The sequence below is a fragment of the Luteimonas sp. FCS-9 genome (genome assembly GCF_001014645.1).
In the GTDB taxonomy this organism is placed as follows: domain Bacteria; phylum Pseudomonadota; class Gammaproteobacteria; order Xanthomonadales; family Xanthomonadaceae; genus Luteimonas.
In genome coordinates this window covers 1-57,671 of the sequence record NZ_LASZ01000012.1, presented here as the reverse complement: position 1 = coordinate 57,671, position 57,671 = coordinate 1, and the positions used below count along the sequence as shown (strand labels likewise).

Below are 57,671 nucleotides of genomic sequence, written 5' to 3'. Positions count from 1 at the left end.
TACGCCGCCGCGCTCGCCGGCTTCGTGCGCGCCGCGCACGCGGCCGGGCGCGAGGTCGTACTGGTCTCGTCGGGGGCGGTGGCCGCCGGTCGCGCGATCCTGCAGGCCGGCGGCGAGCCGGGCGCGCCGATGGCCGAGCGCCAGGCGCTGGCCGCGCTCGGCCAGGCCCGGCTGACCGGGTTCTGGCAGGGCTTCTTCGAGCGGCCCGTCGCGCAGGTGCTGCTGACCCACGACGATCTGCGCAACCGCCGCCGGTATCTCAACGCGCGCGCCACGTTGCAGGCGCTGCTGCGCCACCGCACCTTGCCGGTCGTCAACGAGAACGACACCGTGTCGGTGGACGAACTCAAGCTCGGCGACAACGACAACCTCGCCGCGATCGTCGCCGCGCTGGTCGATGCCGAGGTGCTGTTCATCGCCACCGACATCGACGGCCTTTACGACGCCGATCCGCGGGTGGAACCGTTCGCACGGCCGATGCCGGTGGTCGCGCAGATGAGCGGCTCGCTGCTCGCAGTCGCAGGCGGCGCGGGCAGCAGTGTCGGCACCGGCGGCATGCGCACCAAGCTCGAAGCCGCCCAGCGCGCGGCATCGGCCGGCATCGCAACCGTGCTGTTCAACGGCCGCCGCGCCGAGGTGCTCGACGCGTTGGCCCGCGACCGCCTGACCGGCACCCGCATCCACGCGCTGCGCACCCGGCTGGCGGCGCGCAAGCACTGGCTGCGCAACGCACCGGCCGAGCCGGGCGCGCTGGTCGTCGATGCCGGCGCTGCCCATGCGCCGGTGGAGAAGGGGGCGTCGCTGCTGCCCGGTGGCGTGGTCGCGGTCGAGGGCGCATTCCGCCGCGGCGACCTGGTCGAGATCGTGCTGCGCGACGGCGATGGCCAGGACGCGGTCGCACGCGGCGTCAGCCAGTACGCGGCCGACGACATCCGGCGCCTGCTGCGCCGGCATACACGCGACATCGAGTCTGTGCTCGGCTACAGCTACGGCGGCAACATCGTCCACCGCGACGATCTGGTGCTGACATGACCTTCGCGCAGCTACGCAAGTCCGTGCTGGCGGTGGGCATGGGGCTTGGGATGGTCGCCGGTATCCCGCTGCTGATCGCCTGGATGCTCTCGCGCCATGCCGACAGCCGGATCCAGTCCGGCCCGCTGCTGCTCGACGATGCCGATGCGTCGCAGATGGCGTTTGTGCTCGAGGACACCCGCGCGCACGCGGTCGAGAACGGCATCGTGCGCAGCCGCTCGCGCCAGTACGCGCAGGTCGTCGACATGCGCCACGGCCGGCTGCTGTGGAGCCGACGCCTGAACGCCGAGGATGCGCAGGGCCGAGACTGGGGCCGCGGCGCGCTGCTCGGCGCATCGCAGCGCTACCTGTTCGCATGGCGCAATGCGGTCTATGCCTTCGACCGGGCCGATGGCCATCGCCAGAAGCCCGACGGCCCACTGGCCACGCCGGTGCAACGCGCGCGCTACGACACGCAGGCCGGGCGGCTGGCGATCGTCGACGCGCAGGGCCGCGCCTGGCGCATCGACGGCGACACGCTGGCGCCGACGGCGGCGGACGACATCGACCCGGCGACGCTGTTCGACGCTGCCGACCCGGCGATGGCCGCGCCCACGTTGGCATCGGCTTCGGCCGCGGTCGACGCCGAGGGCATCTGGACGCTGCTGGCGGCGCCGGCGGAGGCGCAGGCGCTGGCCGCCGGGCGCGAGCGCAGCGGCGACGACGTGCTCGACGCACGCCGCCAGCTGCTGCGTGGGCGGCTCCACTGGCGCTCACCCGATGCCAACGGCTTCGCGCCGGTGGGCGAGGCGGTGTTCATCCGCGGCGTGTTCCTGCGCGACCCGGCGCAGCCGCCGTTGGACGTCGAGACGGCGCTCTCGCAGGTCGGGCCCGAGGACGACGTGCCGGAGCCGGAATCGCCGCGCATGCCGCATTTCGGGCGCGAGCCGTCCGATTTCCCCAGCGAGGCCGCCTATCGGCAGGCACGGGCACGTTACCGTGCGCAGCTGCCGGCGGCGCTGCGGCGGTTCCACGCCGAGCAGGCGGACTACATGCGCGCGATGGCGGCCTACCGCGAGCAACGGCAGCAGGCCGATGCGCGTGCGGGGCAGGCGCGCGGTGCGCGCAATGCGTACATCAACGCGATGCGTCCCTTGCTGCAGCGCGCCTGGCTGACGGCCGATGATGCGCTGTGGACGGTCGGTGATGCGCGCGATCGCCTGGTGCTGCACGCCGCCGATGCGGCGCGCGATGCGCCGCAGCTGCTCAGTGCGGTCGGCGAGGACGGCGACGTGCGCTGGACGCTGGCATTGGGCGTGGACCGGCTCGACGCGATCTGGCGCGCACGCGACGGCGCCCTGCTGGCCGCCGGGCGCAGCGACGGCGCGCGCTCGGATGTGCTGCTGCGGGTGGACCCGGGCCGCGGCACCGGCTGGCGCTACCTGGCGCGGACACGCGAGACGCAGCCGCTGGCGCCGGAGGCGACCCGATGATCGAGCTGATCCTGGTGCTCGTGGCGATGGCACTGGCGACGCTGGCAGCGGCGTGGGCCGCGGTCTGGCCGCTGCGGCAGTGGTGGCGCGTACGCCGGATCGCCACCGCCGGCGTCCGTCGCGAGGCCGAAGTGCTTGCGGCGACCGCAGGGCCGGGCCCGGCGACCACGGTGACCTTGGCGTTCGACAACCTGGGCGGGCATCGGATCCAGGATGTAGTGACCCTGGTCGACACCCGGCCGCAGTTGCGCCGGTTCGTGCCCGGCGGGCGCCTGGCGGTGCGGCTGGCGCCGGATCCGCGTCGCGCGCCGCCCCTGGTGATCGAGGGCGCGCGTTCGCGCCCGGCCCTCTGGGCCTGGGCCTTGCCGCTGCTGCCGCTGGGCATCGCTGCGCTGTGTGCCTGGCGCCTGCGGCTGCGCCATTACCAGGCCGGTGGCGAATGGTCGGAGATGTTCGGTCATGGTCAGGCCGAGTTCGGGCTGGCGATCGCGGTGCTGCTGCTGGTGGCGGTGCTGGCGTTCGTCGCACGGACGCTGCGGCGCCATGCGCTGGCCGTGCCGGCCGAGCTGCGCTACGGCGGCGTGCCGGTGGTGGCCGAGGTGCTGTCGGCCGAGCACACCGGCACGGTGATCAACGACGCACCGGTGATCGCCCTGCGCCTGCGCTTCGTCGATCGCGCCGGCGTCACCCACACGGTGGTCGCCGAACGTGCGATCGCGCCGCTGCGGTTGGCGCGCGTGGAGACCGCGCGGACGCTCGAGCTGCTGTATCTGCCCGCGCAACCGACGCGGATCGCCTTGCCGACGCTGGAGTAGGCGAAGGCGCAGGTCCCATGCGCGCCGCCGCGGTGCTAGGGTTGACGCCCTGTTTCCTCGGCACAGGAGCCGGCATGCAGACGATCCGGGACCAGGCGCTGGCGTGCCGCGAGGCCGCACGCACGCTCGCTGGGCTGGGCACGGACGAGCGCGACGCGCTGCTGCGCGCGATGGCCGACGCGCTCGATGCGCACGCCGACGCGATCCTCGCGGCCAACGCCCGGGACGTCGCCGCCGCCCAGGTGCGCGGCACCGGCGGCGCGCTGCTCGATCGCCTGCGGCTCGACGCGGCGCGGCTCGACGGCATTTCGGCGGCGGTGCGCGAGGTCGCCGCGCTGCCCGATCCGGTCGGGCAGGTGACCCGGGACGACGTGCGCCCCAACGGCCTGCGCGTGCGCAAGGTACGCGTGCCGCTGGGCGTGATCGCAATGATCTACGAGGCGCGGCCGAACGTGACCGCCGACGCCGCGGCACTGTGCATCAAGGCCGGCAACGGCGTGATCCTGCGCGGCGGCAGCGAGGCGATCCACAGCAATACCGCGATCGCGGCCGCGCTGCGCGAGGCGATCGCCGCGCAGGGCATCGGTCCCGACGTGCTGACGCTGGTCGCCGACCTGCGCCGCGAGACGATGCTCGACCTGCTGCAGCTGTCGGACCTGGTGGACCTGGCGATCCCGCGCGGCGGCGAGGGGCTGATCCGCTTCGTGGCCGAGCATGCGCGCGTCCCGGTGATCAAGCACTACAAGGGCGTGTGCCACCTGTTCGTCGACGCCAGCGCCGACCCCGATGCCGCGCTGCGGTTGCTGATCGACGGCAAGACCAGCCGGCCCAGTGCCTGCAATGCGCTGGAGACGCTGCTGGTGCACGCCGACATCGCCGCGGCGTTCGTGCCGCACGCGGTGCAGGTGCTGCGCGCGGCGGGCGTCGAGGTGCGCGGCGATGCGCGCATCCGCGCGCTGGTCGGCGACGTCGCCGCGGCCGGCGAGGACGACTATGCGGCCGAGTTCCTCGACCTGGTCATCGCCGCGCGCGTGGTCGATTCGCTCGACGCGGCGATCGCGCACATCCAGCGCTTCGGCTCCGACCACACCGAGGTCATCGCCACGCGCGACGATGCCAGTGCGGCCCGCTTCGTCGCCGCATTGCGCGCGGCGGTGGTGATGGTCAACGCCTCGTCGCGCTTCAGCGACGGCGGCGGGCTGGGGCTGGGCGCGGAGATCGGGATCTCGACCACGCGCCTGCACGCCTACGGGCCGATGGGCCTGGAGGCGCTGACGGTCGAGCGCTTCGTCGTGCAGGGCGCGGGACAGGTGCGGCACCCGTAGCGCCGCCACGTCGCCGGCCCACCGGCGCCGGCTCAGCTGCCGCGCCGGATGGCCACGGGACGGGCGTCGTCGTCGAGCGCGACCTGGACGATCCGCCCGCTCTGCAGTTTCGCGGCCAGTGCATCGCTCGCGCCCAGCGCGATCCGGACCTGGTCGTGGCCGATGTCCACGCGCCGGTGGCGGCGGTCGGCGTCGGCGAAACGCGCGCGGTTGTATTCGGCCCAGCCGATCAGCGACACGCTGCACACCAGCGCGATGACCGGCAGCGACAGCAGCAGGAACGGGTCGAGTGCGTTCTCGGCCACGTACAGGCGCAGGTAGGCGCTGCGCAGCCCGACGAACCAGGCGACCGCGGTGACTAGCGGGGCCCACAGCCAGGCGTAGACCATCCACGCGGCGGCGGTCAGGGCGCCGGATGCGGCCCGGCGTGTCGGCGGCCGGTGCCGGCTGTGGTCGATGATCGGTGGCCTCATGCGGTCGCTCCACGGTCGGGACTGGTCCACTGGGCGCGCCGGGCGCCGCGTCGCAGCAGGGTGCGCGGGAAGGCCACGACCGCCGTCAGCATGCCGAGCATCCAGAACGCGATCGGGTACCAGATCACCCAGTAGAAATGGCGCGCCATCCGCGCCTCGTAGCGGCGCTCGATCATCAGGCTGGTGGCGAACTGGAGCATGCACACGAACGCCAGCACCATGCCGTGCCAGCGCGGCAGGATGGTCTCCACGTGCAGCGCGGGCGGCAGCGGCACGAAGTGACCGAGCGCCCACAGCACGATGATCGCCAGCATGACGTAGGCCCAGACCAGGCTCAGCAGGTACTCGGCCAGCACGCCCCACATGCGCCGCTTCTTCCAGCCCAGCACGCTGCGGCCGTGGCTGAGCAGGACCTCGACGCCGCCGCAGGCCCAGCGCAGCCGCTGCGACCACAGGCCGCGCAGCGTCTCGGGCATCAGGATCCAGCACAGCGCGTTGGGCTCGTAGCGGATGTCCCAGCCGGCGAGCTGCAGCCGCCAGGAGATGTCGATGTCCTCGGTGACCATGCGGTCGGACCAGTAGCCGACGTCGTGCAGCGCGGTGCGGCGGAACGCGCAGATCACGCCCGACACGGTGAACAACCGGCCATAGGTCCGCTGCGCGCGCTTGATCAGGCCGATGATCGCCGAGAACTCGCCGATCTGCATGCGGCCCATCAGCGTCGTGCGGTTGCGTATCCGCGGGTTGCCGGTCACCGCGCCCACGCGCGGGCCGTCGATCAGGTGCCCGACCATCCAGCGCACCGCGTGCGGATCGAGCGTCGCATCGGCATCGATGCAGACCAGCAGGTCCGACCGTGCGGCCAGCGTACCGATGCGCAGCGCATTGGCCTTGCCCTGGTTCTGCGCCAGATGCACCACGCGCAGCCGCGGGTGGTCGGCCACCAGCGCGTCGAGCAGCTCGCAGGTCCGGTCGCCGCTGCCGTCGTCGATGGCGACGATCTCGTAGTCGGGATACGCCTGGGCCGACAGCGCGGTGATCGTGGCGACGATGTGCGCTTCCTCGTTGTGGCACGGCACCAGGATCGAGACGAACGGTGCGCGGCGCAGCGGCGGCGGCGCGTCGGGCCTGGGACCCTTGCGTTCGCGGCGCAGGTAGTAGTACAGCCCGCCGGTCATCCACAGCACGGACATGACGATCGGGTAGAAGAACGCGAAATTGAACAGCCAGCGCGTCCACGGCAATGCGGCCAGATCCATGCTCAACGCTCCATGTACGGAAATTGCCGCGCCGACATCGCCTCGCGCGCGTCCTCGAGCGGCGGCCGGTCGCCGACGAAATCGTCGGGGTAGTAACCCAGGTGCCGGATGCCCGCGGCCGAGAGCAGGCGCGCCTGCGCGCGCAGCGTGGTGCCGGGCAGCGGCGCGGGTGCGCGCCAGTCGACGGTCTGCAGCTCGAACAGGGTGCCCTCGACGCCGCCCGGCGTCGTGCGGACCGCGTCGGCAAGCCCGCGCAGCCAGGCGTCGGCGCGGCCGGCCTCGACACCCTCGAGTTGCGGCATCGCCATCAGCGCCGTGTAGTCGTAGGCCGCCAGGAACGGTTCGAGGCGCTGCGCGAACCAGGCCTCGGCCGCCGGCTCGAGCACCGGCCGCGCGAACAGGTTGCGCGCGGTCGTGAGCTTGGGGCGCCAGCGCTCGGCCGCGGCCTTGAGCGCGAGGGTGAAATCGACCAGTGCCTGCGTGCGCGCCGCCGGCACACCGCCGCCGTAGCCCGGGATCTCGTCGTCGCGCAGATAGGCATCGTCGTGGAACAGCAGGCCGTCGAAATGCGCGGCGATCGCGAGCTCGGCGTAGAGGTCGGACACGATCGCGCGCGTGCGCGGATCGCCCGGGTCCAGCCGCGGGATCTCGGCCGGGTCGCTCGCGGCGATCCGCAGCTGCGCCTGCAGCGCGGCATCGGGGAGTTCGAAGCCCAGTACCGGCATCCATGCGAACACCCGCACGCCGGCGCGCGTGCGCAACTGCCAGGCGACGCGGTTGAACAGGTCGGCGCGCATCGGCAGGTGGCGGCTGGGGAAGTACACCGCCTCGGCGGCGCCGTCGCCGTCGGGGTCGGCGAACGCCTGCAGGAACACATGGCTGGGGCCGATGTCGTGGATCCGTTGCACCAGTGCGTCCACGTTGCGCGCCATCTGCGCGGCGTCGTCGTCGTAGACGTAGTCCAGGTCGACCTGGACCGCGCGCACGCCGTCGAGCGACAGGTCGCGGCGCAGCTCCCCGGCGAGGTCGCGCACGTCGGGATTGCGGTGCATCAGCAGTCGCGCCAGGCTCGCCAGCGACGCGCCCTCGACGCGGGTCTCGCCCTGCTGGCCGAGGTCGGCCTGGCGCGCCCGGCCTTCCAGGTCGAACGACAGCGTCATGCCGAGGCGGCCCGCGATGTCGTTGGCGACGCCGTTGTACGCGGCGTACGGCCACACGATCACGCGCGGCGCGTGCCCGGTGTGGCGTACGATCAGGTCGCGGCTGGTGCGCAGATCGCGCTCGATTCGCGCCCGCCACGCGTTCTCGGACTCGTAGCCGCCGGCCTGCGACCAGATCCGCGTCACCGCGGCAGGGGTCTGGTTGCCGAACGGATTGCCCGGCACGCCCCGGTGCAGGTCGTGGCTGTGCGAGCCGATCTCGACCAGCCCGCTGTCGCGCATCTCGCGCAGCTGCGCCCAGGTCAGGAAGTCGTCGCGGCCGAAATCGCGCGGGCCGTAAGGCACCACGGCGCCCTCGGGCAGGTCCAGCCAGCCGGTGACCGGGGCGACCAGGGCCGGCCAGCCGTAGGCGCGCAGCAGCGGGAAGGCGTGCGTGTAGACGCTGCGCAGGCCGTCGTCGAACGTCAGCAGCACGGCCTTGTCCGGCAGCGGCGGCCCGCCGGCGCGCGCGTCCAGCACCGCCTGCACGCTGACTGCGCGATAGCCGTTGGCGCGCAGCCAGTCCAGGTGCTGGGCGAAGTTGGCGGTCGACACCGCGTACGCGTCGGGATCGCCCTTGGCGGCGACGTCGTCGCGGATGTCGTGGTAGCTGAGCACCAGCAGTGAAGCCCGTGCGGGCAGGGCGAACGTCGCGAGCAGCAGCAGCGCGGCCAGCAGCATGCGTGTCATCGTGCGCCTCCCCAGTGCAGGCCCAGGTCGAAGGCGACGCGCTGCTCGCGCTGGCCGTCATAGACCGGGCGCGACCACGCCAGCCCGTACTCGATCGCGCGGCCGTCGCGCTGCCACAGGTGGCGATAGCCCAGCGTCGGCACCCAGGCGGTGCCGGCCTCGCGCTGCCAGTACGGACCGGCGGCCAGTTCCAGGCGTTGTCGGAATGCGGTCTCGTAGCGGCGCCAGGCGATGTGGTCCAGGCGCAGGCCCAGGCTTGCGGAGGCGTCGCGTGCCGGGTTGAAGTAGCCGACCTCCGCGCCGCGCGAGCCGCGGCTGGCGTCGGCCGACAGCAGGCCGTCGATGCGCAGATGCGGACGGCCGAGCAGCTGCCGGCTCGCATCGAAGCCGATGCGGTCGCGCCGGTTGCCGTCGTCGTAGCGCAGCCGGGTGGCGTGCAGATCGAGCGAGACGCGCTCGTCGGGTGCGTACGCGGCCTCCAGCGTCACGCTGTCTGCGGCGATGCCCAACCGGCGTGCCTGCAGCGAGGCGTCGATCGTGTTGCGCGCGATGCCGATCCCGGCACGCCAGGCGTCGTTGAAGCGCCAGTCGACAGCCGCGTCCCAGGCCACGCGGTCCTGCCGCGGACCGCCGTCGACATCGAGCCGGCCGACCCACAGCGACGCGCCGAGCCGGTCGTGGCGATACCACGCGCCGACCCCGTGCTGGCGCAGGCGCGTGCGCCCGGTATCGAAATCCGCATGGCGTTCCTGCGCGACGACGCCCAGCCGCCAGCGGTCGTCGATCAGCGGCGAGCGCAGGTCGAGCGCCCAGCCGCCGTCGCGACTGCCGAGCGGCGAGGCCGACGTGCCGGCATCGCGCGTCCGGCTGCGCCCGCGGGACGCCGTCAGCGTCGCCTGTATGCCGCGGTGGAGCGCCACGGCGCGGGCATCGCGCTCGAGACGCGGATCCTCCGGATGCGCGGTGCGCAGGGTGGTCAGCGCCTCGCTGGCGGCATCGGCGCGGTCGAGCGCCAGCAGCGCGCCCACGCGTCCTGCCAGCGCATCGCGCGCCTGCGGTTCGAGCGTGCGCGCCATCTCGTAGCGCTCCAGTGCCGCCGATGGCCGCAGGCGGCGCGACTGCACCGCGCCGTAGGCGGCCTGCAGCCTTGCATTGTGCGGACCGATGGCGACCAGCGAGCGCAGCATCGCCTCGGCGCGCGCCTGGTCGCCGGCATGGGAGTACGCGAGCGCGAGATTGACGTCCGCCTCGAACCGATCCCAGTTCTCGTAGCCGAACGGCGCGCCGGCCCGTCGCGGCCAGGCGTCCTGCGACGCCGCGACCGCCTCGAACACCGGCAGCGCGCGATCGAAGCGCTCGCTCTCCAGGTACGCGTAGCCCAGCAGGATGCGGGCATTGACGTCGTCGGGCGCGTGTCCGACCGCCGTCTCGAGCACGGTCGCTGCCTCGCCGGGGCGGCGCAGCGCGAGCAGCGCGTCGCCGACCGTGGGCAGGATGTAGGCCGGGACCTCGATGTCCGCGTCGCGCAGCGCCCGGTAGCCGTCGACGACCGCCTGGTGCTGCTGCAGGTGGCTCAGCGCCGACAGCGTGTCCACGCGCAGCCGCGTCGCTTCCCAGTTCGTACGGCGCGGTGCGCTGCGCTGCAATGCCTCGATCGTCGCTAGCGTGTCGCGCATCGCGTCCAGCCGCGCATCGGGGCGTTCGGGCTCGACCCGGCTCCAGCCGATTCGCCGGGCGAGGGCATCGCCCTCGATGCGCTCGCGCTCGTGATCGGGCAGCAGGCCGTCATGGCGGGCGAGCACGTCGGCGGCCAGCGCGCTGGCGCCGAGGTCGGCGAGCGTGAGCACCTGCAGGCGCAGCGCCTCGCGGTCTCCGGGCGCGGCATCGAGCCGGCCCTGGATCAGCGCCAGGGCCTGGGCGAACTGCGACTGGTCGCGCAGGGCGATGGCATCGTCGAGCGACCCATCGGCGGCGGCCGGAAAGGTGACGGCGGTCACAAAAGTGGCCGCGAGACGCACGAACGGGCGGCGCGCGCGGCGCCGGGTCAAGGGGCGATTGGACACGGTGTTTCGGCACTCCTAGCCAAAGAAATGTCGAAATGCACCACCCCTGCGCATGTCTCGACGTGCGAAAGGCTGCCCGCGGCGATGTTAAGCCGGTGTCGGTGCGGCCGCCGGCGCCACGACACCCGGTTCAGGCGGGCTTGCGACTGCCGGCGACTTCCGTCCGCGCGCGGTCACCTGCCGCCGCCATCTCACGCATCAGATACTTCTGCACCTTCCCGGTGATCGTCATCGGGAAACCGTCGACGAATTCGACGTAGCGCGGGATCTTGTAATGGGCGATGCGGCCGCGGCAGAACGCGCGGATGTCGTCGGCGATGCACGTGGCGCCATCGGCCAGGCGGATCCAGGCGCAGACCTCCTCGCCGAACCGGTCGTCGGGCACGCCGAACACCTGCACGTCGGCGACCGCGGGGTGGGTGTGCAGGAACTCCTCGATCTCGCGCGGGTAGATGTTCTCGCCGCCGCGGATGAGCATGTCCTTGAGCCGGCCGACGATCCGGCAGTAGCCGTCGGCGTCGAGCGTGGCCAGGTCGCCGGTGTGCATCCAGCCCTCGGCGTCGAGCACGTCGTCGGTGCGCGCCGGCTCGCCCCAGTAGCCGCGCATCACCGAGTAGCCGCGGGTCTGCAGTTCGCCGGTCTCGCCGCGCGGCACGATGACGCCGTCCTTGTCGACGATGCGCACCTCGACGTGCGGGTGCACCCGGCCGACGGAGTCGACACGCCGGTCGAGCGGGTCGTCGGGCGTGGTCTGGAAGCTCACCGGGCTGGTCTCGGTCATGCCGTAGGCGATCGTGACCTCGTGCATGTGCATGCGCTCGACGACCTTCTTCATGACCTCGACCGGGCACGGCGAACCGGCCATGATCCCGGTGCGCAGCGTCGACAGGTCGAACTCGCCGAAGCGCGGATGGTCGAGTTCGGCGATGAACATCGTCGGCACGCCATGCAGGCCGGTGCAGCGTTCGCGCTCGACGGTGCGCAGCGTGACCAGCGGATCGAAGCCTTCGCCCGGCACGACCATGCAGGCGCCGTGGGTCACGCAGGCGAGGTTGCCCAGCACCATGCCGAAGCAGTGGTAGAAGGGCACCGGGATGCACAGCCGGTCGGCCTCGGTCAGGCGCATCGCCTCGCCGACGAACCAGCCGTTGTTGACGATGTTGCGGTGGCTCAGCGTCGCGCCCTTCGGCGCGCCGGTGGTGCCGGACGTGAACTGAATGTTGATCGCGTCGTCCGGTGCGAGCCGGTGCTGCAGCGCGGCCAGCCGCGCGTGTGCGCTCGCATCGTCGCAACGCGCGACCGCATCGAAGCGCAGCGTGCCGGGGACATCGTCGCCGTCGCCCAGCAGCAGGATCTGGCGCAGCTCGGGCAGCCGGGCCGCATGCAGCGCGCCGGGCGTCGCGCCGTCGAGCTCGGGCGCCAGTTCGCGCAACAGCCCGACGTAGTCGGAGGACTTGAATGCACGGGCGAGCACCAGCGCGCGGCAGCCGACGCGGGTCAATGCGTATTCGAGTTCGTGCGTGCGGTACGCCGGGTTGATGTTGACCAGCACCAGGCCCGCGCGCGCCGTGGCGAACTGCATCAGCACCCATTCGGCGCGGTTGAGCGACCAGATGCCGATGCGATCGCCCGGCTCGAGCCCCAGCGTGAGCAGGCCCGCGGCGAGCCGCGTGACCGCGGCATCGAGTTCGCGGTAGGTCAGCCGCACCGCCTGCGGCGGCACGACCAGCGCTTCGCGGTCGGGATGCCGGGCGGCGATGCGCGCCAGCATGGCGCCGACGGTCTCGTCGAGCAGTGGCGCATCGGTGGGGCCGGCGACATGGCTCGGCAGCGGGGCACCGGACATCCGGTCCTCCTCGAACGACAGGGAGACCGAGGATATCGCCGGGACCCGGGCGCCGACCACGGCCGGCGCAGGACGCTGCTTACCAGCTGTCCTCGAGCGCGCGCGGCTTGCAGGCCAGCCAGCCGCCGACCAGCAGCACGGCGACGAAGCCGTAGAGCATCGCGAACGGCCACCGCCAGCCACCGGTCGCGCCGTGCAATACGCCGAACAGCAGCGGGCCGATGCAGCTGAGCGTATAGCCCACGCCCTGCATGAAGCCCGACAGCGCGGCCGAGCCGGCGGGGGTGCGCGTGCGCAGGTTGATCAGCGTCAGCGCCAGCGGGAACGTCGACGGGCCCAGGCCCAGCAGCACGACCCACAGCACCGGCGCGGCCATCGGCGCGAGCAGCAGGCCGGAGAACGCAGCGACGTGGCAGCAGGCGCACAGCAGCACGATCGCGAACGGGTTGCGCACGCGCACCGCGAGCGCGGGCATGCCCAGCGCGCCGACCAGGCCGAGTGCGGAGAACAGCGCGACCATCGTGCCGCCGAACGCGGGGGATGCGCCGGCCTCGCTGAGCAGCGTCGGCAGCCAGGTGAACATCGCGTAGGTGATCAGCGATGTGGTGCCGAACATCATCGCCATGCCCCAGGCGACCGGCGATCGCCAGGCGCGGCCGCGCACGCCGCCCGGCGGTGCGTCGGCGATCGCGGTGGATGGGCCATCGACGCGGACGCCGCTGCCGCGCCGGCGTGCCATCGCCAGCAGTCCGATCCACGGCAGCGCCGCGGCCAGCGCGGTCAGCGTCCACGCGCCGAGCGCGACCCGCCAGCCCGCGGCCTCGGCCAGCGGCACGGCGAGCAGCGCAGGCAGCATCGTGCCCAGCTGCAGCACGGTGATGTAGAGCGTGGAGACCGCGCCGACCCGGTCGGGGAAGTAGCGCTTGACCAGCGGCGGCAGCACGACGTTGCCGATACCCATGCCGGCCAGCGCGACGATCGAGCCGGCCATCAGCAGGCCCACGCCGCCGGCGCACGAGCGCAGGGCCAGGCCGGCGGTGGCGAGCAGCATCGCCAGCAGGGCAGTGCGCTCGATGCCGATGCGGCGCGCGAGCATCGGCGTGGTCACGCCGAACAATGCGAACGCGGCCGTCGGCACCATGCCGAGCACGCCGGCGGTGGTCGATCCGAAGCCGAACTGCACGCCCAACAGGTCGAGCAGCGGGGTGAGCGAGGTCACCGCGGTACGCAGGTTGAAGGCCGACAGCGCGATGCCCAGCAGCACCACCAGGCGCACCGTGCGCAGGGCGATCGGTGGACGGGCGGCGTGGGGAGTGGACGTCATGGCGGGGCGGCATCGCATGCCGCGAACCGGGCACGGCCGTAATAGACGAAAACCGGCGCGAGGGCCGGTTTCGGATCACCAGATTGGTCGGGGAGACAGGATTCGAACCTGCGACCTCTACGTCCCGAACGTAGCGCTCTACCAGACTGAGCTACACCCCGACAGGTGAGCCGCGCATTCTACCGATGCACCCGCCAGGAGGGCAAGGGGGGCGTATCGGACGGCGGGCGATCGGCATCGGGTGGATGGCGGTCGCGTCGTCGGCGCGGCGGGCTGCGATAATAGCGGGCACGACGCGATGCCGACAATGGTGCGTCGTCATCCGCCGCTGGATTTCTCCGATTCCATGACCTCGCCGCCGCAAGGGAAGGACCGTTCCGGTCCCCGTCGACTTCGCCTGCAATGGCTCGATGCGCAGTTGCTGCCGAGCCGCGCGCGCCACCGTGTCGCCCAGGCCTGCCAGGTGCTCGCCGGCTGGCTGCTGGTGCCGCAGGCCGCGGCGATCGCCTGGGGGCTGGACGCGGCGCTGATCGACGGGCGCGGGCTCGATGCGCTGCGTGCGCCGCTCGCGCTGCTGGCGGTCACGTTGTTGGCGCGCACGCTGCTGGGCTGGGTCGGGCAACGTGCTTCCGCCGATGCGGTCGAGGACACGCTGGCGCGCATGCGCGTGGGGCTGGCACGCGCGGCGATCGCGCGCGGCCCGGTGTGGATGCGCCGGCGGCGCAGCGGCGAGCTGGTCGCGCTGTCGACTGGGCACGTCGACGCGGCGGCGCCGTACTTCGGCGGCTACCTGGTCGCGCGTGCCGAGGTGATGCTGGTGCCGCCGGTGCTGCTGGCGGCGGTGTTCGCCGCGGACTGGATCGTCGGCCTGCTGCTGCTGGCCGCCGCGCCGCTGGCGCCGTTCTTCATGGCGCTGATCGGCATGCGCGCCGAGGCCGCCGGGCGCGACCAGCTGTCGGCGCTCGCGCGGGCCGGCGCGCACTTCACCGACCGGCTGCGCGGGCTCGACCTGATCCGCGTCTACGGCCGCGGCGAGGCCGAGCTGGCGCAGGTCGGCGAGGCGACCGAGACGATCCGCGTGCGCAGCATGCGCGTGCTGCGCATCGCGTTCCTGTCCTCGACGGTGCTCGAGTTCTTCGCCTCGGTCAGCGTCGCGCTGGTGGCGCTGTACTTCGGTTTCAGCTACCTGGGACTGATCGCGCTGCGCGACCCGGCACCGACGCTGGCGACCGGCCTGTTCTGCCTGCTGCTGGCGCCCGAGTTCCACGGCCCGATGCGCCGGCTGGCCGGGCACTACCACGACCGCGCGAACGCGCTGGCGGCGGTCGCCGAGGTCGAGACCGCGTTCGACGACGCGCGCCCGGCGCTCGACGAAGCGGCGGTCCCGGAGATGGCGCCGATGGCGACCGGTGCGCCGGCGGTGCGCATCGAATCGGTCGCGCTGCGCCATCCCGACGCCGCGGCGCCGGCGCTGGCCGGGGCCTCGCGCGACATTCCCGCCGGGCAGCGGCTGGCGATCGTCGCGCCCAGCGGCGGCGGCAAGAGCACGCTGCTCGACGCGCTCGCCGGCTGGCTGCCGCCCGAGCACGGACGCATCGTCGTGCCCGCCGGCACGCGCATCGCACTGGCCGGGCAGCGGCCGTGGCTGTTCCAGGGCAGCCTGCTCGACAACCTGCGCATCGGGGCGCCGCGGGCCGACGACGCGGCGGTGCGCGCGGCGGCGGACATCGCCCAGGTCTCGCGCTTCGCCGCGCACCTGCCCGAGGGCCTGCACACGCAGATCGGCGAGCGTGGCTTCGGGTTGTCGGGCGGGCAGGCGCGTCGCGTCGCGCTGGCGCGCGCGCTGCTGCTGCGGCCGCAGTTGCTGCTGCTCGACGAGCCCACGGCTTTTCTCGATCCGGCGACCGAGACTGACCTGCTGGCCGCGCTCGACGCGTCGCTGCGCGGCTGCACCGTGGTCGTCGCCACGCACAGCCCGGCGGTCATGGCCTGGGCCGACGCGGTCTGGCAACTGCCGGGGCCGGTCGATGCCTCCGCGGAGGCCGCGCGATGAGACGGGCACCGGATCGCGACATCGCCGGCACCCGGGACCTGCTGCGCCTGCACCGCGGGCGCGTTGCCGCGGCGATCGGCCTGCTGGCGCTGACGCTGGTGTCCGGCGTCGCGCTGCTGGGGCTGTCGGGCGGCTTCATCGCCGCGACCGCGCTGACCTTCGGCACGCTGGGCAGCTTCAACTTCTTCACGCCGTCGGCCGGCATCCGCGCACTGACCTTCGCGCGCATCGCCTCGCGCTATCTCGAGAAGCTCGCCGGCCATGACGCGATGCTGCGCATCGCCCGCGACCTGCGCAGCTGGTTCTTCGCGCGTGCGCTGCGGCTCACGCCCGGCCAGCTGGGTCGTCTGCGCACCGGCGACCTGCTGGCGCGGCTGCTGGGCGACATCGACGCGGTCGACGGCCTGCTGTTGCGCGCGACCGGCCCGCTGTTCGCGCTGCTTGCGGTCGGCGTGCTCGGCTTGGGCGCGGCCGCCTGGCTGCACCCGCCGACCGCGGCGTGGCTGGCGCTGGTCGCGCTGGCGACCGGTGTCGGCGTGCCGTGGCTGGTCGCACGCGGCCGGGCGGCGGCCGAGACCGAGCGCGCGCGGCTGCGCGCCGAACTGCGCGCCCGCCTGCACGAACTCTACGAAGGCCACGCCGACCTGGCGGCGCTGGGCGCGCAGGCGGCCTGGCTGGCCCGCGTCGACGGCGACGCGCGGGCGCTGGGCGATGCCGAGCGCGTGCGCTGGCGCCAGCTCGCCGACGGCGGTCTGTGGCATGGGCTGGCGACCGGCGCGGGCCTGGTCGGCACGCTGTGGCTCGTCGCCGCCTCGGCGCTGGACGGCGCGCTGCCCGCCGCGCACGCGGCGGCACTGTTCTTCCTCGCGATCGGCCTGTTCGAGGCCTGGGCCGGGGCCGGGCTGGCGTGGCAGGCGCTGCTGGCCGCGCGCGCGTCGATCGCGCGACTCGACGCGGTGGCCGGCACCGAGCCGACGGTCGTCGATCCCGCGGTGCCGGTCGCGCTGCCGATGACCGGCGCGTTGCGCTTCGACGACGTCACGTTCGCCTGGCCGGGGCAGGCGCGGCCGGTGCTGCGCGGCCTGGCGCTGGCGATCGCACCGGGCGAGCGCGTCGCGATCGGCGGCGACAGCGGCGGCGGCAAGTCCACGCTGGCCGCGCTGCTGCTGCGCAGCGCCGAGCCCGATGCGGGCACGGTGTCGTTCGGCGACGTCGACCTGCGCACGGTGCGCCAGCGCGACTGGTTCGCGCGGGTTGCCTGGCTGCCGCAGAACGCGCCGGTGTTCGCCGGCAGCGTGCGCGACAACCTGGTCTTCGGCGCGCCGCAGGCCGACGACGCGCAACTGTGGGCGATGCTCGGGCGGGTGCGGCTGGCCGACTGGGCACGGGCGCTGGGCGGGCTCGACGCCTGGGTGGGCGAGGCCGGCGTCACGATGTCCGGCGGTCAGGCGCGGCGGCTGGCGCTGGCCCGGGCGCTGCTGCGCGACGCCGCCCTGGTAGTGCTCGACGAGCCGACCGAGGGCCTGGACCACGACACCGCCGACGCGCTGCTGCGCGAACTGCCCGACCTGCTCGACGGCCGCAGCCTGCTGCTGATCACCCACGGCGCGGTGCCGCCGGGCCTGGCGGACCGGCATCTGTGGCTGCGCGACGGACGGCTGCAGGCAGCGGATCCTTCGTAGGCGCGCGCTTGCGCGCGATGGCGCGTTCCCTGTGAACCCTTCTCGCGCGCGAGCGCGCGCCTACGTTCATGCTGGCCCGGCATCGCTGCGGGGCGGGCCGATGCGCGGCACGGGGACGGATTAGAATGCCGCTTCCATCCGCACCACCGAAGAGCCCGCCCGCATGATCAAGCCCCGGACCCCGCCCGGCGTCATGGAACTGTTGCCGCGCGACCAGATCGCGTTCCAGCGCATGCTGGACACGATCCGCCGCACGTTCGAGGGCTTCGGGTTCCTGCCGATCGAGACGCCGGTGTTCGAGCTGTCGGAGACGCTGCTGACCAAGTCCGGCGGCGAGACCGAGCGGCAGGTGTACTTCGCGCAGTCGACCGGCGCCCTCGAGAAGCAGTCCGACGGCCTGCCCGAGCTGGCGCTGCGCTTCGACCTGACCGTGCCGCTGGCGCGCTACGTCGCCGAGCACGAGCACGACCTCGCGTTCCCGTTCCGCCGCTACCAGATGCAGCGCGTGTACCGCGGCGAGCGCGCGCAGCGCGGGCGCTTCCGCGAGTTCTACCAGTGCGACATCGACGTGATCGGCAAGGACACGCTGTCGCCGCGCTACGACGCCGAGGTGCCGGCGGTGATCAGCGCGGTGTTCTCCGCGCTCGACATCGGCGAGTTCACGATCCAGCTCAACCACCGCAAGCTGCTGCGCGGCTACTTCGAGGGGCAGGGCATCGCCGACGACCGCCAGGTGCCGGTGCTGCGCGAGATCGACAAGCTCGACAAGCGCGGCGAGGACGCGGTGCGCGCGACGCTGACCGGCGAGGCGTTCGGGCTGTCGGACGCCGTCGCCGAGCGCCTGCTGGCGTTCTCGCGCGTGCGCTCGACCGGCCACGACGATGCGCTGGCCCAGCTGGACGCGCTGGGTGCGGGCACGCCGCTGTTCGAGGAGGGCCGCGACGAGCTGCGTGCGCTGCTGGGCCAGTTGCGCGCGCTCGGCGTGCCCGAGTCGCGCTACGCGCTGAACCTGTCGATCGCGCGCGGCCTGGACTACTACACCGGCATGGTCTACGAGACCGTGCTCGATGCGCACCCGCAGATCGGCTCGATCTGCTCGGGCGGGCGCTACGACAACCTCGCCAGCCACTACACCAAGTCGAAGCTGCCGGGCGTGGGCATCTCGATCGGCCTCACGCGGCTGTTCTGGCAGCTGCGCGAGGCGGGTCTGGTGCGCACCGCCGACAGCTCGGTGGACGTGCTGGTGACGCTGTTCGACGACGCCGGCCTGCCGTCGGCGCTCGCGCTGTCGCAGCGCCTGCGCAGCGCCGGGCTCAACGTCGAGACCCAGCTCGAGCCGCGCAAGCTCGCCAAGCAGATGCAGTACGCCGACCGTGCCGGCATCCGCTTCGTGGTGATCCGCGGCGACGAGGAGGCGGCGCGCGGCGTGGTCGCGGTCAAGGACCTGCGCCGGGGCGAGCAGTTCGAGGTCGCCGACGACGACCTGCCGCGCACGCTGCTGGTCGAGCGGGAGCAGGCGAGGTCGATGCCGTGAAGGCGCGGCATGCGGGCGCCGCCGTGGCCATCGTCGCGCTCGCGGCCGCATGCACCAGCAATCCGAAGGTCTCCACGCAGCGCGTCGGCCCCGGGCGCTGGCACGTCGACGTCGTGCGCTGTTCGGTCGACGGCGCCCCCGCGGCCGCACTCGCCGATGTCGATCGCGTCGCCGCCCGGCGCTGTCCCGGCGGCCATGCGCTCGACGGGCAGACCAGCGAAAGTGCCTGGCTGGGCAACGCGGTGCGTGGGGAGTGTCCGGCCATCCGGGTCCGGGCGCAGGTCGTATGCAAGGGAGACGCAAGATGAAAGCCATCCGCCTCGACGGCCGCGCGCTGACCCGGGCGCAACTGGTGATCGTCGCGCACGGCGCGCCGGTCGAGCTCGACGACGGGGCGCTGCGCGCGGTGGCGCAGGCGGCCGACTTCCTCGCCGAACAGGTGCGGCGCGAGGAACCGATCTACGGCGTGTCGACCGGCTTCGGCAGCAATGCCGACCGCCTGCTGGGCGCGCGCCCGCTGCGCGACGACCTGCCGGGCGCGACGCCCTCGGGCCGCTCGCTGCACGAGGAACTGCAGCACAACCTCATCGTCACCCACGCGGTGTGCGTCGGCGAGCCGCTGGCGCCCGAGGTGGTGCGCGCGATGCTGTGCATCCGCATCAACACCCTGCTCAAGGGCCATTCGGGCATCCGCGTGGCGACGCTGCAGGCGCTGGCCGACCTGCTCAACGCCGGCATCGTGCCTGTGGTGCCGGGGCTGGGCTCGGTCGGCGCGTCGGGCGACCTGGCGCCGCTGTCGCACCTGGCGATCGTGCTGCTGGGCGGCGGCGAGGCGTTCTTCGAGGGCGAGCGCATGCCCGGCGCGGAGGCGCTGCGGCGCGCCGGCCTGGCGCCTGTCACGCTGTCGTACAAGGAGGGCCTGGCGCTCAACAACGGCACCGCGCAGATGCTCGCCACCGGCGTGCTGGCGCTGCACCGGCTCGACGCTTTGCTCGACACCGCCGATCTCGCCGCGGCGATGACGATCGACGCCTTCGCCGGCCGGCTGGGCGCGTTCGACGCCGACGTCCACGCGCTGCGCCCGCACCCGGGCCAGGTCGAGGTCGCCGCGCACCTGCGCGAGCTGCTCGACGGCTCCACGCTGGCCGACATCGCCTACCACCTGGTGCCGAAGTTCCGGCCGTGGCTGCCGTCGAGCTGGGACACCGCGCAGGCGCAGGCGCTGCGCTTCGACATCGGCTGGGACTGGGTGCCCAGCGACCAGCGCCACGGCCGCGAGAAGTTCTACACGCGGTTCCGGCCGTTCCGCGGCGGCAAGAAGCACCAGCCGCAGGATGCCTATTCGTTGCGCTGCGTCCCGCAGGTGCACGGCGCGGTGCGCGATGCGGTCGAGCAGGCCAAGCGCGTGTTCGACGTCGAACTCAACGCGGTCACCGACAACCCGCTGGTGTTCCCGGGCCGAGAGGCCGAGCACGTCGAGCAGCAGGTCATCTCGGCCGGCCATTTCCACGGCATGCCGCTGGCGCTGGCGATGAGCTACGTCAAGGCGGCGATCCCGGTGCTGGCGTCGATCTCCGAGCGCCGGCTGGCCAAGCTCGTCGACCCGGCGACCAACGATGGGCTGCCGGCGTTCCTGATCGGCAACGAGGACGCCACCGAATCGGGCTTCATGATCGTGCAGTACACCGCGGCGGCCCTCGTCAACGACCTGGCCACGCGCGCGCACCCAGCGAGCGTGTACTCGGTGCCGACCAGCGCCAACGCCGAGGACCATGTCTCGATGGGCACCAACGAGGCGCGCCACGTGCTGGCGATGGCCGACGACCTGGGCAAGGTGCTCGCGCTGGAGCTCTACACCGCCGCGCAGGCGCTGGACCTGCGGCTGGACATGATCAACGCCGCGCGCGATCTCGCGCGCCGGGCCGATGCCTCGGCGCTGGCGACCAAGGTGCAGGGCGGTCCCGCGGAGGACCGCGGGTCGCGCGCCCGCTTCCTCGACGAGGTCGAGGCGCTGCGCGTCGAGCTCGCCGCGTGCGCGCCGTTCCATCCCGGCGCGATCGTCGCCGAGGCGCACGCGCGCATCCGCCAGGCGATCCCGTTCCTCGAACGCGACCGCGCGCTCGACGGCGAGGTCGCGGCCGCGGTGCGCCTGGTCGCCGACGGCACGCTGCTGGGCGTGCTGCCGCGCTGGCGGGTCCCGTCGGCGGGCGCGGCCGCATGAACCTGCCGCTGCACTTCGGCTGGCTGGGCGTGCTGGAGGCCGCGCTGATCGCGATGGCGGTCGGCGCGCTGTGCTACCTGCTGTTCCACTGGCTGGGCGCGCGCCACCGCTGGGCGCACGGACATTCGATCGCCTGGAGCAGCCTGGGCGCGCTCGCGATCGCGGTCGGCATCGATGCCTGGCACCTGTTCTACATGGGCGTGGTCAAGCTCGAATCGCCGGTCTACGCGCGGATCGCGCTGCAGAAGATCCACGATCCCAACTTCCTCGCCACGCGGGTGTTCATGTCCTCGCTGGCCGCGGTGTCGGGCGTCGCGCTGGCCTGGCTGGCGCTGCACGCGAAGAAACTCCGCGATTGATCCGAGCCCTGCAGGAGCGCGCTTGCGCGCGATGGGGCCTTGCCGGAAAGCCGGCGTCGCGCGCGAGCGCGCTCCTACAGATGCCTGAGGCGCGCAGCGAGCCTGGGCGCGCCGGTCGTTTCTATCCCACGCATCCGCGTCCGATCCGGAACGCCCCCTTGTAGGAGCGCGCTTGCGCGCGAGTGGCTTTTCGCGGGAACGCCCCATCGCGCGCAAGCGCGCTCCTACGGAAGCAATGGGTGTGCGGCGGATCCCGGCGTGCCGGCCGCTTCTATCCCGCGCGCCCGCGTTCGATCCGCCGCAGGAACACGGTCACCTCCTTCGACGACTGCACGTCGCGGCGGTGCGTCGCGGCTTCGAGGCCCGAACGCCAGGCCGCTTCCGCCTCAGCCTCGCGTCCCAGCGCCAGCAGCGCCTTGCCGAGCAGTTTCCAAGCGGCCGAGTAGTCCCGATCGTGCTGGGTCGCGGCTGCCAGATGCGTCGCGGCCGCGGCCGGATCGCCTGTCTGCAGGCAGGCAGTGCCCAGCCCGAAGCGCAGCAGCGCATCGTCGCGCCCGGCCTCGAGCAGGGCCTGCAATCGGTCGCGCATGGGGGCACCCGCATCTGAGAGTCGACGCGGGATCTTCCGGGATCGGCGGGCGAGGGCGGTGGAACGCTGCAATCCAGTCGATGCGCGGCGCGAACGGGACGCGACGACACACGGCATCAGGAGTGCGCCCATGCATCGCCGCTGTACGCCGCCGCGGTCTGGGTTGACTTCGATTCGGAAAGGCGTAATGTACTAGCACGCTATTACATTGATACGTCCGTCGATCCCCGTGAAGCAACGCCCCGAACCCCTGCCGGATCACGAAGCCGGCGCCTCGCTGCAGGCGCTGGCGCGCGCATTCGCGGCGCTGAAGACGGCCGACGAGGTCGCCCGGTTCCTCGACGATCTGTGCACGCCGGCCGAGCTGGAGGCGCTGGTCGACCGCTGGCGCGTCGTGCCGTTGCTGCAGCAGGGCGTGCCGTATCGCGAGATCCACGAGCGCACCGGCGTCAGCGTGACCACGGTCGGCCGCGTCGCGCGCACGCTCGACCGCGGCGCCGGCGGCTATGCGATCGCGGCCCGCCGCGTCGCGCGCGCGACGCCGTCCGCGTCCAACGATTCCCACTGAGGTCATCCCCATGAGTCCTGTCACCGGCGGCGCCACGCGCGACCGCCTGCGTATCGCGATCCAGAAGTCCGGGCGGCTCAGCGAGCCGGCGCGGGCGCTGCTCGCCTCGTGCGGCCTGTCGTGGCGCGAGAGCCGCGACAAGCTGTTCTGCTACGGCGAGACGCTGCCGGTGGACCTGCTGCTGGTCCGCGACGACGACATTCCCGGCTTGCTCGCCGACGGCGTCTGCGACTACGGCATCGTCGGCCGCAACGTGCTCGACGAGGTCGCCGCCGACCGCGCGCTGCGCGGGTTGCCGCAGGTCTCCAAGGCCGTCCGTGCCCTCGGTTTCGGCGGTTGCCGGCTCGACATCGCGATCCCCGATTCGCAGGAATGGTCCGGCCCGGCGCAGTTGCAGGGCAGCCGCATCGCGACCAGCTATCCGGGCCTGCTGCAGCAGTGGCTCGATGCGCAGGGCGTGCAGGCGAGCATCGTCACGCTGTCGGGCTCGGTCGAGATCGCGCCGCGGCTGGGCCAGGCCGACGTGATCTGCGACCTGGTGTCCAGCGGCGCGACGCTGCTGGCCAACCAGCTCAAGCCGGCGGTCACGCTGATGACCAGCGAGGCGGTACTGGCGGGCCCGGTGCAGCCGTTCTCCGACGTGCGCGGCGACCTGGCCGCGTTGCTGCTGCGCCGGCTCGACGGCGTGATGCGGCTGCGCGACAGCCGCCTGCTGATGTTCCAGTCGCGCCGCGACGGCGTCGACGCGCTGTTGAAACTGCTGCCCGACGCCGAGGCGCCGACGCTGCTGCAGGTCGACGGCAGCGAGGCGGTCGCGTTGCAGGTGCTGTGCCACGGCGAGCTGACCTGGCCGCGGCTCGAGGCGCTCAAGCAGGCCGGCGCGGCCGGGCTGATGGTGCTGCCGGTGGAGCGGATGCTGGCATGAACGCAGCCGACACCTTCTCGCTGGACGGGGCGATCCCGGCGATCGTCGACTGGTCGGCCGCCGATGCGGCGGCGCAGACCGAACTGCTGCGCCGCCCCACGCAGGCCGTTGCCGCGCAGACGCGCGCGGCCGTCGCTGAGGTGCTCGCGGACGTGCGCGCACGCGGGGACGCCGCGCTGCGCGAACTGACCGAACGCTTCGATCGCGTCGCCCTCGACGACTTCGAGGTCGGCGCCGACGCATTCGCCGCGGCCGAGGCCGAGGTCTCGATCCGGCTGCGCGATGCGATGGCGAACGCCGCGGCGCGGATCGAGCGCTTCCACGCCGCGGGCATGGCGGCCGGCTATGCGGTACAGACCGCCGACGGCGTGGACTGCGCGCGCATCGTGCGGCCGATCCCGCGGGTCGGGCTGTACGTGCCTGCCGGCAGCGCGCCGCTGCCCTCGACCGCGTTGATGCTCGGCGTGCCGGCCCGGCTGGCCGGCTGCCGCGAGGTCGTGCTGTGCACGCCGCCGCGCCCGGACGGCAGCGCCGATCCGGCGGTGCTGGTCGCCGCCAGGCTGACCGGCGTGCACCGCGTGTTCAAGCTCGGCGGCGCCCAGGCGATCGCCGCGATGGCGTTCGGCACCGCGTCGGTGCCGGCCTGCGACAAGCTCTTCGGCCCCGGCAACGGTTTCGTCACCGAGGCCAAGCAGCAGGTGGCGCAGTCGGGCACGGTCGCGATCGACATGCCGGCCGGCCCGTCGGAGGTGCTGGTGATCGCCGACGCCGGCGCCGACGCGGCGTTCGTGGCCGCCGACCTGCTGTCGCAGGCCGAGCACGGGCCCGACTCGCAGGTGCTGCTGGTCTCCGACGACGATACGCTGCTGCGCCGCGTGCGCGTCGAACTGGCGACCCAACTGGCGGCGCTGCCGCGCGCCGACATCGCGCGCCGGGCGATGGCGCGCTCGCGGCTGCTGCGCGTGCCGGCGCTGGACGTCGCGTTTGACATCAGCAACCGCTACGCCCCCGAGCACCTGATCCTGGCGCTGCGCGCGCCGCGCGACTGGCTCGACCGGGTCGAGGTCGCCGGCTCGGTGTTTCTCGGCGACTGGACGCCGGAGGCGCTGGGCGACTACTGCAGCGGCACCAACCACGTGCTGCCGACCGGCGGCGCCGCGCGGGCCTGGAGCGGGGTGGGCGTGTCGAGCTTCCAGAACCTGGTCAGCGTGCAGGCCGCCGACGCCGCGGGCATCCGCGCGATCGGGCCCGACGCGGTGACGCTGGCGCGCGCCGAGGGCCTGGACGCGCACGCCAACGCGGTCGCGCTGCGGCTGGCGAGGGCGGGCGCATGAGCGCGGTGCTCGACCTGGTGCGCGAGGACCTGCGCGCGTTCTCCGGCTACGCCTCGGCGCGGACCCAGGCGCTCGAAGGCGAGGTCTGGCTCAACGCCAACGAGGCGCCATGGGCCAATCCCGGCGATGCCGACGGCCAGTGCCGGCGCTATCCCGCGCCGCAGCCGCCGGCGCTGCAGGCGCGGTTGGCGGCGCTGTACGGTGTGGACCCGTCGCGGCTGCTGATCGGCCGCGGCAGCGACGAGGCGATCGACCTTTTGGTGCGCGCACTGTGCGTGCCCGGGCGCGACGCGGTGCTCGCCACGCCGCCGGTCTTCGGCATGTACGCGGTCAGCGCCCGTCTGCAGGGCGCACCGTTCGTCGAGGTGCCGCTGCGCGATGGCGCCGACGGCTTCGCGGTCGATGTCGACGCCGTGCGCGACGCCGCCCTCGCACACGCCGCGAAGCTGGTGTTCCTGTGTTCGCCGTCGAACCCGACCGGCGGCCTGCTGCCGCTGGCCGATGTCGCGGCGCTGGCGACGGCGCTGGACGGCCGCGCGATCGTCGTCGTCGACGAGGCCTACGTGGAGTTCGCCGACGCGCCGTCGGCGACGACGCGGCTCGATGCCCACGCCAACCTGGTCGTGCTGCGCACGCTGTCGAAGGCGCACGGCCTGGCGGCGGCGCGGATCGGCGTGGCGATCGGCGATCCGGCGCTGATCGCGGTGCTGCGACGCTGCCAGGCGCCGTATCCGGTGCCCACGCCCTGCGCTGCACTGGCGCTGGCCGGCCTGGCCGACGACGCGCTCGCGCAGACGCGCGCGCGTGTCGCGCAGACGGTCGCCGAGCGCGAGGCACTGGCCGCCGCGCTGGCGGCGACCCCGGGCGTGCGCCGGGTGTATCCGTCGGCCGGCAACTTCCTGCTGGTGCGCTTCGCCGATGCGTCGCGCGCATTCGCGGCGCTGCTCGCCGCCGGCATCGTCGTACGCGACCAGCGCGCCGCGCCCGGGCTCGGCGACGCGCTGCGCATCACCATCGGCACGCCGGCGCAGAACGCGCGCGTGGTCGACGCACTGCAGGCACTGGAGATCGCGGCATGAGCGGCACGAAGATCCTGTTCGTCGACCGGGACGGCACCCTGATCGAGGAGCCGGCCGACTACCAGATCGACGCCTACGACAAGCTGCGCTTCGTGCCGGGCGTGATCCCGGCGCTGCTGCGGCTGCGCGACGCCGGCTTCGAGTTCGTCATCGTCAGCAACCAGGACGGCCTGGGCACCGAGGGCTATCCGCGCGCCAGTTTCGACGGCCCCAACGACCTGATGCTGCAGATCTTCGAAAGCCAGGGCATCGTGTTCCGCGAGGTGCTGATCGACTGCACCTGGCCGGCCGACAACGCGCCGACGCGCAAGCCGGGCCTGGGGCTGGTGATGCACTACCTGCGCGACCGCGGCATCGATCTCGATGCCTCGGCGATGGTCGGCGATCGCGACACCGACCTGCAGTTCGCCGACAACCTGGGCATCCGCGGCTTCAAGCTGCGCACGCCGCAGTTCGGCGGCGAGTGGGACTGGCCCGGCATCGCGCACGCGCTGAGCGATGCGCCGCGCCAGGCGCGCATCGTTCGCAACACGCGCGAGACGCGCATCCGGGTCGAGCTCGACCTCGACGCCGCGCGTGATGCGCAGGTCTCGACCGGCCTGCCGTTCTTCGACCACATGCTCGACCAGATCGGCAAGCACGGCGGCATCGCGCTGACCGTGCAGGCCGAGGGCGACCTGGAGATCGACGAGCACCACACGATCGAGGACGTCGGCATCGCGCTCGGGCAGGCCTTGCGCGCGGCGCTCGGCGACAAGCGCGGCATCGCCCGCTACGGGTTCACGCTGCCGATGGACGAGACGCTGGCCAGCGCCGCGCTCGACTTCGGCGGCCGGCCGTACCTCGTGTTCGACGGCACGTTCCGGCGCGAGCGCGTCGGCGACATGCCGACCGAGCTGGTCGCGCACTTCTTCCGCTCGGTCTGCGACGCGGCGGCATTGAACCTGCACCTCAAGGTCGAGGGCGACAACGACCACCACAAGGTCGAGGCCTGTTTCAAGGCCTTCGCGCGTGCGCTGGGCCAAGCGGTGCGCCGTGACGGGGACGCGCTGCCCAGCACCAAGGGGGTGCTGTGATGCGTGTGGTGATCGTCGATGCCGGCGGCGCCAACACCGGCTCGGTGCGCTACGCGTTCGAGCGCCTGGGTGTGACCGCTGCGCTGGTCACCGATGCCGAGGCGATCCGCGGCGCCGACCGCGTGATCCTGCCCGGGGTCGGCACCGCGGCGCAGGTCATGGCGCGGCTGCGGGCGCTCGATCTGGTCGAGGTCCTGCGCACGCTGGAGCGGCCGCTGCTGGGGATTTGCGTGGGCATGCAGCTGCTGTTCGAGCGCTCGCAAGAAGGCGACGTCGAGGGGCTGGGTCTGCTGCCGGGCACCGTGGCCCGGCTGCGCGGCGGCCCCGGCGTGCGCGTGCCGCACATGGGCTGGAACCGGCTGCAGCCGCGGGCCGACGGCACGCTGCGCACCGGGATCGACGCCGATGCGCAGGCGTTCTTCGTGCACAGCTTCGCGGCGCCGGTGACTGCCGACTGCATCCTCGCGTGCGAGCACGGCCAATCGTTCGCCGCCGCCGTGCAGCGCGGCCCGATCGCCGGCGCGCAGTTCCATCCCGAGCGCTCGGCCGCGGTCGGCGCGCAACTGCTGCGCAACTTCCTGTCGCCGTCGTTCGTTCCCGGAGCCCGTGCATGAGCGGTTTCACCGTCTATCCCGCCATCGACATCCGCGACGGCCGCGTGGTCCGGCTGGCGCAGGGCGATTACGCCCGCGAGACACGCTACGGCGACGACCCGCTGGCGCAGATCCAGGCCTACGCCGAGGCCGGCGCGACCTGGCTGCACCTGGTCGACCTGGACGCCGCGCGCGCGGGCGGCTTCACGCTTGCGCCGCTGCTGGCGCGCATCCGCCAGACCACCGGCCTGCAGGTGCAGACCGGCGGCGGGGTGCGCAGCGGCGACGACGTCGCGCGGATCCTCGAGGCCGGCGCCGCCCGCGTGGTCGTCGGTTCGCGCGCGGTGCGCGATGCCGACGCGGTGGCCGGCTGGATCGAGCGCTTCGGGGCCGAGCGCATCACCGTCGCGCTCGACACGCGCCAGGACGCCGAAGGTGTCTGGCGCCTGCCGGTGCACGGCTGGACCGAGACCGCCGAGGCCACGCTCGACACGCTGGCGGTGCGCTACGCGCAGGCCGGGCTGCGTCACCTGCTGAGCACGGACATCGCCCGCGACGGCATGCTGTCCGGGCCCAATGCCACGCTGTACGCGCATCTGCGCAGCCTGACGCCGGCATTGCAGGTGCAGGCGTCGGGCGGCGTGCGCGCGCTGGACGACATCGCCGCGGCGCGTGCGCAGGGCTGCGCCGGCATCGTGCTCGGCCGCGCACTGCTTGAAGGGCGCTTCGCGCTGCGGGACGCGCTCGCATGCTGAGCCGCCGCATCATCCCGTGCCTGGACGTGCGCGACGGCCGCGTGGTCAAGGGCGTGCGCTTCCGCGACCACGTCGACATGGGCGACATCGCCGACCTCGCGCTGCGCTATCGCGACGCCGGCGCCGACGAACTGGTGTTCTACGACATCTCGGCCAGTCCGCAGGGCCGCTCGGTCGACCGCGGCTGGGTCGAGCGAGTGTCGCGGCTGATCGACATCCCGTTCTGCGTCGCCGGCGGCATCCGCGACGTCGCCACCGCGCGTGACGTGCTGCATGCCGGCGCCGACAAGGTCTCGATCAACACTCCGGCGCTGGAGCGGCCTGCGCTGATCAGCGAACTGGCCGAGGCCTTCGGCGTGCAGTGCGTGGTCGTGGGCATCGATTCGATCCGCGAAGCCGACGGTGAATGGCGGGTGCGCAGCCACACCGGCGATCCGGACCGTACGCGCGCGCTGGCCGTGCGTACGCTGGACTGGATCGTCGAGGCACAGCGGCTGGGCGCCGGCGAGATCGTGCTCAACTGCATGGACAACGACGGCGTGCGCCGCGGCTACGACATTGCGCAGCTGCAGCAGGCGCGCGCGCTGTGCGCCGTGCCGCTGGTCGCCTCGGGCGGGGCCGGCGAGTGCGCGCACTTCGTCGACGCGTTCGCGCAGGCCGACGTCGACGGTGCGCTGGCGGCCAGTGTGTTCCACAGCGGCCGCATCGCGATTCCCGATCTCAAACGCGACCTGCGCGCGGCCGGAATCGAGGTGCGCGATGTCTGAATCCGCTTGCCTGGCAGGCGCGCGCCCGTGCGCCATCGGCGTCACCCGGAAAACTTCTTCGCGCGCGAGCGCGCACCTGCAGGAGATGCCGGCATGACGGTCGATCCGCAAACCCTGGACTGGGCCAAGGGCGACGGCCTGCTGCCGGCGATCGTCCAGGACGCCGACACGTTGCGCGTGCTGATGCTCGGCTACATGGACCGCGACGCGCTCGACGCCACGCGCCGGCTCGGCCACGTGACGTTCTTCAGCCGCAGCAAGGGGCGGCTGTGGACCAAGGGCGAACGCTCGGGCCACGTGCTCGACCTGGTCTCCATCGAGGCCGACTGCGATGCCGACACGCTGCTGGTGCTGGCGCGGCCGCACGGCCCGACCTGCCACCTGCAACGGCCCAGCTGTTTCCCGTCCGCCCCCGGCGGCGTGCTGGCCGAGCTGGATGCACTGGTCGCGCAGCGCGAACGCGAGCGGCCGGACGGCAGCTACACCACGCGGCTGTTCGACGGCGGCATCCGCCGCATCGCGCAGAAGGTCGGCGAGGAGGGCGTGGAGACCGCGCTCGCGGCCGTTGCGCAGGGCGACGACGAGCTGCTCGGCGAGGGCGCCGACCTGCTGTACCACCTGCTGGTGCTGCTGCGCGCACGCGGCCTGTCGCTGCGCGACGTGGAGCGCGTGCTGGCGGCGCGCGGCTAGCGCCGGCGCCGTCGCAGTCCCGCCCGGGTGGGGAAGGTGCGGTCCGGCTCAGACCGGATCGCGGATCACCAGCAGCCGGTCCTCGCACATGTCGCGGATCGCGTAGCGCACGCCCTCGCGGCCGATGCCCGAGTCCTTGATGCCGCCATAGGGCATGTTGTCGACGCGGAAGCTCGGCACGTCGCCGACGATCACGCCGCCGGCCTCGATCCGGTCCCAGGCGCGCATCGCATGCGCGAGGTTGCCGGTGAACACGCCGGCGTGCAGGCCGAAATCGCTGTCGTTCACGCGCGCGATCGCCTCGTCGAAGCTGTCCACCGGCTCGAGCAGCGCGACCGGTCCGAACACTTCCTTGCGCTGCAGGTCGGCATCGCGCGGCACCTTCTCCAGCAGCGTGGCCGGGATCAGGGTGCCGTCGCGCTTGCCGCCGGCGATCACCTTCGCGCCGCCCTTGCGCGCGGCATCGATCCATGCCTGGATGCGGTCGGCCGCATCGGCGTCGATCACCGGGCCGATGAACGTCGACTCGTCGCGCGGATCGCCCATGCGCAGCGCGCCGACGGCCTTCTTGAGCTTGCGCCGCAGCGCGTCGTGGATCGCGCGGTGCGCGTAGATGCGCTGGACGCCGATGCAGCTCTGCCCGGACTGGTAGTAGGCGCCGAACACCAGCCGCTCGACCACGTGGTCCAGGCTCGCGCCCGGGTCCTCGTCGACGATGCAGGCCGCATTGCCGCCCAGTTCCAGCACGACCTTCTTCTTGCCGGCGCGGGCCTTGAGATCCCAACCCACCAGGCCGCCGGTGAAGCTCAGCAGCGCGATGCGCTCGTCCTCGGTCAGCGCGGCCGCGTCCTCGTTGCTGCAGGGGATCACCGAGAACGCGCCCTTGGGCAGGTCGGTCTCGGCGAGGATCTCGCCGATGATCAGCGCGCCGACCGGGGTCTTGGCCGCGGGCTTGAGCACGAACGGGCAGCCGGCCGCGATCGCCGGCGCGACCTTGTGCGCGACCAGGTTCAGCGGGAAGTTGAACGGCGTGATGAAGCTGCACACGCCCACCGGCACGCGCTTGACCATGCCGCGGTAGCCGCGGGTGCGCGGCGAGATCTGCAGCTCGACGACCTCGCCGTCGAGCCGCGTCGCCTCGCCGGCGGCGATGCGGAAGGTGTCGATCAGGCGCACGACCTCGCCGCGCGCGTCCTTGATCGGCTTGCCGGCCTCGATGCACAGCGCCAGCGCGAGTTCCTCGGCGCGTTCCTCGAACCGACGCACGCAGTGCTCGAGCACGTCGCGGCGCTGGTCGGGCGCGAACGCGGCCATCGCCTCGCGCGCCTTGTGTGCGGCGACGATCGCCTTGCGGATCGCCGTCGCATCGCCCATCGCCACGCGCGTGGCGACCTGTCCACTGTACTTGTCGCGGACTTCGAGGTCCGCATTCGCGGCGACCGCGGTGTTGGCGAGGTAGTAGGGGTAGCGGCGCGCCAGGCCGGCGGCGCGGCGGGGGGACTTGGCCATCGGGGTCTCCAAGATCGGAAGGCGGGTGGGGCGTTCAGGCCACGGCAGCGCTGAGACGCGGAATGTCCTCGTTGAGCAGGGTGTCGTCGTCGGTGTAGTCGACGGGGACTTCGATCAGATCGACGCCCGGCGTGTCCAGCGCGGTGCGCAGCAGCGCGCCGAACCCGGCCGCCGAGTCGGGTCGGTGGCCGCGCGCGCCGTAGCTGCGCGCGTACGCGACGAAATCGGGATTGCCGTAGTCCATGCCGAAGGCGGGGTAGTCCTCGTGCGCCTGCTTCCACTTGATCATGCCGTAGGCGTCGTCGCGCAGCACCAGCACGACGAGGTCGAGCCGGCGGCGCACCGCGGTCTCGAGCTCCTGCGAGTTCATCATGAAGCCGCCGTCGCCGCAGATCGCCACGACGCGGCGGTCGGGGTGGATCGTGCGCGCGGCGATCGCCGACGGCAGGCCGGCGCCCATCGTCGCCAGCGCGTTGTCGAGCAGCAGCGTGTTGGGGGCATGGCAGCGGTAGTGACGCGCGAACCACAGCTTGTACAGGCCGTTGTCGAGGCAGGCGATGTCGCGCGGGCCGAGCGCGGCGCGCACCTCGGCCACGAGATGCGGGATGCGCAGCGGGAAGCGGTCGTCGCGCGCCAGGCCGTCGATGTGCGTGCACAGCGCCTCGCGCACGCGGTCGAAGAACGCGAAGTCCCAGTGCGGCTGCGGCGCGAGCGCCTCGCCCAGCTGCCAGACCGCGTTGGCGATGTCGCCCACGACCTCGATCTGCGGGAAGTAGACCTGGTCGATCGCGGCGCTGGCGTAGTTGACGTGGATCACCGTGCGCCGGCCGCGGTGCATCGAGAACGGCGGCTTCTCGATCACGTCGTGGCCGATGTTGACGATGCAGTCGGCCGCGTCGATGGCGCGGTGCACGAAATCGCCCTCCGACAGCGCGGCCGTGCCCAACCACAGCGGTCCGGTCTCGTCGAGCACCCCCTTGCCCATCTGTGTGCTGAAGAACGGGATGCCGAGCCGCTCGACGAACGCGCGCAGCGTCCTGGCGGTGGTCTTGCGGTTGGCGCCGGCGCCGATCATCAGCAGCGGATGGCGCGCGGCGGCGACCGCCTCGGCCGCCCGTGCGATCGCCTTGGGCTCGGCCAGCGGCCGGCGCCCGTAGGCGGCCGGCAGCAGCTGGGCGTCGGTGTCGTCGCCGGCGACGTCCTGCGGCAGCTCCAGGTGGGCCGCGCCGGGGCGCTCCTCCTCCGCCAGCCGGAACGCGTCGCGCACGCGCGCGGGAATGCCGTCGGCCGAGACCAGCTGGCGCGTGGTCTTGGTCAGCGGCCGCATCGTGTCGACGATGTCCACGATCTGGAAATGGCCCTGGCGGCTGCTGCGGATCGGCTTCTGGCCGGTGACCATCAGCATCGGCATCGCGCCCAGCTGCGCGTAGGCGGCCGCGGTGACGAGGTTGGTCGCGCCGGGCCCGAGCGTGGCCAGGCACACGCCGGCCTTGCCGGTCAGCCGGCCGCAGGTCGCGGCCATGAAGCCGGCCGCCTGCTCGTGGCGCGTGAGCACGAGCTCGATCTTGGACGCGCGCAGCGATTCGAGCAGGTCGAGGTTCTCCTCGCCCGGCACGCCGAACACATGGGTCACGCCTTCGGCTTCGAGCGCCGAGACGAACAGGTCAGAGGCCTTGGTCATCGTACGCAGGCTCCGTCGTGACGTGGACGGCCAGCATGCCAGCGCGGCTGTGATCGGCGGGCGAGAGGGATGGAACGCTGCGTGGGGTGGCGCGGGGCCCCATGCCGCGCCGGCCCCACGTAGGAGCGCGCTCGCGCGCGATGCGGCAGTCCCGGCAAAGCCCCATCGCGCGCCAGCGCGCGCCTACAGCGCCCGCACGCGCAGGCTGCCGTCGGAGAGCCGGGCCTCCAGCGTGTCGCCCGGGGCCGCGTCGGCGGTGCTGCGTACGATGCGGCCGTCGTCGCGCTGCAGGATGCTGTAGCCGCGGGCGATCGTCGCCAGCGGGCTCACCGCCTCGAGCGAGCGCACCAGCCCGCGCAGGTGCAGCGCGTCGCGCTGCAGCCGGCGCGCGACCGCGGCCTGCGGGCGCGCCTGCAGCGCGTCGAGGCGTTGGTGTAGCTGGGCGAGCCGGCGTTGCGGCGAAGCCGCGCGCAGCACCGCGCCGGCATGCTGGAGCCGTGCCTGGCGCTGTTGCAGCTGCTGCCGATGGGCCGCCTGCAGCCGGCGCAGCGCCGCGTCCTGCCGCTGGCGCAGGGCGTCGAGCCGCGCCTGCGGACGCGTGGCCTGCAGGCGCAGCGCCGCACGGTCGAGCCGCTGCGCGCAGGCCTGCAGCGTGCGCAGCTGCACGGCGTCGACCTGGCGCTGCAGCTGGCGCACGCGTCCGAGCAGGTCGCTGCGGTCGGGCGTCAGCAGTTCGGCGGCGGCCGATGGCGTGGGTGCGCGCAGGTCGGCCGCGAAATCGGTCAGGCTGAAGTCGGTCTCGTGCCCGACCGCCGAGACCACCGGCACCGGCGAAGCCGCGACCGCACGCGCCAGCGCCTCGTCGTTGAACGCCCACAGGTCCTCGAGCGAGCCGCCGCCGCGGGTCAGCAGCAGCACGTCGTAGCGTCCGCTCTCGCCGGCGCGCTGCAGCGTGCGCAGCAGCTGCGCGGGCGCGTCGACGCCCTGGACCAGCGTCGGCAGCACCTCGACCTCGAGCAGCGGGAAGCGGCGCGCCAGCACGCTGAGCACGTCGCGCACCGCCGCGCCCGACGGCGAGGTGACCACGGCCAGCCGCCGCGGGAAGGCGGGCAGCGGGCGCTTGCGCTCGGCGTCGAACAGGCCCTCGGCCTGCAGGCGGGCCTTCAGCGCGTCGAACGCGCGGCGCAGCGCGCCTTCGCCGGCCTCCTCGAGCGTGTCGAGGATCAGCTGGTAGTCGCCGCGCGCCTCGTACAGCGTGACCCGGCCGCGCGCGCGCACCAGCATGCCGTCGCGCGGCACGAAGCGCAGCCACTGGCTCTTCTGGCGGAACAGCGCGCAGCGCACCTGCGCGCGCGCGTCCTTGAGCGTGAAGTACATGTGGCCCGACGCCGGTCGCGAGACGTTGCACAGCTCGCCCTCGACTGCGACCTGGGGAAAGCTGTCCTCCAGCAGCCCGCGGGCAAGGGTGTTGAGCTGGCTCGGGGTCAGGACGTCGCGTGCGGAATCGTGCATGCGCACAAGGATACCGGCATGCCGGCCGCCGGGCCGCGACAACCTGTCGCAGGCGCGCCGGTCGATGCCGGCGATAATGGCCGGCCAGGCGCCGCAGGCGTCGCAGCGGAGTATTCGGATGCGCCATCCCCGTCTCGGTCTTCTCGCCGTCGGCCTGACCGCCCTGGCGCTGGCTGCCTGCCAGCCCGCGTCGCCCGACGCCGCCCCTCCGGCGCCGGACGCCGCGCCCGCGCAGGTGACGGTGTCCGACGCCTGGATCCGCGAGACCCCACCCAGCGCGGCTGTGGCCGGCGGCTACCTGACCCTGCACAGCACCGGCGACGACCGCCTGGTCGCGGTCGAGACCGCCGCCTCGGCGGCCGTCGAGATGCACGAGATGCGCCACGACGGCGGCATGATGCGCATGCGCGAACTGCCCGACGGCGTCGCGCTGCCGGCCGGCACGCGCGTCGAGTTGCGCCCCGGCGGTCACCACCTGATGTTAATCGACCCGGTCGAGCCGCTGCGCGCCGGCGCCACGGTCGAGGCGACGCTGCGCTTCGAACACGCGCCTGCGCAGCAGGTCCAGTTCGAGGTCCGCCCCCTGGCCGGCGATGCCCCGGCCGAAGGCCACAGCGGGCACTGACGACGCGCGCGATCGCGTCCTGCAGACGTCGATCGCGTGGGTGCGGCCCGCGTCGCTCGATGCTGGGTCGCCGGTGCTCGAACATGCCCAGCGCGATGCGGGGCCAATGGTGCGCGAAGTCGCCCCCGCCCGCCGCGCGTTGCGCGTCGACCTCCCCCGCACGCGGGGAATGCACGGCCACCGTGCGCGGTGTGGGCCTCGTCGTATTCCTGTCGAACGCGGCGTTGCCGTGCTCCCTCCCCCGCATGCGGGGGAGGGTTGGGGTGGGGGCCGACGCTCGCGGCGAGTTCTTGGTCACGCCTGCATGTAAGCGCGTCGTGGCCTGCTCACGCTGCGACGGCGTACGAAGCAGTGGCGCTCTCGCGCAGAGGGGAGGATGCGCGAGCGCATCACGAAGGACCGTCGCGCATCCGGCGAGCGCTGAAACACAAAAACCCGCGCAGGCGCGGGTTTTCGAGAAGATGACCGGCTGGCGAGCGAAGGCTGACGGGCGGGTCGTGCGCGGCTGGCTGGCGATGGCGGGCTTCCGGCGCATGTCGATTCTAGCGAGCGCACGCAATGCATGACGGAATGAGAATTGCTCGCGTTACAGCATCGGCGCAGCGAGCACGACGCCGCATCTGCTGGGTGTGCGAACCCCGCGATTGCCGCGCATTGGACGATCGCGTCCGGCCTCCAGACCTGCCCCGACGTGTTTGCATCGCGCAGGACGACGATGCAAGACGGTGTCGGTCAGGCAGCCGGATCGATCGCGTCGAACGTGGTCACGCGGCGGTGCCCGTTCGCGGCGGTCGCATCGCGCGGCTCGGGGTAGTCCTCGAGGCGATCGACCAGCACCGTGCGCAGGCCCGCCTCGCGCGCGGCGTCGAGTTCGGCGACCACGTCCGACAGGAACACGATGTCCGCCGGCGCCGCCTGCAGCGCGCCCGCGATGCGCGCGTAGCTCGCGGCCTCGCGCTTGCCGCCGACCTCGGTGTCGAACCAGGCCGAGACGAGGCCCGTTAGGTCGCCGGCGTCGCTGTGGCCGAAGAACAGCTTCTGCGCAGGCACCGAGCCCGACGAGTACACCGCCAGGCGCTCGCCGGCCGCGTGCCAGCGCTGCAGCGCCTGCGCCGCGTCGGGATAGATGTGCGCGGTGAAGTCGGCGTCGCGGTAGCCCGCATCCCAGATCATGCCCTGCAACGCCTTGGGCGCGGTGTGCTTGCGGTCCTCGTCGATCCAGCCCTGCAGCGTCTCGACGATCATCGCGTCGTCGCACATCGCGCCGTGCTCGATCGCCACCGCGTCCAGCCAGCGCCGCACCTCGGGCGCCTGGCCATGCGCGGCGACGAAGCCGGGCAGGGCGCGGCGGGCGTAGGGGAAGAGGATGTCCTTGACGAACGAGATGCTGCTGGTGGTGCCTTCGATGTCGGTGAGGATCATGCTTGGGATCGCGGACTGCAGGGTGTCGAAGTGTAAGGCGAACCCCTAGGCTGCGCTGGCAAGCGCTCACGGCCTCCCCACGCCCTTGTAGGAGCGCGCTCGCGCGCGATGGGGCTTCGCAGGGAAAGCCACATCGCGCGCGAGCGCGCTCCTACAGGGTTCGCGAGGGGGGCGCTCAGCGCGCGTTCGGCTCGTAGCGCGGGAACTGCTGCGCGATGTCCGAGCCGGTGAAGTGGCCGATCCAGCCGTCGGGCTGCTGGAAGAAGCGGATCGCAACGAAGCGCGGTTCGGGGCCCATGTCGAACCAGTGGGTCACGCCGTGCGGCACGCCGATCAGGTCGCCCTTGACGCACTCGATCTCGTAGACCCTGTCGTCGACGTGCAGCGTGAACAGGCCCGAGCCGTCGACGAAGAACCGGACCTCGTCCTCCTTGTGCAGGTGCTCGTCGAGGAACTTGCTGCGCAGCTCGTCGCGGTTGGGGTTGTCGGGCGCGATGCTGATCACGTCGACCGTGCTGAAGCCGCGCTCGGCGCTGATCCGGTCGATGTCCGGCTTGTAGGCGGCCAGCACCTGTTCGGGCGAGGCGCCCGCGGCGACGGGCTGCGCGGCTTCCCAGCGTTCGAAGGTCGCGCCCAGCTTGCCGAGTTCGCGGGCGATCTCGTCGCCGTCGCGGCTGTCGAGCAGCGGCGTGTCGGGGGCGTTGTCGGCGAAGATGCGGAGGCGGCTCATGGCGGTCTGGCTCTGGCGGGTGCTGGGTAGGCCAGACTAGCAGTTGCCCCGTGGACCAGCGTTGACCGGCGCGGAACGCAGGCGTTCCACGCGTGCGCGGATCGCCGGCCTCAGGCGCCGCGCAGCCGGTGAAGCGCCAGTTCGCAGTGCAGCAGGAAGTCGAACGCCTCCAGGTGCCGGCGCGCCTCGGCCATGTCGCGGCCCCAGGCGTAGAGGCCGTGGCCGTCGATCAGGTAGCCCCACATCGGGCCGGCATCGAGCAGGCGCTCGACCTGCGCGGCGAGCGTGGGCATGTGCTGGCTGTTGGGCAGCACCGGCACGTCGATCGCGGTCTCGTGGGTCGCGTTGCCGGCGAAGGCCTTGAGCAGTTCGTAGCCCTCCAGGCGCACGTGCCCGGCCGCGGCGTACAGCCGCGAGGCGATGGTCTGGTTCGGCGAATGCGTGTGCAGGATGCAGCCGACCTCGGGAAAGCGGCGATAGAGCTGCGTGTGCAGCAGCGTCTCGGCCGACGGCCGGTGGGTGCTGCCCACGGCCTGGCCGTCGAAGTCGACGACCATGATGTCGCCCTCCTGCAGCCGGCCCTTGTCGCGGCCCGACACGGTGATCGCCGCGTGGCGGTCGTCGAGGCGCTGCGAGAAGTTGCTGCTGGTCGCCGGCGTCCAGCCGGCCTGGGCGAGTTTGCGGATGTTGACGATCAGCTCGCCGGCGAGCTCGCGCAGGCGGTGGGTATCGAAGGGGGGCGTCGGATCGGGCATGCGCAGAGTCTACCGTGCGCCTGCACCGGTCAGCGTCGCCAGCGCCAGCGCGGCGGCTCGCCCTTCAGGGCGCAGACCGCGATCAGCAGCGCCGTGGCCAGCGCGAGGCAGCCGAAGAACGCGGCCGGATGGCGCTGCGGTGGAAAGCGCAGCAGCACGACGACGTAGCTTGCGGCGTAGACCCCGAGCACCGCCCAGCCCTGCCAGCGCCGCGGCAGGCCCCAGCCCCAGCCGAACCGCTTGGCCGGGAACCAGTATCCGTCGTCGCCCGGCCGGCTCACGGCGGGCTGCCGGCGTGTGCGCGGCGGCCGAAGCCGCGGTAGCCGGCCCAGGCCAGCAGCGCGATGATCCCGGCGCCCAATAGCGTGTCGACCGGCGTCGACCAGACCAGCAGGCCGCAGGCGAGCAGGGCGCCCATGCCCAGCAGCCGCTCGCGCATGCCCGAGACGTGCACGCGGTTGCCCAGCAGCAGGCTCAGGCCGGCGGCCGCATAGGCCATCACCACCAGCGTCACCGCCATGTTGATGATCGTCTCGAACTGGTTGGCCACCGAGTCGGAGAACGTGGTGAACGCGATCGCGGTCATCGAGATCACCACGATCAGCAACCCGGTGGCGGCCGCGCCATTGGGCAGCAGCCGGCCGAAGATCGACGGCAGGAAGCCGCGCTGGGCCGCGCGCGCGCCCGACTCGCCGGTCACCAGCATCCAGCCGCCGAGCGTGCCGGTGGCCTTGAGCGCGGCGGCCGCGGCGATCACCGGGATCGCCCAGGCGCCGAACATCTGCCCGGCGACCAGCGCGAACGGCGCGCTCGACTGCGCCAGCTGCGCGACCGGCACGATGCCCATCATCAGCACCGACGACACCAGGTAGACCACCCCGGCCAGCACGATGCCGCCGAGCGTGGCGATCGGCACGTTGCGGTCCGGGTCGCGGACCACGCCGGCGACCATCGCGCCGGTCTCCAGGCCGATGAACGCCCAGAACACGACCGACAGCGAGCCGATCGCGACGGCCGCGTCCGACTGCCCACTGACGTTCCAGCCGGCGATGTACAGGTCCGGGTCGAAATGCGCCCAGCCGGCGATCAGGATCGCCGCCACCGGCAGCAGGCCGAACACCACGCAGAACGACTGGAACCGGGCGATGTTGCGCGGGCCCAGCAGGTTCAGCGCGAACATCGCCCAGATCAGCAGCACCTGGCCGGTGACCTGCGCGCCCGGGGTCGCCTCGATCGGCAGCAGGATGATCAGGTAGCCGAACGCGGCGACCGCGATCGCGTTGTTGCCGATCCACGACGACAGCCAGTACAGCGTCGAGGCCAGGAACCCCATGTCGCGGCCGAGCGTCGGGCGGATGTAGTCGTCCGGCGACTCGAGGTCCGGGTACTGCCGCGCCAGCCGCGCGAACGCGCCGCCCAGCGCCACCGCCAGCAGCGTGCCGAGCAGCCACGACAGCGCGGTCACCGCGCCCGAGCGCGCCAGCGTCGCCGGCAGCAGGAAGAAGCCCGAGCCGATCATGTTGTTGGCGACCATGAAGGTCGCCAGCACCGGGCCGATCTTGCGGGCCGTGGACGAGGTGGACATCGCGGGATCTCGCAGTGGCGCGATGCGCCGTATCGGAAACGGACACGGCCCGCACAGGCGGGCCGTGGGCAGCTCAGCGGCCGTTGCGCAGCTTGCTGTGCCGGTAGCCGTAGGTGAAGTAGATCACGAAGCCCACCACCGTCCAGCCCAGCAGCACCATCCAGTTGAGCATCGGCATGATCGCCACCAGCCCGAGGCACGCGAGCACGCCCAGCGTGCCGACGATGTAGACGGCCGGCGTGCGGAACGGGCGGTGCAGCGCCGGCTGCGTGCGGCGCAGCACCATCACGCCCAGGCAGACGGTCGCGAACGCGACCAGCGTGCCCATCGACACCACGTCGCCCAGCAGCTGGATCGGCAGCAGCGCGGCCATGATGGCGGCGATCGCCGCGACCAGCACCGTGCCCTTGTGCGGGGTGCGGAAGCGCTTGTGCACCGCGCCGAAGAACCGCGGCAGCAGCCCGTCCTGGGCCATCGAGAAGAAGATCCGCGGCTGGCCCATCAGCATCACCAGGATCACCGTGGTCAGGCCGGCGATCGCGCCGATCTCCACCAGCGTCTTGAGCCAGGACAGGCTGGGGTAGATCTCCAGCGCGGTCGCCACGGGCTTGGCCGTGCCCAGCGCGGTGTAGGGCACCATGCCGGTCAGCACGGCCGAGACCGCGATGTAGATCAGTGTGCACAGCGCCAGCGAACCGAGGATGCCGATCGGCATGTCGCGCTGCGGGTTCTTGACCTCCTGCGCCGCGGTCGAGACCGCGTCGAAGCCGATGTAGGCGAAGAACACGATCGACGCGCCGCGCAGCACGCCTTCCCAGCCGAAGCGGTCGCCGCCCTGGTTCTCGGGGATGAACGGCAGCCAGTTCTCCGCATTCACGTACTGCGCGCCGAAGGCCAGCAGCAACAGGATCACCACCACCTTGATCGAGACGATGATCGCGTTGGCGGTCGCCGACTGGGTGATGCCCACGTAGCACAGCGTGCCGACCGCGCCGACGATCAGCAGCGCCGGCAGGTTGAACAGCGCGCCGGTCAGCACGAAGCGGCCGAACTCGCAGCTGCCGGCCTGGGCGGCCTCGTGCGTGCAGAAGTTGATCGGCGCCTGGGTCAGCGCCGCGGGCAGGTGGACCCCGAAACTGTCCAGGAAGCTCACGGTGTAGCCCGACCAGCCGACCGCGACCGTCGAGGCCGCGAACAGGTACTCGAGCACCAGGCTCCAGCCCACGAACCACGCCAGCGCCTCGCCCAGCGTGGCGTAGGTGTAGCTGTAGGCGCTGCCCGAGGCCGGGATCATCGCCGCGAACTCCGCGTAGCACAGGCCCGCCATCGCGCAGGCGAAGCCGGCGATGACGAAGCTGAGCATGATCGCCGGGCCGGCGTGGTTGGCCGCCGCCGTGCCGGTGATGACGAAGATGCCCGCGCCGATCACCGCGCCCAGTCCCAGCATCACCAGGTGCTTGGCGGTGAGGGTTCGCTTGAAGCTGGCCTCGCCCGACAGCGCGCCCTCGACCGGCTCGCCGGCGTCGACGTGCGGCTGGGCCTGGATGGGCTTGGTAATCAGCAGGTTCTTGAACATCGGGCTCCCCGGTCTGGTCGGTCGGTCAGGCGCACGAACGGGCGGCTCCCTGCCGATTCCCCCTTCCCGCTGCGGCCCGCGCAAGCGAAGTACCTTGCCAAACGCAGCGTTCCGGCACAAGCAACGGTTCGCGCCGATCGTGGCCACGAACGATGCTGCACTGCGCAACGTCCGCCCACACAGTCGCGAGGCGTTCGTCGCTACAATCGGCGGATTGCCTTGGGTGCAGGAGCGGTGCGGCCGTGGAGTTCGGTTTCAGCGAAGAGCAGTTGATGATCCAGGACGTCGCGCGCCGGATCGCGCAGGAGAAGATCGCCCCCAGTGCCGAGCACTTCGACCGCACCGGCGAATTCCCGCTGGAGAACATCCGCCTGCTGGGCGAGAGCGGGCTGATGGGCATCGAGGTGCCGACCGAGTACGGCGGCGCGGGCATGGACCCGATCGCCTACGTGCTGGCGATGATCGAGATCGCTGCCGGCGACGCCGCGCACTCGACGATCATGTCGGTCAACAACTCGCTGTTCTGCAACGGCATCCTGACCCACGGCACCGAAGACCAGAAGCGCACGTACGTCTCGGCGATCGCCGAGGGGCGCGAGATCGGCGCGTTCGCGCTGACCGAGCCGCAGTCGGGCTCGGACGCGACCGCGATGCGCTGCCGCGCGGTGAAGCAGGCCGACGGCAGCTTCGTCGTCAACGGCAAGAAGAGCTGGATCACCTCCGGCCCGGTCGCCAGGTACTTCGTGCTGTTCGCGATGACCGAGCCCGACAAGGGCGCGCGCGGCGTCACCGCGTTCCTCGTCGACGGCGAGCGTGCGGGCTTCCACCGCGGCAAGACCGAGCCCAAGCTCGGCATCCGCGCCTCGGCCACCTGCGAGATCGAGTTCCAGGACTACGTCGTCCAGCCCGACGAGGTGCTGGGCGAGGAGGGGCAGGGGTTCAAGATCGCGATGGGCGTGCTCGACGCCGGGCGCATCGGCATTGCGTCGCAGGCCATCGGCATCGCCCGCGCCGCGTACGAGGCGACGATCGCCTACGTCAAGGAGCGCAAGGCCTTCGGCCAGCCGATCGGCGCGTTCCAGATGACCCAGGCAAAGATCGCCGACATGAAGTGCAAGCTCGACGCCGCGCTGCTGCTCACGCTGCGCGCGGCCTGGTCGAAGGGCCAAGGCCAGCGCTTCGGCAACGAGGCGGCGATCGCCAAGCTCACCGCGTCCGAGGCCGCGATGTGGATCACCCACCAGGCGCTGCAGATCCACGGCGGCATGGGCTACTCGAAGGAGATGCCGATCGAGCGCTATTTCCGTGACGCCAAGATCACCGAGATCTACGAGGGCACGTCCGAGATCCAGCGGCTGGTCATTGCCCGCAACGAAACCGGGCTGCGCTGAGCGCGTCGTGACCGCCCGGCCCGTCCCCGTCGTGCGTTTCACCGGTCCGCGCCGCCCCGGCGGCTGCGCGGCCGCTTCCGTCGTCCCCGATCCGGCCGCCAGCCGCGCCCTGCGCGGCGCGCCACCCGTCGGTTCCTGTTTCCCTGTCGGCCCGCGTGAGAACGCGGGCCTCATTGCATCGGACCCATCGTCGTCATGAGCACATCCCGCAAGACCGGTACCCCCTCCTCGAAACGCAAGGCCGCGGCCGCCAAGCCGGCGGCCCCGCGCAAGCGCGCCAAGGCCCGCGACACCGACGCCAGCGTCATGCCCGCGCCGCCCAGGCGCGTCGGCGCCGGGCTGCTGGATCCGATCTTCGAGGCCGTGCGCCGCCGCGCCGGCAAGGCCGCGCAACGCGGCGCCGACGCCTTCGCGCAGGGCTTCTACCGGCGCATGACCGAGGAGGAGCTTCCGCTGCACAGCGCCGACGGCTGGGCCGCGCTGGCCGCCGATCTGTTCGACTTCGCCGCGCGCCGCAAGCCCGGCACCGCGAACGTGCGCCTGTTCAACCCGGTGCAGGGCACCCACGGCTGGGAATCGCCGCACACCGTGCTGCAGATCGTCAACGACGACATGCCGTTCCTGGTCGACTCGGTGACCATGGCGCTGGCCGAGCGCAGCGTCGGCGTGCACGTGCTCGGGCACCCGGTGCTGCACATCGCGCGCGACCGCGCGGGCCGGCTGACCGGCGTGGGCGAGGGCGACGCCGAATCGGTGATGCACCTGGAGATCGACCGCCAGACGCCGGAGGAAAGCGCACGCATCGAGCAGGTCGTGCGCCGCGTGCTCGAGGACGTGCGCGCGATCGTCGCCGACTGGGGCCCGATGCGCGAGAAGATGCAGGAGGTCGCCGCCGACCTCGTCTTGCGGCCGATGCCGGTCGCCGACGCCAGCCGGCGCGAGGCGCAGGAGTTCCTGCGCTGGGCTGCCAGCGACCACTTCACGTTCTTCGGCTACCGCGAGTACAAGGTGCGCCGCAAGGGCGGCGACGGCGTGCTCGAGGCGGTGCCCGACAGCGGCCTGGGCCTGCTGCGCACGCCGGCCGCGGTCAAGTCGCGTCCGCTCAGCGAACTCGGCGCCGACGCGCTGCGCCGCGCGGGCGAGGTCGATGCGCTGATCCTCACCAAGACCAGCGCCCGCTCGACCGTCCACCGCCCCGGCTACATGGACTACATCGGCGTGCTGCGCTACGACGCCAAGGGCCAGGTGGTCGGCGAGCAGCGCTTCCTCGGCCTCTACACCTCCAGCGCCTACACCCGCCGGCCGTGGGACATCCCGCTGGTGCGCGAGCGCTTCGAGCACGTGATGAGCGAGTCGGGCCTCAAGCCGACCGGCCACAGCGGCAAGACCCTCAAGCACCTGCTCGAGACGCTGCCGCGCGACGAGCTGTTCCAGTCCACGCCCGACGAACTGTTCCGCCTGGGCACGGGCATCCTCGGCCTGCAGGAGCGCGTGCGCAGCCGGTTGTTCCTGCGCCGCGACCGCTACGGCCGCTTCTACTCGGTGCTGGTGTACATCCCGCGCGACCGCTTCAACACCGACGTGCGCCACCGCGTCGAGGACATGCTGCGCGAGACGATGCAGGCCGACCACGTCGATGCGCACGTGGTGCTGGGCGAATCGCCGCTCGCCCAGCTGCACCTTATCGTGCGCCCGCGCGCCGGCGTGCAGGGCGAGGTCGACCAGGCCGCGCTGGAGCAGGCGCTGCAGAAGATCGTGCGCAACTGGCACGACGACCTGCGCGACGAACTCGTGCGCCGCCACGGCGAAGGCGAAGGCCTGCGCCTGGCCGGCCGCCTGGGCCGCGGGCTGTCGGCCGCCTACATCGAGTTCGCGTCGCCGGCCGTCGCCGCGACCGACGTCGAGAAGCTCGCCGCAGCCCAGGGCAGCGGCGCGCTGCAGCTGAGCTTCTACAATCAGGTCACGTCGCCGACCGGGGACACGCTGCTGCACTTCAAGCTCTACCGCAGCGGCCAGCACCTGCCGTTGTCGGAGGTGCTGCCGGTGATGGAGAACCTCGGCCTGCGCGTCATCGCCGAGAACCCCACGCGCCTGACCGTCGACGGCACCGCGCTGTTCATCCAGGACTTCTTCGTCGAGACCCTGGCCGCGAACGTCGACATCGACGCACGCGCGCCCGCGTTCACCGAGGCCTTCGACCGTGTGTGGCGCGGCGATGCCGAGAACGACGGCTTCAACCGCCTGATCCTCGCCGCCGACCTCGACTGGCGCCAGGTCGCGATGCTGCGTGGCTACTGCAAGTACCTGCAGCAGGTCGGCGTGCCGTTCTCGCAGGCCTACGTCGAGGACACCCTGGGCCGCTACCCGCTGCTGGCCCGCCTGCTGGTGGAGGTGTTCGAGGCCCGTTTCGACCCGGCCACCGGCCGCGAGAGCCGCGCGCAGATCGCCGCGGGCGTCGAGGCGCTGTCGAGCCAGCTCGGCGCGCTGTCGGGCGACGAGGCCACGCTCGCGCTGCTGCAGCCGGTGCTCGATGCCCGCGCCGGCGACCGCGACGCGCAGTACGACGCGGCGCGCGCCGCGCTCAAGGGCCTGCTCGACCGCGTTTCCAGCCTCGACGAGGACCGCATCCTGCGCAGCTACCTGGGCGTGATCGACGCGACCTTGCGCACCAGCTACTACCAGCGCACGCCAGAAGGCGCGGTGCGCGACACGATCGCCTTCAAGTTCGATTCGGCGCGCGTGCCCGAGCTGCCCAAGCCGCGCCCGTACCGCGAGATCTTCGTCTACGGCCCGCGCGTGGAGGGCATCCATCTGCGCTTCGGCCCGGTCGCCCGTGGCGGCCTGCGCTGGTCGGACCGCCGCGAGGACTTCCGCACCGAGGTGCTGGGCCTGGTCAAGGCGCAGATGGTCAAGAACACCGTCATCGTGCCGGTCGGCTCGAAGGGCGGCTTCATCGTCAAGCGGCCGCCGGCCGGCGGCGACCGCGACGCGCTGTTCGCCGAGGGCGTCGCCTGCTACACGCTGTTCATCAACGGCCTGCTCGACATCACCGACAACATCGTCGACGGCGACATCGTCCCGCCGCGCGACGTGGTGCGCCACGACGACAACGACCCGTACCTGGTCGTCGCCGCCGACAAGGGCACCGCGACGTTCTCCGACATCGCCAACGGCATCGCCCGCGAGCACGGTTTCTGGCTCGACGACGCGTTCGCGTCCGGCGGTTCGGTCGGCTACGACCACAAGGGCATGGGCATCACCGCGCGCGGCGCGTGGGAGTCGGTCAAGCGCCACTTCCGCGCGCTGGGCCGCAACTCGCAGACCCAGGACTTCACCGCGGTCGGCGTGGGCGACATGTCCGGCGACGTGTTCGGCAACGGCATGCTGCTCAGCGAGCACATCCGCCTGGTCGCCGCGTTCGACCACCGCCACATCTTCATCGATCCCGATCCGGACGCCGCGCGCTCGTTCGTCGAGCGCCAGCGCCTGTTCGCATTGCCGCGGTCGAGCTGGGCGGACTACGACACCGGGCTGATCGGCAAGGGCGGCGGCGTGTGGCCGCGCAGCGCCAAGTCGATCCCGCTGTCGAAGGAGGCCCGCGCCGCGCTGGGCATCGACGGCGACGTCACCGCGCTCAGCCCCAACGAGCTGATGTCGGCGATCCTGCGCGCGCCGGTCGACCTGCTGTGGAACGGCGGCATCGGCACCTACGTCAAGGCGTCGTCGGAGAGCCACGCCGATGTCGGCGACCGCGCCAACAACCCGCTGCGCGTCGACGGCCGCGACCTGCGCTGCAGGATCGTGGGCGAGGGCGGCAACCTGGGCATGACCCAGCTCGGCCGCATCGAGGCCGCGCAGCACGGCGTGCTGCTCAACACCGACTTCATCGACAACTCGGCGGGCGTGGACACCTCCGACCACGAGGTCAACATCAAGATCCTGCTCAATGCCGTCGTGCAGTCGAAGAAGCTCACGGTGCCGGCGCGCAACAAGCTGCTGGCCTCGATGACCGACGAGGTCGCGGGTCTGGTGCTGTGGGACAACTACCGCCAGAACCAGGCGCTGAGCCTGATGGAGCGCATGAGCGTCGCGCGGCTGGGCTCCAAGCGGCACTTCATCCGCACGCTCGAGGCGCAGGGCCTGCTCGACCGGCAGATCGAGTTCCTGCCGTCCGACGCCGAGCTGTCCGAGCGCAAGGCCAAGGGCCTGGGCCTGACCCGGCCCGAGCTCGCGGTGCTGCTGTCGTACTCCAAGCTCGTCGCCTTCGACCAGATGCTCGATTCCGACATCCCCGAGGACCCGTACCTGTCGCGCGAGCTGCAGCGCTATTTCCCCGCGCCGCTGCAGAAGAAGTACGCCGCGGTCATGGAACAGCACCGCCTCAAGCGCGAGATCATCGCCACGGCCGTCACCAACCAGATGATCAACCGCATGGGCGCGACGTTCCTGCTGCGCATGCAGGAGGACAGCGGCCGGTCGCCGGGCGAGGTGGCCAAGGCGTTCACGATCACCCGCGAGACGATCGAGGCGCGCGCGCTGTGGAACCGGATCGACGCGCTCGACGGCACCGTGCCCGAGGCCGTGCAGGTCGACGCGCTGCAGGTGATCTGGAACCTGCAGCGGGCCTTCACCCGCTGGCTGCTGGCGCGCGCGGGCGCGATCCCGGACATCACCACGGCCGTCGAGCGCTACCACGACGGCTTCCACGCCATCCGCAACGGCAGCCAGATCATCGCCGACAGCCAGCGCGCCGAGCACGACGCCAGCCTGCAGGTATGGCGCGACAAGGGCGTGCCGGAGGATCTGGCCGAACAGCTCGCGGCGCTTCCGTACCTGGAGGCGGCATGGGACATCGTCGAGGTCGCCAGCGAGACGCGGCGCAAGCCGATCGACGTCGCGCGCGTGCACTTCCGCCTCGGCGAGGCGCTCAACCTGCCGTGGCTGACCGCGCAGATCGACGCGCTCGAGGTCGACGGCCGCTGGCACGCCGTCGCCCGCGGCGTGCTGCGCGAGGACCTCGGCCAGCAGCACCGCATCCTCGTCGGCCAGGTGCTGGCGATGCCCGGCGACACGCCCGAGGAGAAGGTCCGCACCTGGCTGGAACGCGACGACCAGACGCTGCGCTTCACGCTCGCGATGCTGGCCGAGCTGGCCGCGCAGAAGACGCTCGACTACGCGACCGTGTCGGTCGCGGTGCAGCGCGTCTCCCAGCTCGTCCAGCGCAGCTGAAGGCACGGGGAGGGCGCACGGGCGTCCTCCCTGTTCGAGCGCGCGTCCGTTGCAGGTGCGGTCTGCGTTCGGGAGGCCTGCTTGTCGAACCCGCCACGCGAAACGTGCGCGGCGTGGTTGAGAAGGTGCACCGGCCCGTCGTCGCATCCGTGTCCAGCGCCTGCCGGGTGCCGTGACCACCAAGCGGATATCGGGCCGCGACTGGGCGCGGTACCCGGCAGGCGCCTGCGGAAGCCGTCCCGCCTGCGCTAAGCTGCGCGCCGACGTTCCCGTACCGGCCCGCCGATGACCGCAACGCCCCGCATCGCCTTCGTCGCCAGCCAGACCGCCGACGCCCAGGAGGCGCTGCGCGTGCTCGGCGCCGAGCATGGCCAGTGCGATCCGGCGGATGCCGACGTGCTGGTGCCGCTGGGCGGCGACGGCTTCATGCTGCAGACGCTGCATCGCCACGGCCACCTCGGCAAGCCGGTCTACGGCATGAAGCTGGGCACCGTGGGCTTCCTGATGAACCAGCATCGGCAGGGCGACCTGCTGGCGCGCATCGCCGCCGCCCAGCCGGCGGTGCTGCATCCGCTGGAGATGCTGGCCGAGACCGAATCGGGCGCCACCGTTTCCTCGCTCGCGTACAACGAGGTCTCGCTGCTGCGCCAGACCCGCCAGGCCGCGCACATGCGCATCGAGCTCAACGGCGTCACGCGCCTGGAGGAGCTCGTCGGCGACGGCGTCATCCTCTCCACCGCCGCCGGCAGCACGGCCTATAACTTCTCCGCGCACGGCCCGATCCTGCCGCTGGGCGCGGGCATCGTCGCGCTGACGCCGATCGCCCCGTTCCGCCCGCGCCGCTGGCGCGGCGCCATCCTGCGCGCCGAGACCGAGGTTCGCTTCCGCGTGCTCGATTCCTACAAGCGTCCGGTCAGCGCGACCGCCGACTCGCACGAGGTCCGCGACGTCGTCCAGGTCACGGTGCGCGAATCCGAACGCACCGTGACCCTGCTGTTCGATCCCGAGCACAATCTCGAGGAACGCATCCTCAGCGAGCAGTTCGTGGTGTGAGCCGCATGGGCGCCCGTCGCGCCCATGCGCGCCGGCGGATCCTTCCCTGGACCCGCCCGACGCGGCTTCAGCGCAGGCCCTGCTCGATCGCCCGGGTCAGCGTGCCGCTGCTGTCGTCGCCGCTGAACTCCCAGAAGAACGCGCCGCCCAGGCCCTGCGCCTTCACGTAGGCCATCTTCTCGGCGATCAGCGCCGGATCGTCGAACGACCAGAACGTCGTGCCGTTGTAGATCCACTGCGCGCGTGCGGTCTGGTCCACGAAGCGCGGCCAGCCGAGCGTCTTGAGCACCTTCCAGTCCTCGATGCCGGCCTCGTACGTGCCCGGCGCCGCGGTGCCGGTCTGGTACAGCCCGTTGTTGGCGTTGGGGACGTTGGTCCAGCCGCGTCCGTAGTAGCCGATGCCGAGGTTGAGCTTGGACGCCGGCACGCCGAGGTCCAGGAACGCCTGGATCGCATCGTCGGTGTTGTACAGGCGCACGTCGCCGGTGGACGGATCGCTCGGCGATGCGAACAGCGCCGAATGGTGGTTGGTGCGCGGCTCCCATCCGCCGTGGAAGTCGTAGGTCATCACGTTGATGTAGTCCAGCGACGGGTGGTAGAGGTTCGGGTCGGTGACGCGGATCTTGTCGACGCCCGCGCCCACGGCCACCGTCAGCAGCAGCCCCGGCCGCACCGCGTCGAGCTGGCGGCGGAACTCGGCCAGCAGCGCGGTGAAGTTCTGCCGGTCCTCGGCCGTGCCGCAGGCGATGCCGCAGGCCACCGGGTACTCCCAGTCGATGTCGATGCCGTCGAACACGCCGGCCGCCGCCGCCGTGCCGCCGGCGCCGTCGGTCACCGGCAGGTTGCCGCGCACGTAGGCGTCGATGCACGAGGCGACGAAGGCCTGGCGGTTCTCGGGCCGCGCGGCCTGCGAGAACCCGCGCGACCACGTCCAGCCGCCGAGCGAGATCAGCACCTTCAGCCCGGGATGGCGGGCCTTGAGCTTGCGCAGCTGGTTCCAGTTGCCGCGCAGCGTCTGGTCCCAGGTGTCGGCCACGCCGTCGACGCTCTCGGCCGCCGAGAACGCCTTGGTGTAGTCGGCGAAGGCGTCGCCGCCGGCGCCGGTGTTGGGATCGGATGGCTGGGTGACGCCGACCTCGCAGCGATTGTTGCGCACGTTGCCGAACGCGTAGTTGATGTGCGTGAGCCGGGCGGCCGAGCCGCTGGTCTCGATGTCGCGCACGCGGTAGTTGCGGCCGTAGATGCCCCACTGGGTGAAGTAGCCGATCACCCGCTTGTCGCCGCCGGCGTTCGCCGTGGCCGTGCGTGCGACGATCTCCGGCGAGGACGCCGAGGCGTTGCCGCTGCGGTCGCGCGCCCGCACCCGGTAGGTATAGGCGGTGTTGGCCGACAACGGGCTGTCGGTGTACCCGGTCGCGGTGGGCGAGCCGACGATCTGGCCGTTGCGATAGACGTCGTAGCCGGCGACGCCGCTGCCGCCGACGTTGTCGGTGGACGCCGACCACGCCAGCGTGATGCTCGCCGCCGTCTGCTGCGTCGTCCGCAGGGCGGTCGGCACGCTGGGCGGCACGGTATCGGGCCCGGTACCGCCGCCGACGGTGATCGTCACCGGCGCCGACGTGGCGGTCGCGCCGCGGTCGTCGGTCGCCACCGCGGTCAGGACGTGCTGGCCGGCCGTCGCGTTCTGCCAGGCGAGCGCGTAGGGCGCGCTGGTGTCCGTGCCCAGCGGCACGGCGCCGCGGAAGAACTGCACCGACGCGATCGTGCCATCGTTGTCATTGGCGTTCGCCGTGATCGTGACCGTCGCGCCGGTGGCGAAGGTCGCGCCCTGCGCCGGGGCCGTGAGCGCCACCGTCGGCGGCTGGTTGGCGGCGCCGCCGCTGCAGGTGCCCAGGTCCTGGTACCAGCCGCAGGAGGGGCAGTAGTCGGGTGCGGCGTTCCAGATCTGAGTGCGCGCCTGGTAGAGGCGGTTCTGGTAGGTCAGGCGGTCGCCCGGGTTGTAGACGGTGCTGGCATTCCACGCGGGAACGCCTGCACAGGCGGCGGTTTGCGCCTGCGCGCCGGTGGCCGCGCCGGCCGAGGCCAGCAGGCACAGCGACAGTGCGGCGAGTCTGCGGTGCATCATGACGAAGTCTCCCTTTCCGATGCCGAGTGAAGCCGGCGCCTGGCCGCGGGCGGAGGTCCGCCCGTGGTGCGCAGCGCCGACCGGATGCCCTTTCCGCCGCCTCCTGCGGCGCAGGGGGCAGCGGAAATCGGTACGGGGTCGGGACAGGGATGCCGGCCGCCATGTGCGGCCGGAAAGACAACGTTGTCAACGGCAGATGCCGGGAATGCGAAGACAGTCACGGTTGCGCGTGTCCAGCGCCGTCTGCGCCCTGTATTCATGACGCAGTGCAGCGCCGGCGATCGCAACGCCGGCGCGCACCGACGGTACGGGCTATCCCGGTGACTGCACGTCGCCGACGACGAAGTACGGCGGTCCGCAAGCCGCGCCGGCGCGGGCATCCACGACCTCCGGCCCCAGCGCTTCGACCTGCCCGCCGCCCAGCACGAGCGGCGTCCCGAACCGGAAGCGTCGGTCGTGGGTGGTGTCGTGGATCCCCATCGCGCGATCGCCCTCGGTCCACAACGCGAACGTCCGTGGCAGCACCACGCGAGAACTCACCTCGCCCGTGCGCACGACGATGCAGCCGCGTTCGATCGCCAGGATGCCCTTGCGTTGGGCCGTCAACGCAACTGCGTCCGGGTCGTGGCGCGCGGTCAGCACCGTCACGCCGGACGCAGGGACGCCGCCCCCGGTCGTCGGTGTGCCGGTGGACGTGCAGGCGCAAACGGCCATCGCGAAGGCGACGGTGACGGCGATGTTCCAGGACATGGGCCGGATGCTCGCGTTCGGGGGGCCAATCGTGCCAGCGCGATGGTTGTCGCGCCGTCCCGGGCCATTGAAGGCGCGGTTAAGCGCGAAGTCGACGCATCCGTATCGCAACGGCTGGATCGATTCCCCTGGCCCTGGAACGGCGCGGCAAACGGGCGCGCCATGGGCCACGGACAGGCGGCGTCGGAGGCCGATGCGGCGCGCAGGGCTGGCATAATTCGCGGTCAGCCCGCGATGCATGCGGTGCGGCGGCGCCGGCCGCCGTCCCGTTCCGATCTTCCCTGTGGGCGGAGAAGCGTCGTCCCCCTAAGCCCGCGAAATCCTTCCATGCCCGACACCACCGTTCCCACGCTGACCGTCGCGATCTCCTCGCGGGCGCTGTTCGACCTGGAGGACAGCCACGCGCTGTTCGAGAGCGACGGCATTGACGCCTACGCCGAGCACCAGCGGGCGCACGAGGACGACGTGCTGGAGCCGGGCATCGCGTTCCCGCTGGTGCGCAAGCTGCTGGCGCTGAACGTCGACGCGCCGGCCGATGCGCCGCGCGTGGAGGTGATCCTGCTGTCGCGCAACTCCGCCGATACGGGGCTGCGGATCTTCAACTCGATCCAGCACCACGGACTGGGCATCATCCGCGCGACGTTCACCTCGGGCGAGCCGACCTGGCCGTACATCAAGCCGTTCGGCACGCAGCTGTTCCTGTCGGCCAATCCCGATTCGGTGCGCCGGGCGCTGGAGAACGGCATCGCGGCGGCGACGATCATCCCGGCGCGTGCGCCGGCGCACCGCAACGACCAGTTGCGTATCGCCTTCGACGGCGATGCGGTGATCTTCGGCGACGAGGGCGAGCGGCTGTCGCAGGAAGGCGGGCTGGACGCGTTCCACAAGCACGAACGCGAACGCGCGCGCGAGGAGATGACCGGCGGGCCGTTCCGCGGCTTCCTGGCCGCGCTGCACGACCTGCAGGCGGCGTACCCGGCCGGCAAGGACGCGCCGATCCGCACCGCGCTGGTCACCGCGCGCTCGGCGCCCGCGCACGAGCGCGTCATCCGGACGCTGCGCGCCTGGGGCGTGCGCCTGGACGAGGCGCTGTTCCTGGGCGGACGGCCGAAGGGGCCGTTCCTGGATGCGTTCGGGGCGGACATCTTCTTCGACGACTCGCAGCACAACATCGATTCGGCGCGGCCGCACGTCGCCGCCGGGCACGTGCCGCACGGCTGGTCCAACCGCTGAGCGCCGGCATGGGGCAGGGGAACGGGGCGGTGCGGCCCGGGTGGTGGGATCGCTGGCTGGCGCGTTGGCGCGGTGCGCCGCAGCGGCCGTACGTGCGCCGGCACGAGGGGTTCACGTCGCTGCAGTTCGTGCGGCGGCAGACGCAGAGCCGCATGGTCAGCGGCGATCCCGACCGCCTGCTGGTCGACTACACGCGCACGATGTTCGCCACGCTGCTGTGGCGGCCGGCGCCCGCGATGCTGGGCATGATCGGGCTGGGCGGCGGTTCGCAGGCGAAGTTCGCCCATCGCCACCTGCCGGGCACGCGCATCGAGGTGGTCGAGAACAACCCGCACGTGGTCGCGCTGCGCGGGGAGTTCGGCGTGCCGGACGACGACGCGCGGCTCGAGGTCGTCGTCGACGACGGCGCGCGGTTCGTCGCCGCACGCACGGGCCGCTTCGACGTGCTGCTGGTCGACGGCTACGACGAGCACGGCATTCCCGCCGCGCTGTCGAGCCAGGCGTTCTACGACGACTGCCGCGACGCGCTGGCCGCCGGCGGCGTGCTGGCCTGCAACCTGTACGTGCGCAATCCCGAGACGCACGTCGCGCGGCTGCGGCAGGCATTCGGCGAGGCGCAGGTGCTGGTGGTCGACGAGCCGAAGATGAGCAATCGGGTCGCGTTCGCGTGGCGCGGCGTAGCGCCTGCGCTGGATGCCGAGGCGCTGGTGGCGCGGGTGCCGGCGACGGTGCGTGAGCTGCTGCCCGAGGTGTTTCCGCGGATCGCGGCGCGCATCGTGCGCCATCGCGCGCTCGGCGGGCGCCGCCCGGGCTAGTCGCGCCGCGCCGGCATCGGCAGGTAGGTCTGGACGATCTCCACCCGCGCCGCGACGCGCGCGATGCCGGCCAGCGTGGCCTCCGCGCCCTGGTCGCGCATCGCGCGGCCCACCTGCGCCACCGACAGCAGCATCAGCGCATGGACCTGTTCGAGCGTGCGCCGGGGCAACGCATCGCAGCGGTCCAGGTGCCGGGGATCGACGCCGAAGACGCGACAGCGCCAGGCCAGTTCGCGGTTGGTGGCCTCCAGGCTTCGTTCGAATCGCATGCCGCGCATCGCACACTCCGGTCGCATCGTCGCCGCGACGGCCTGGATCGTGTGCATCGACATTCGCAGCCGGACAGCAGGGACGGGGCTGCAGCTCGACTGTGAGTGTAGACCTGAATGCGCCTTTCGAACCGACGCGTCGTGCATCGCTGCGTTGCGCGTTGCGTGCGCTCCACAACCCGGTCAAAGTCGCGGACTGTCATTTTTCCGGGGAATCCGAATGCGACGTTGGATGGTAGGGATCGTCTGTGCGCTGGTGCTGGCGACCGGAGCGCCGGTCGCGGCCGCCACCGGCCAGGGCGCCGGCATGACGCTGGAACAGGTGGCGCGCACGCGCACGGCGAGCCAGGCGGCGATCAGCCCCGATGGCGCCGAGGTGGCCTACGTGCTGTCGGTGCCGCGCACGCTGGGCACCGACCCGGACGGCCCGGCCCGCGGCGAACTGCACGTGGTGGACCGCGCCGGCAACGACCGCGGCTTTGTGACCGGCAAGGTCGACGTGACCGCGCCGCGCTGGCTGCCCGACGGCCAGGCGATCGCCTACCTGACCAAGCGCGAGGGCGATGCGACGCGCCGTCTGTACACGATCCCGCTGCGCGGCGGCGAGTCGACGGCGGTCGCGCACCTGGCCGGCGACATCGCCAGCTTCGACCTTTCGCCCGATGGCCGCCGCGCCGCGCTGCTGGCCGCGCGGCTCGAGGACGAGGCCCGCAAGCGACTGCGCGAGCAGGGCTTCTCGCAGAAGGTCTACGAGGAGGACTGGCGTCCGGTGGAACTGTGGATCGCCGAACTGGGCGGCAGCGCGCCGCCGCGCAGGCTGGCGATCGAAGGCAGCGTGCGCACCGTGCGCTGGAGCCCGGCCGGCGACCGCCTGGCGGTGGTCGTGGCCCCGCGTCAGCTCACCGACGACATGATGGTCGATGCGCGCGTGCGCATCTATTCGGTGGACGGCCGCGAACTGGGTCGCGTCGACAACCCCGGCAAGCTCGGCGAGATCGCCTGGAGCCCGGATGGCGGGCACCTGGCGATCGTCTCGGCCGCCGACGCCAACGATCCGAGCGAAGGCCGGCTGACCGTCGTCGGCAAGGACGGCGGCGTGCAACGCGACCTGCTGCCCGGCCTCGAAGGCCACGTCTGGCACGTGGGCTGGCGCGATGCGGCGACGCTGGTGTTCCTGAGCCAGGAAGGCGTGCAGAGCCGCCTGGCCGAGATCGGTGTCGACGGCAGCGGCCAGCGCACGCTGCTGCCGGCCGCAGGCCCCGTGCACATGGGCCTGAGCGTGGCGCGCAACGGCGACGTCGCGCTGGTCGGCAGCACGCCGGCGCACCCTTCCGAGGTCTTCCACCTGGCCGCCGGCAGCTCCGAGCCGCGGCGGCTGACCGACAGCAATCCGTGGCTCGCCGACGTGCGCCTGGCCCGCCAGGAGATCGTGCGCTATACCGCGCGCGACGGCCTCGAACTCGAGGGCCTGCTGGTGCATCCGCTCGAACGCCGCGGCAACGCGCGGGTGCCGCTGGTGGTGGTCGTGCACGGCGGACCGGAATCGCACAACGTCAACGGCTGGCTCAACAGCTACGCGCAGCCGGCGCAGACGCTGGCCGCGCAGGGCTTCGCGTCGTTCTTCCCCAACTACCGCGCCAGCACCGGCCGTGGCGTGGCGTTCTCCAAGCTCGACCACGGCCGGCCGGGCAGGGAGGAGTTCGACGACCTCGTCGATGGCGTGGACCACCTGGTCGAGATCGGCCTGGTGGACCGCGACCGGGTCGGCATCACCGGCGGCTCCTACGGCGGCTACGCCAGCGCCTGGGGCGCCACGTACTACAGCGAGCGCTTCGCCGCCTCGGTGATGTTCGTCGGCATCTCCGACCAGGCCAGCCTGGTCACCACCGGCGACATCCCGCGCGAGCAGTACCAGGTGCATATGCAGACCTGGCCGTGGGAGAGCCCGGAGATGTACCGCCAGGCCAGCCCGATCACGCACGCGCAGAAGTCGCGCACGCCGACGCTGATCCTGCACGGCGAAGCCGACCCCCGCGTGCCGGTGATGCAGTCCTACATGCTGTACCGCTACCTCAAGCTGGCCGGCCAGGCCCCGGTGCGGCTGGTGCTGTACCCCGGCGAGGGCCACGGCAACAGCCGCGGCGCCTCCCGCTACGACTACTCGCTGCGGCTGGTGCAGTGGATGACCCACTACCTGACCGGCCCCGACGGCGAGCCTCCTGCCTACGAGATCGACTACGCCCTGCCGAAGGCGGACGCCGCGCGCTGAGGCGCCCATCGCGTCACGTCGCCCTCCCCGCATGCGGGGAGGGGCGCTCGAGCGGGCAGGCCGGGACGATGCGGGGTCGCGTTGGGCGACGGGGGCGACGCCCCCATTCACACGATCGTCGCCCACGCGTCACGTGTCCTTGCCGGCACCGTCGATAGGGTGGCGCCTATCGATCCACGACGGCGTCCGACGACGCCCCGCCTGGACGATGCGCACCGCGACCACGCGATCGCGCCGCGCCAACCCCCATTCGCACTGGAGAGCAAGATGACCAACAAGTCCGCGCACACGCTCAACGACCTCATCGCCATCGCCCGCGACGGCAAGGATTTTTACGAGGAAGCCGCGCAGAAGGTCGACGACGCCGAGCTCAAGACCTTGTTCTCGCGCATCGCCGCGCACAAGTCGCAGCTGGTCACCGACCTGAGCGCCGCGGTCCAGGCCGTCGGCGGCAAGCCGGAGACCTCCGGCACCATGGTCGGCAGCCTGCAGCAGTTCTACGGCAAGGTCCGCGCCGCGTTCGGCGACAAGGAATACGGCTACGTCGCCGAGCTCGAAGAGTCGGAAGACCGCCTGCTCGAGGCCTTCGACGAGGCCGCCCGCGACGCCGACACGCCGCCGGCCGCCCGTGATGTCGTCACCCGCCTGCTGCCGGAGGTCCGCGCGACCCACGATGAACTGCGCGCCCGCAAGCATGCGCTGAAGGACATCAAGGATCGCAGCTGATCCGATGCACGGCTGCGAGCGCGGCCACGATCAAGTGACACAAAGACCCCGGCGCAAGCCGGGGTCTTTTTTGGGTCAACGTCAGGCGCGTAGACGCGCGTGTTCTTCCGCGTGGTCGGCCGGCCCCCACCCAACCCTCCCCCGCAGGCGGGGGAGGGCTTCGGTGGCTCTTCGGGCAGATTGCAGCGACGTGTCCAGCGCCCGCCGGGTGTCGCGACGACCAAGCGGATGTCGGGCCGCGACTCGGCGCGGTACCCGGCGGGCGCACGCGCATGCATCGCGCTGTCAAGAACGACGTGGGGCGCCAGGAAAAGCGCGCCGGCGTCTTCGACATGGCCGCCGGCCCCCACCCAACCCTCCCCCGCTGTACAGACCGGAGACAAGGTGGACACCTGTTCGGAGACATGGTGGACGGGTCATGCGAGGGCGCGCCCCGCGTTCACTTGCCCGGTGGCCAGGTCGATCCTGGCCACTCGACACGTGCTCCAGTACACCTCGTAGCGTCCGTCCTCCAGAGTTGGGCGGATCGCCACACGCTCGCCCACGAACGCCTTGCCCACCTTCCAGTTCTGCCCTCGCCAGGCGATGCGGCCATGTTCGTGCACGAGCCGCACCTCGTCCCTGTTGCCGTATTCAGGCGGTGCCGGATGCTCGACGTAGTCCCGTGCGCTAGGGCGATAGCGATCGACCGGC

General features: G+C 72.3%; 46 protein-coding genes, 1 tRNA gene and 1 pseudogene (1 of these 48 running past the window's edge). 27 read left to right on the top strand and 21 right to left on the bottom strand.

The annotated features are described in order from the left end of the window. From proB to WQ56_RS11560, 4 genes are all read left to right on the top strand, one after another. Positions 1-1,032, top strand: partial view of a glutamate 5-kinase gene (proB, locus tag WQ56_RS11580; RefSeq protein WP_047137308.1) — the 3' portion only. The gene continues 117 nt to the left of window position 1, outside the view; the window shows 1,032 of its 1,149 coding nt (coding positions 118-1,149); its start codon lies off the left edge, out of view; the stop codon is at positions 1,030-1,032. Further along, positions 1,029-2,504 (top strand): PA2928 family protein, encoded by a 1,476-nt coding sequence (locus tag WQ56_RS11575; RefSeq protein WP_047137273.1) that lies wholly within the window; start codon positions 1,029-1,031, stop codon positions 2,502-2,504. The genes proB and WQ56_RS11575 overlap by 4 nt, the downstream gene beginning before the upstream one ends. Further along, the gene (locus tag WQ56_RS11565) at positions 2,501-3,319 is read left to right on the top strand and encodes a hypothetical protein (RefSeq protein WP_052772984.1); all 819 of its coding nucleotides are present in this window, start codon (positions 2,501-2,503) and stop codon (positions 3,317-3,319) included. The genes WQ56_RS11575 and WQ56_RS11565 overlap by 4 nt, the downstream gene beginning before the upstream one ends. Positions 3,320-3,393: 74 nt before the next feature. After that, positions 3,394-4,644 (top strand): glutamate-5-semialdehyde dehydrogenase, encoded by a 1,251-nt coding sequence (locus WQ56_RS11560; RefSeq protein ID WP_047137270.1) that lies wholly within the window; start codon positions 3,394-3,396, stop codon positions 4,642-4,644. A gap of 32 nt (positions 4,645-4,676) precedes the next feature. On the opposite strand, the gene pgaD is transcribed toward WQ56_RS11560, so the two are convergent. The 7 genes from pgaD to WQ56_RS11525 form a co-directional block, all read right to left on the bottom strand. Next, positions 4,677-5,117 carry a poly-beta-1,6-N-acetyl-D-glucosamine biosynthesis protein PgaD gene (pgaD, locus tag WQ56_RS11555; RefSeq protein ID WP_052772983.1) on the bottom strand — a complete coding sequence of 147 codons (441 nt, stop codon included), beginning with the start codon at positions 5,115-5,117 and terminating at the stop codon, positions 4,677-4,679. Beyond that, positions 5,114-6,376, bottom strand: coding sequence for a poly-beta-1,6-N-acetyl-D-glucosamine synthase (gene pgaC / locus WQ56_RS11550; protein WP_047137268.1), 1,263 nt, complete (start codon positions 6,374-6,376; stop codon positions 5,114-5,116). The genes pgaD and pgaC overlap by 4 nt, the downstream gene beginning before the upstream one ends. Positions 6,377-6,378: 2 nt before the next feature. Beyond that, a complete protein-coding gene (gene pgaB, locus WQ56_RS11545) occupies positions 6,379-8,265 on the bottom strand; it encodes a poly-beta-1,6-N-acetyl-D-glucosamine N-deacetylase PgaB (RefSeq protein WP_047137267.1) in 1,887 nt (628 codons plus the stop codon). Next, entirely contained in the window at positions 8,262-10,262 is a 2,001-nt protein-coding gene (gene pgaA, locus WQ56_RS11540) for a poly-beta-1,6 N-acetyl-D-glucosamine export porin PgaA (RefSeq protein WP_047137307.1), read from the bottom strand. Before pgaA ends, pgaB begins: the two co-directional genes overlap by 4 nt. Positions 10,263-10,458: 196 nt before the next feature. Then, positions 10,459-12,174: an AMP-binding protein gene (locus WQ56_RS11535; protein WP_047137266.1), complete on the bottom strand. Its 1,716-nt coding sequence runs from the start codon at positions 12,172-12,174 to the stop codon at positions 10,459-10,461. 79 nt (positions 12,175-12,253) lie between these two features. After that, positions 12,254-13,498: an MFS transporter gene (locus tag WQ56_RS11530; RefSeq protein ID WP_047137265.1), complete on the bottom strand. Its 1,245-nt coding sequence runs from the start codon at positions 13,496-13,498 to the stop codon at positions 12,254-12,256. Between the two features lie 84 nt (positions 13,499-13,582). Further along, positions 13,583-13,659: transfer RNA gene (locus tag WQ56_RS11525), tRNA-Pro, on the bottom strand. Between the two features lie 257 nt (positions 13,660-13,916). Between WQ56_RS11525 and cydD the strand changes: the two genes are divergently transcribed. From cydD to WQ56_RS11495, 6 genes are all read left to right on the top strand, one after another. Next, positions 13,917-15,551 carry a thiol reductant ABC exporter subunit CydD gene (gene cydD / locus WQ56_RS11520; RefSeq protein WP_231583405.1) on the top strand — a complete coding sequence of 545 codons (1,635 nt, stop codon included), beginning with the start codon at positions 13,917-13,919 and terminating at the stop codon, positions 15,549-15,551. Beyond that, positions 15,548-17,233, top strand: coding sequence for a thiol reductant ABC exporter subunit CydC (cydC, locus tag WQ56_RS11515; RefSeq protein ID WP_047137264.1), 1,686 nt, complete (start codon positions 15,548-15,550; stop codon positions 17,231-17,233). Before cydD ends, cydC begins: the two co-directional genes overlap by 4 nt. 163 nt (positions 17,234-17,396) lie before the next feature. Beyond that, entirely contained in the window at positions 17,397-18,767 is a 1,371-nt protein-coding gene (gene hisS, locus WQ56_RS11510; protein ID WP_047137263.1) for a histidine--tRNA ligase, read from the top strand. A gap of 23 nt (positions 18,768-18,790) precedes the next feature. After that, complete coding sequence (locus WQ56_RS11505) at positions 18,791-19,075, top strand: hypothetical protein (protein WP_156170521.1); 285 nt, start codon at positions 18,791-18,793, stop codon at positions 19,073-19,075. Then, positions 19,072-20,988 (top strand): aromatic amino acid lyase, encoded by a 1,917-nt coding sequence (locus WQ56_RS11500; protein ID WP_047137261.1) that lies wholly within the window; start codon positions 19,072-19,074, stop codon positions 20,986-20,988. The genes WQ56_RS11505 and WQ56_RS11500 overlap by 4 nt, the downstream gene beginning before the upstream one ends. Then, on the top strand, positions 20,985-21,347 hold the full coding sequence (locus tag WQ56_RS11495; protein ID WP_047137260.1) for a hypothetical protein: 363 nt from the start codon (positions 20,985-20,987) through the stop codon (positions 21,345-21,347). The genes WQ56_RS11500 and WQ56_RS11495 overlap by 4 nt, the downstream gene beginning before the upstream one ends. Before the next feature lie 271 nt (positions 21,348-21,618). Here WQ56_RS11495 and WQ56_RS11490 read toward each other — a convergent pair whose 3' ends face one another. Beyond that, on the bottom strand, positions 21,619-21,936 hold the full coding sequence (locus WQ56_RS11490; protein WP_047137259.1) for a tetratricopeptide repeat protein: 318 nt from the start codon (positions 21,934-21,936) through the stop codon (positions 21,619-21,621). Between the two features lie 229 nt (positions 21,937-22,165). Between WQ56_RS11490 and WQ56_RS11485 the strand changes: the two genes are divergently transcribed. The 9 genes from WQ56_RS11485 to hisIE all read left to right on the top strand — a co-directional run bounded on the left by WQ56_RS11485 (position 22,166) and on the right by hisIE (position 29,723). Next, positions 22,166-22,504: a YerC/YecD family TrpR-related protein gene (locus WQ56_RS11485; RefSeq protein WP_047137258.1), complete on the top strand. Its 339-nt coding sequence runs from the start codon at positions 22,166-22,168 to the stop codon at positions 22,502-22,504. A gap of 10 nt (positions 22,505-22,514) precedes the next feature. Then, a complete protein-coding gene (hisG, locus tag WQ56_RS11480) occupies positions 22,515-23,429 on the top strand; it encodes an ATP phosphoribosyltransferase (RefSeq protein ID WP_047137257.1) in 915 nt (304 codons plus the stop codon). Next, a complete protein-coding gene (gene hisD, locus WQ56_RS11475; protein WP_047137256.1) occupies positions 23,426-24,763 on the top strand; it encodes a histidinol dehydrogenase in 1,338 nt (445 codons plus the stop codon). The genes hisG and hisD overlap by 4 nt, the downstream gene beginning before the upstream one ends. Beyond that, complete coding sequence (gene hisC / locus WQ56_RS11470; protein WP_047137255.1) at positions 24,760-25,842, top strand: histidinol-phosphate transaminase; 1,083 nt, start codon at positions 24,760-24,762, stop codon at positions 25,840-25,842. The genes hisD and hisC overlap by 4 nt, the downstream gene beginning before the upstream one ends. Beyond that, a complete protein-coding gene (hisB, locus tag WQ56_RS11465) occupies positions 25,839-26,918 on the top strand; it encodes a bifunctional histidinol-phosphatase/imidazoleglycerol-phosphate dehydratase HisB (protein ID WP_047137254.1) in 1,080 nt (359 codons plus the stop codon). Before hisC ends, hisB begins: the two co-directional genes overlap by 4 nt. Continuing rightward, complete coding sequence (hisH, locus tag WQ56_RS11460; RefSeq protein ID WP_156170520.1) at positions 26,915-27,532, top strand: imidazole glycerol phosphate synthase subunit HisH; 618 nt, start codon at positions 26,915-26,917, stop codon at positions 27,530-27,532. Before hisB ends, hisH begins: the two co-directional genes overlap by 4 nt. Then, on the top strand, positions 27,529-28,266 hold the full coding sequence (hisA, locus tag WQ56_RS11455) for a 1-(5-phosphoribosyl)-5-[(5-phosphoribosylamino)methylideneamino]imidazole-4-carboxamide isomerase (RefSeq protein ID WP_047137252.1): 738 nt from the start codon (positions 27,529-27,531) through the stop codon (positions 28,264-28,266). The genes hisH and hisA overlap by 4 nt, the downstream gene beginning before the upstream one ends. Next, positions 28,260-29,033, top strand: a complete 774-nt coding sequence (gene hisF / locus WQ56_RS11450) for an imidazole glycerol phosphate synthase subunit HisF (RefSeq protein ID WP_047137251.1) — start codon at positions 28,260-28,262, stop codon at positions 29,031-29,033. The genes hisA and hisF overlap by 7 nt, the downstream gene beginning before the upstream one ends. Positions 29,034-29,126: 93 nt before the next feature. Next, positions 29,127-29,723, top strand: a complete 597-nt coding sequence (gene hisIE, locus WQ56_RS11445) for a bifunctional phosphoribosyl-AMP cyclohydrolase/phosphoribosyl-ATP diphosphatase HisIE (protein WP_047137250.1) — start codon at positions 29,127-29,129, stop codon at positions 29,721-29,723. A 48-nt stretch (positions 29,724-29,771) separates the two neighbouring features. Here hisIE and WQ56_RS11440 read toward each other — a convergent pair whose 3' ends face one another. The 3 genes from WQ56_RS11440 to xseA all read right to left on the bottom strand — a co-directional run bounded on the left by WQ56_RS11440 (position 29,772) and on the right by xseA (position 34,425). Next, on the bottom strand, positions 29,772-31,232 hold the full coding sequence (locus WQ56_RS11440; RefSeq protein ID WP_047137249.1) for an aldehyde dehydrogenase family protein: 1,461 nt from the start codon (positions 31,230-31,232) through the stop codon (positions 29,772-29,774). Positions 31,233-31,266: 34 nt separating this feature from the next. Further along, entirely contained in the window at positions 31,267-32,913 is a 1,647-nt protein-coding gene (locus WQ56_RS11435; RefSeq protein WP_047137248.1) for an acetolactate synthase large subunit, read from the bottom strand. Between the two features lie 183 nt (positions 32,914-33,096). Next, positions 33,097-34,425: an exodeoxyribonuclease VII large subunit gene (gene xseA / locus WQ56_RS11430; RefSeq protein WP_047137247.1), complete on the bottom strand. Its 1,329-nt coding sequence runs from the start codon at positions 34,423-34,425 to the stop codon at positions 33,097-33,099. A 118-nt stretch (positions 34,426-34,543) separates the two neighbouring features. Here xseA and WQ56_RS11425 point away from each other — a divergent pair, with 118 nt between their 5' ends. Then, the gene (locus WQ56_RS11425; protein ID WP_156170519.1) at positions 34,544-35,050 is read left to right on the top strand and encodes a copper chaperone PCu(A)C; all 507 of its coding nucleotides are present in this window, start codon (positions 34,544-34,546) and stop codon (positions 35,048-35,050) included. A gap of 732 nt (positions 35,051-35,782) precedes the next feature. Here the strand turns inward: WQ56_RS11425 and mtnC are convergent. The 6 genes from mtnC to WQ56_RS11395 form a co-directional block, all read right to left on the bottom strand. Further along, positions 35,783-36,472 carry an acireductone synthase gene (gene mtnC / locus WQ56_RS11420; RefSeq protein ID WP_047137246.1) on the bottom strand — a complete coding sequence of 230 codons (690 nt, stop codon included), beginning with the start codon at positions 36,470-36,472 and terminating at the stop codon, positions 35,783-35,785. Positions 36,473-36,647: 175 nt separating this feature from the next. Further along, on the bottom strand, positions 36,648-37,202 hold the full coding sequence (locus WQ56_RS11415) for an acireductone dioxygenase (RefSeq protein WP_047137245.1): 555 nt from the start codon (positions 37,200-37,202) through the stop codon (positions 36,648-36,650). 110 nt (positions 37,203-37,312) lie between these two features. Continuing rightward, on the bottom strand, positions 37,313-37,957 hold the full coding sequence (locus WQ56_RS11410; RefSeq protein ID WP_047137244.1) for a methylthioribulose 1-phosphate dehydratase: 645 nt from the start codon (positions 37,955-37,957) through the stop codon (positions 37,313-37,315). Between the two features lie 29 nt (positions 37,958-37,986). Further along, positions 37,987-38,238, bottom strand: coding sequence for a hypothetical protein (locus tag WQ56_RS11405; RefSeq protein WP_047137243.1), 252 nt, complete (start codon positions 38,236-38,238; stop codon positions 37,987-37,989). Then, positions 38,235-39,542 (bottom strand): amino acid permease, encoded by a 1,308-nt coding sequence (locus WQ56_RS11400; protein WP_052772981.1) that lies wholly within the window; start codon positions 39,540-39,542, stop codon positions 38,235-38,237. The genes WQ56_RS11405 and WQ56_RS11400 overlap by 4 nt, the downstream gene beginning before the upstream one ends. A gap of 73 nt (positions 39,543-39,615) precedes the next feature. Then, a complete protein-coding gene (locus WQ56_RS11395; RefSeq protein WP_047137242.1) occupies positions 39,616-41,118 on the bottom strand; it encodes an amino acid permease in 1,503 nt (500 codons plus the stop codon). Positions 41,119-41,360: 242 nt separating this feature from the next. Here WQ56_RS11395 and WQ56_RS11390 point away from each other — a divergent pair, with 242 nt between their 5' ends. From WQ56_RS11390 to WQ56_RS11380, 3 genes are all read left to right on the top strand, one after another. After that, entirely contained in the window at positions 41,361-42,509 is a 1,149-nt protein-coding gene (locus tag WQ56_RS11390; protein ID WP_047137241.1) for an acyl-CoA dehydrogenase family protein, read from the top strand. A 306-nt stretch (positions 42,510-42,815) separates the two neighbouring features. Beyond that, positions 42,816-47,738, top strand: coding sequence for an NAD-glutamate dehydrogenase domain-containing protein (locus WQ56_RS11385; protein ID WP_047137303.1), 4,923 nt, complete (start codon positions 42,816-42,818; stop codon positions 47,736-47,738). A 285-nt stretch (positions 47,739-48,023) separates the two neighbouring features. Beyond that, on the top strand, positions 48,024-48,791 hold the full coding sequence (locus tag WQ56_RS11380; RefSeq protein WP_047137240.1) for an NAD kinase: 768 nt from the start codon (positions 48,024-48,026) through the stop codon (positions 48,789-48,791). A gap of 67 nt (positions 48,792-48,858) precedes the next feature. Here WQ56_RS11380 and WQ56_RS19470 read toward each other — a convergent pair whose 3' ends face one another. Both WQ56_RS19470 and WQ56_RS11370 read right to left on the bottom strand, forming a co-directional pair. Further along, positions 48,859-50,916, bottom strand: coding sequence for a glycosyl hydrolase family 18 protein (locus tag WQ56_RS19470; RefSeq protein ID WP_343123208.1), 2,058 nt, complete (start codon positions 50,914-50,916; stop codon positions 48,859-48,861). Between the two features lie 312 nt (positions 50,917-51,228). Then, complete coding sequence (locus WQ56_RS11370; protein ID WP_047137239.1) at positions 51,229-51,666, bottom strand: hypothetical protein; 438 nt, start codon at positions 51,664-51,666, stop codon at positions 51,229-51,231. A gap of 327 nt (positions 51,667-51,993) precedes the next feature. On the opposite strand from WQ56_RS11370, the gene WQ56_RS11365 reads away from it, so the two are divergent. Both WQ56_RS11365 and WQ56_RS11360 read left to right on the top strand, forming a co-directional pair. After that, positions 51,994-52,899 (top strand): 5'-nucleotidase, encoded by a 906-nt coding sequence (locus WQ56_RS11365; RefSeq protein WP_047137238.1) that lies wholly within the window; start codon positions 51,994-51,996, stop codon positions 52,897-52,899. An 8-nt stretch (positions 52,900-52,907) separates the two neighbouring features. Then, a complete protein-coding gene (locus WQ56_RS11360) occupies positions 52,908-53,714 on the top strand; it encodes a transferase (protein ID WP_156170518.1) in 807 nt (268 codons plus the stop codon). On the opposite strand, the gene WQ56_RS18710 is transcribed toward WQ56_RS11360, so the two are convergent. Beyond that, on the bottom strand, positions 53,711-53,983 hold the full coding sequence (locus WQ56_RS18710; protein ID WP_156170517.1) for a hypothetical protein: 273 nt from the start codon (positions 53,981-53,983) through the stop codon (positions 53,711-53,713). The genes WQ56_RS11360 and WQ56_RS18710 overlap by 4 nt on opposite strands. A 220-nt stretch (positions 53,984-54,203) precedes the next feature. Between WQ56_RS18710 and WQ56_RS11350 the strand changes: the two genes are divergently transcribed. Further along, complete coding sequence (locus WQ56_RS11350; RefSeq protein ID WP_197076484.1) at positions 54,204-56,252, top strand: S9 family peptidase; 2,049 nt, start codon at positions 54,204-54,206, stop codon at positions 56,250-56,252. A gap of 267 nt (positions 56,253-56,519) precedes the next feature. After that, positions 56,520-56,978, top strand: coding sequence for a PA2169 family four-helix-bundle protein (locus tag WQ56_RS11345; protein ID WP_047137235.1), 459 nt, complete (start codon positions 56,520-56,522; stop codon positions 56,976-56,978). Between the two features lie 416 nt (positions 56,979-57,394). On the opposite strand, the pseudogene WQ56_RS19095 reads toward WQ56_RS11345, so the two are convergent. Next, positions 57,395-57,671: pseudogene (locus WQ56_RS19095) on the bottom strand (IS481 family transposase); the annotation flags it as partial.

Bases quoted from the DNA above. Each gene is read 5' to 3' on its own strand.
- WQ56_RS11575 (WP_047137273.1), top strand. From the start codon at position 1,029: ATGACCTTCGCGCAGCTACGCAAGTCCGTGCTGGCGGTGGGCATGGGG.
- WQ56_RS11565 (WP_052772984.1), top strand. From the start codon at position 2,501: ATGATCGAGCTGATCCTGGTGCTCGTGGCGATGGCACTGGCGACGCTG.
- WQ56_RS11560 (WP_047137270.1), top strand. From the start codon at position 3,394: ATGCAGACGATCCGGGACCAGGCGCTGGCGTGCCGCGAGGCCGCACGC.
- pgaD (WP_052772983.1), bottom strand. From the start codon at position 5,117: ATGAGGCCACCGATCATCGACCACAGCCGGCACCGGCCGCCGACACGC.
- pgaC (WP_047137268.1), bottom strand. From the start codon at position 6,376: ATGGATCTGGCCGCATTGCCGTGGACGCGCTGGCTGTTCAATTTCGCG.
- pgaB (WP_047137267.1), bottom strand. From the start codon at position 8,265: ATGACACGCATGCTGCTGGCCGCGCTGCTGCTGCTCGCGACGTTCGCC.
- WQ56_RS11535 (WP_047137266.1), bottom strand. From the start codon at position 12,174: ATGTCCGGTGCCCCGCTGCCGAGCCATGTCGCCGGCCCCACCGATGCG.
- WQ56_RS11530 (WP_047137265.1), bottom strand. From the start codon at position 13,498: ATGACGTCCACTCCCCACGCCGCCCGTCCACCGATCGCCCTGCGCACG.
- cydC (WP_047137264.1), top strand. From the start codon at position 15,548: ATGAGACGGGCACCGGATCGCGACATCGCCGGCACCCGGGACCTGCTG.
- hisS (WP_047137263.1), top strand. From the start codon at position 17,397: ATGATCAAGCCCCGGACCCCGCCCGGCGTCATGGAACTGTTGCCGCGC.
- WQ56_RS11500 (WP_047137261.1), top strand. From the start codon at position 19,072: ATGAAAGCCATCCGCCTCGACGGCCGCGCGCTGACCCGGGCGCAACTG.
- WQ56_RS11495 (WP_047137260.1), top strand. From the start codon at position 20,985: ATGAACCTGCCGCTGCACTTCGGCTGGCTGGGCGTGCTGGAGGCCGCG.
- WQ56_RS11490 (WP_047137259.1), bottom strand. From the start codon at position 21,936: ATGCGCGACCGATTGCAGGCCCTGCTCGAGGCCGGGCGCGACGATGCG.
- hisG (WP_047137257.1), top strand. From the start codon at position 22,515: ATGAGTCCTGTCACCGGCGGCGCCACGCGCGACCGCCTGCGTATCGCG.
- hisD (WP_047137256.1), top strand. From the start codon at position 23,426: ATGAACGCAGCCGACACCTTCTCGCTGGACGGGGCGATCCCGGCGATC.
- hisC (WP_047137255.1), top strand. From the start codon at position 24,760: ATGAGCGCGGTGCTCGACCTGGTGCGCGAGGACCTGCGCGCGTTCTCC.
- hisB (WP_047137254.1), top strand. From the start codon at position 25,839: ATGAGCGGCACGAAGATCCTGTTCGTCGACCGGGACGGCACCCTGATC.
- hisA (WP_047137252.1), top strand. From the start codon at position 27,529: ATGAGCGGTTTCACCGTCTATCCCGCCATCGACATCCGCGACGGCCGC.
- hisF (WP_047137251.1), top strand. From the start codon at position 28,260: ATGCTGAGCCGCCGCATCATCCCGTGCCTGGACGTGCGCGACGGCCGC.
- hisIE (WP_047137250.1), top strand. From the start codon at position 29,127: ATGACGGTCGATCCGCAAACCCTGGACTGGGCCAAGGGCGACGGCCTG.
- WQ56_RS11440 (WP_047137249.1), bottom strand. From the start codon at position 31,232: ATGGCCAAGTCCCCCCGCCGCGCCGCCGGCCTGGCGCGCCGCTACCCC.
- WQ56_RS11435 (WP_047137248.1), bottom strand. From the start codon at position 32,913: ATGACCAAGGCCTCTGACCTGTTCGTCTCGGCGCTCGAAGCCGAAGGC.
- xseA (WP_047137247.1), bottom strand. From the start codon at position 34,425: ATGCACGATTCCGCACGCGACGTCCTGACCCCGAGCCAGCTCAACACC.
- WQ56_RS11425 (WP_156170519.1), top strand. From the start codon at position 34,544: ATGCGCCATCCCCGTCTCGGTCTTCTCGCCGTCGGCCTGACCGCCCTG.
- mtnC (WP_047137246.1), bottom strand. From the start codon at position 36,472: ATGATCCTCACCGACATCGAAGGCACCACCAGCAGCATCTCGTTCGTC.
- WQ56_RS11415 (WP_047137245.1), bottom strand. From the start codon at position 37,202: ATGAGCCGCCTCCGCATCTTCGCCGACAACGCCCCCGACACGCCGCTG.
- WQ56_RS11410 (WP_047137244.1), bottom strand. From the start codon at position 37,957: ATGCCCGATCCGACGCCCCCCTTCGATACCCACCGCCTGCGCGAGCTC.
- WQ56_RS11400 (WP_052772981.1), bottom strand. From the start codon at position 39,542: ATGTCCACCTCGTCCACGGCCCGCAAGATCGGCCCGGTGCTGGCGACC.
- WQ56_RS11395 (WP_047137242.1), bottom strand. From the start codon at position 41,118: ATGTTCAAGAACCTGCTGATTACCAAGCCCATCCAGGCCCAGCCGCAC.
- WQ56_RS11385 (WP_047137303.1), top strand. From the start codon at position 42,816: ATGCCCGCGCCGCCCAGGCGCGTCGGCGCCGGGCTGCTGGATCCGATC.
- WQ56_RS11380 (WP_047137240.1), top strand. From the start codon at position 48,024: ATGACCGCAACGCCCCGCATCGCCTTCGTCGCCAGCCAGACCGCCGAC.
- WQ56_RS19470 (WP_343123208.1), bottom strand. From the start codon at position 50,916: ATGATGCACCGCAGACTCGCCGCACTGTCGCTGTGCCTGCTGGCCTCG.
- WQ56_RS11370 (WP_047137239.1), bottom strand. From the start codon at position 51,666: ATGTCCTGGAACATCGCCGTCACCGTCGCCTTCGCGATGGCCGTTTGC.
- WQ56_RS11365 (WP_047137238.1), top strand. From the start codon at position 51,994: ATGCCCGACACCACCGTTCCCACGCTGACCGTCGCGATCTCCTCGCGG.
- WQ56_RS11360 (WP_156170518.1), top strand. From the start codon at position 52,908: ATGGGGCAGGGGAACGGGGCGGTGCGGCCCGGGTGGTGGGATCGCTGG.
- WQ56_RS18710 (WP_156170517.1), bottom strand. From the start codon at position 53,983: ATGCGATTCGAACGAAGCCTGGAGGCCACCAACCGCGAACTGGCCTGG.
- WQ56_RS11350 (WP_197076484.1), top strand. From the start codon at position 54,204: ATGCGACGTTGGATGGTAGGGATCGTCTGTGCGCTGGTGCTGGCGACC.
- WQ56_RS11345 (WP_047137235.1), top strand. From the start codon at position 56,520: ATGACCAACAAGTCCGCGCACACGCTCAACGACCTCATCGCCATCGCC.